This is a genomic window from Candidatus Methanoprimaticola sp. MG2, assembly GCF_047501175.1.
Classification (GTDB): domain Archaea; phylum Thermoplasmatota; class Thermoplasmata; order Methanomassiliicoccales; family Methanomethylophilaceae; genus Methanoprimaticola.
On sequence record NZ_JBEQWH010000004.1, the window covers coordinates 173,015 to 221,503 of the forward strand.

55 protein-coding genes and 1 pseudogene (1 of these 56 running past the window's edge) are annotated in these 48,489 nt (G+C 58.2%); 19 read left to right on the top strand and 37 right to left on the bottom strand.

The window, feature by feature from the left end:
* Positions 1-110 carry the 5' end (the start) of an HAD-IIIA family hydrolase gene (locus V5D86_RS04500; RefSeq protein ID WP_414595506.1) on the bottom strand. 928 nt of this gene lie to the left of the window's left edge, so only the first 110 of its 1,038 coding nucleotides appear in the window; its start codon is at positions 108-110; its stop codon lies off the left edge, out of view.
* Positions 103-1,053, bottom strand: a complete 951-nt coding sequence (locus V5D86_RS04505) for a kinase (protein ID WP_414595507.1) — start codon at positions 1,051-1,053, stop codon at positions 103-105. Before V5D86_RS04505 ends, V5D86_RS04500 begins: the two co-directional genes overlap by 8 nt.
* A 337-nt stretch (positions 1,054-1,390) precedes the next feature.
* On the opposite strand from V5D86_RS04505, the gene V5D86_RS04510 reads away from it, so the two are divergent.
* Genes V5D86_RS04510 through glf form a run of 7 tightly spaced genes read left to right on the top strand, consistent with a single transcriptional unit; the run spans position 1,391 to position 7,546 of the window.
* On the top strand, positions 1,391-2,482 hold the full coding sequence (locus V5D86_RS04510; protein WP_414595508.1) for a glycosyltransferase family 4 protein: 1,092 nt from the start codon (positions 1,391-1,393) through the stop codon (positions 2,480-2,482).
* Complete coding sequence (locus V5D86_RS04515; protein ID WP_414595509.1) at positions 2,482-3,087, top strand: hypothetical protein; 606 nt, start codon at positions 2,482-2,484, stop codon at positions 3,085-3,087. The genes V5D86_RS04510 and V5D86_RS04515 overlap by 1 nt, the downstream gene beginning before the upstream one ends.
* 24 nt (positions 3,088-3,111) lie before the next feature.
* Complete coding sequence (gene rfbF, locus V5D86_RS04520) at positions 3,112-3,882, top strand: glucose-1-phosphate cytidylyltransferase (RefSeq protein WP_414595510.1); 771 nt, start codon at positions 3,112-3,114, stop codon at positions 3,880-3,882.
* 4 nt (positions 3,883-3,886) lie between these two features.
* A complete protein-coding gene (gene rfbG / locus V5D86_RS04525; protein ID WP_414595511.1) occupies positions 3,887-4,939 on the top strand; it encodes a CDP-glucose 4,6-dehydratase in 1,053 nt (350 codons plus the stop codon).
* Positions 4,936-5,892, top strand: a complete 957-nt coding sequence (locus V5D86_RS04530; protein ID WP_414595512.1) for an NAD-dependent epimerase/dehydratase family protein — start codon at positions 4,936-4,938, stop codon at positions 5,890-5,892. Before rfbG ends, V5D86_RS04530 begins: the two co-directional genes overlap by 4 nt.
* Positions 5,838-6,416, top strand: a complete 579-nt coding sequence (gene rfbC / locus V5D86_RS04535; RefSeq protein ID WP_414595513.1) for a dTDP-4-dehydrorhamnose 3,5-epimerase — start codon at positions 5,838-5,840, stop codon at positions 6,414-6,416. Before V5D86_RS04530 ends, rfbC begins: the two co-directional genes overlap by 55 nt.
* Positions 6,413-7,546 (top strand): UDP-galactopyranose mutase, encoded by a 1,134-nt coding sequence (gene glf / locus V5D86_RS04540; protein WP_414595514.1) that lies wholly within the window; start codon positions 6,413-6,415, stop codon positions 7,544-7,546. Before rfbC ends, glf begins: the two co-directional genes overlap by 4 nt.
* On the opposite strand, the gene V5D86_RS04545 is transcribed toward glf, so the two are convergent.
* Positions 7,514-8,698 carry a glycosyltransferase gene (locus V5D86_RS04545; RefSeq protein WP_414595515.1) on the bottom strand — a complete coding sequence of 395 codons (1,185 nt, stop codon included), beginning with the start codon at positions 8,696-8,698 and terminating at the stop codon, positions 7,514-7,516. The genes glf and V5D86_RS04545 overlap by 33 nt on opposite strands.
* Before the next feature lie 11 nt (positions 8,699-8,709).
* On the bottom strand, positions 8,710-9,072 hold the full coding sequence (locus V5D86_RS04550) for an acetolactate synthase (RefSeq protein ID WP_414595516.1): 363 nt from the start codon (positions 9,070-9,072) through the stop codon (positions 8,710-8,712).
* Positions 9,073-9,133: 61 nt separating this feature from the next.
* Here V5D86_RS04550 and V5D86_RS04555 point away from each other — a divergent pair, with 61 nt between their 5' ends.
* Positions 9,134-10,069: a glycosyltransferase gene (locus V5D86_RS04555; protein WP_414595517.1), complete on the top strand. Its 936-nt coding sequence runs from the start codon at positions 9,134-9,136 to the stop codon at positions 10,067-10,069.
* On the opposite strand, the gene V5D86_RS04560 is transcribed toward V5D86_RS04555, so the two are convergent.
* From V5D86_RS04560 to V5D86_RS04580, 5 genes are all read right to left on the bottom strand, one after another.
* Positions 10,070-11,089: a sugar phosphate nucleotidyltransferase gene (locus tag V5D86_RS04560; RefSeq protein WP_414595561.1), complete on the bottom strand. Its 1,020-nt coding sequence runs from the start codon at positions 11,087-11,089 to the stop codon at positions 10,070-10,072.
* Between the two features lie 7 nt (positions 11,090-11,096).
* Entirely contained in the window at positions 11,097-11,978 is an 882-nt protein-coding gene (locus V5D86_RS04565; RefSeq protein ID WP_414595518.1) for a damage-control phosphatase ARMT1 family protein, read from the bottom strand.
* A gap of 76 nt (positions 11,979-12,054) precedes the next feature.
* Positions 12,055-12,324 carry a translation elongation factor EF-1beta gene (locus V5D86_RS04570; protein ID WP_414595519.1) on the bottom strand — a complete coding sequence of 90 codons (270 nt, stop codon included), beginning with the start codon at positions 12,322-12,324 and terminating at the stop codon, positions 12,055-12,057.
* Between the two features lie 10 nt (positions 12,325-12,334).
* The gene (locus tag V5D86_RS04575) at positions 12,335-12,502 is read right to left on the bottom strand and encodes a zinc finger domain-containing protein (protein ID WP_414595520.1); all 168 of its coding nucleotides are present in this window, start codon (positions 12,500-12,502) and stop codon (positions 12,335-12,337) included.
* Positions 12,503-12,586: 84 nt separating this feature from the next.
* Entirely contained in the window at positions 12,587-13,351 is a 765-nt protein-coding gene (locus V5D86_RS04580; RefSeq protein ID WP_414595521.1) for a glycosyltransferase, read from the bottom strand.
* 149 nt (positions 13,352-13,500) lie between these two features.
* Here V5D86_RS04580 and glmM point away from each other — a divergent pair, with 149 nt between their 5' ends.
* Positions 13,501-14,994, top strand: a complete 1,494-nt coding sequence (glmM, locus tag V5D86_RS04585; protein WP_414595522.1) for a phosphoglucosamine mutase — start codon at positions 13,501-13,503, stop codon at positions 14,992-14,994.
* Here the strand turns inward: glmM and V5D86_RS04590 are convergent.
* From V5D86_RS04590 to V5D86_RS04615, 6 genes and pseudogenes are all read right to left on the bottom strand, one after another.
* A pseudogene (locus V5D86_RS04590) lies at positions 14,929-15,852 on the bottom strand (SIS domain-containing protein); the annotation flags it as partial. The gene glmM and the pseudogene V5D86_RS04590 overlap by 66 nt on opposite strands.
* Positions 15,849-16,787, bottom strand: a complete 939-nt coding sequence (locus tag V5D86_RS04595) for an SIS domain-containing protein (RefSeq protein ID WP_414595523.1) — start codon at positions 16,785-16,787, stop codon at positions 15,849-15,851. The gene V5D86_RS04595 and the pseudogene V5D86_RS04590, both read right to left, overlap by 4 nt.
* 23 nt (positions 16,788-16,810) lie before the next feature.
* Entirely contained in the window at positions 16,811-18,430 is a 1,620-nt protein-coding gene (locus V5D86_RS04600) for a lipopolysaccharide biosynthesis protein (RefSeq protein ID WP_414595524.1), read from the bottom strand.
* A gap of 33 nt (positions 18,431-18,463) precedes the next feature.
* Complete coding sequence (locus V5D86_RS04605) at positions 18,464-19,528, bottom strand: hypothetical protein (RefSeq protein WP_414595525.1); 1,065 nt, start codon at positions 19,526-19,528, stop codon at positions 18,464-18,466.
* A complete protein-coding gene (locus V5D86_RS04610; RefSeq protein WP_414595562.1) occupies positions 19,515-20,657 on the bottom strand; it encodes a hypothetical protein in 1,143 nt (380 codons plus the stop codon). The genes V5D86_RS04605 and V5D86_RS04610 overlap by 14 nt, the downstream gene beginning before the upstream one ends.
* Before the next feature lie 203 nt (positions 20,658-20,860).
* Positions 20,861-21,835, bottom strand: a complete 975-nt coding sequence (locus V5D86_RS04615) for a glycosyltransferase family 2 protein (protein WP_414595526.1) — start codon at positions 21,833-21,835, stop codon at positions 20,861-20,863.
* A gap of 191 nt (positions 21,836-22,026) precedes the next feature.
* Here V5D86_RS04615 and V5D86_RS04620 point away from each other — a divergent pair, with 191 nt between their 5' ends.
* Entirely contained in the window at positions 22,027-22,923 is an 897-nt protein-coding gene (locus V5D86_RS04620) for a GHMP kinase (protein WP_414595527.1), read from the top strand.
* The gene (locus tag V5D86_RS04625) at positions 22,923-23,864 is read left to right on the top strand and encodes an NAD-dependent epimerase/dehydratase family protein (protein WP_414595528.1); all 942 of its coding nucleotides are present in this window, start codon (positions 22,923-22,925) and stop codon (positions 23,862-23,864) included. The genes V5D86_RS04620 and V5D86_RS04625 overlap by 1 nt, the downstream gene beginning before the upstream one ends.
* Here the strand turns inward: V5D86_RS04625 and V5D86_RS04630 are convergent, their stop codons facing one another.
* The 4 genes from V5D86_RS04630 to V5D86_RS04645 all read right to left on the bottom strand — a co-directional run bounded on the left by V5D86_RS04630 (position 23,865) and on the right by V5D86_RS04645 (position 28,770).
* Positions 23,865-24,848 carry a glycosyltransferase family 2 protein gene (locus tag V5D86_RS04630; protein WP_414595529.1) on the bottom strand — a complete coding sequence of 328 codons (984 nt, stop codon included), beginning with the start codon at positions 24,846-24,848 and terminating at the stop codon, positions 23,865-23,867.
* Between the two features lie 58 nt (positions 24,849-24,906).
* On the bottom strand, positions 24,907-26,265 hold the full coding sequence (locus V5D86_RS04635) for an NAD(P)-dependent malic enzyme (protein ID WP_414595530.1): 1,359 nt from the start codon (positions 26,263-26,265) through the stop codon (positions 24,907-24,909).
* Between the two features lie 122 nt (positions 26,266-26,387).
* Positions 26,388-27,764 carry a hypothetical protein gene (locus V5D86_RS04640; RefSeq protein WP_414595531.1) on the bottom strand — a complete coding sequence of 459 codons (1,377 nt, stop codon included), beginning with the start codon at positions 27,762-27,764 and terminating at the stop codon, positions 26,388-26,390.
* A complete protein-coding gene (locus tag V5D86_RS04645; RefSeq protein ID WP_414595532.1) occupies positions 27,748-28,770 on the bottom strand; it encodes a hypothetical protein in 1,023 nt (340 codons plus the stop codon). The genes V5D86_RS04640 and V5D86_RS04645 overlap by 17 nt, the downstream gene beginning before the upstream one ends.
* A gap of 98 nt (positions 28,771-28,868) precedes the next feature.
* On the opposite strand from V5D86_RS04645, the gene V5D86_RS04650 reads away from it, so the two are divergent.
* The 3 genes from V5D86_RS04650 to V5D86_RS04660 are packed head-to-tail and all read left to right on the top strand — an operon-like array spanning position 28,869 to position 32,126.
* On the top strand, positions 28,869-29,333 hold the full coding sequence (locus tag V5D86_RS04650) for a GtrA family protein (protein ID WP_414595533.1): 465 nt from the start codon (positions 28,869-28,871) through the stop codon (positions 29,331-29,333).
* A 59-nt stretch (positions 29,334-29,392) separates the two neighbouring features.
* Positions 29,393-31,003 (top strand): radical SAM protein, encoded by a 1,611-nt coding sequence (locus V5D86_RS04655; protein WP_414595534.1) that lies wholly within the window; start codon positions 29,393-29,395, stop codon positions 31,001-31,003.
* Between the two features lie 49 nt (positions 31,004-31,052).
* A complete protein-coding gene (locus V5D86_RS04660; protein WP_414595535.1) occupies positions 31,053-32,126 on the top strand; it encodes a DNA primase in 1,074 nt (357 codons plus the stop codon).
* A 245-nt stretch (positions 32,127-32,371) separates the two neighbouring features.
* Here the strand turns inward: V5D86_RS04660 and V5D86_RS04665 are convergent, their stop codons facing one another.
* The 6 genes from V5D86_RS04665 to V5D86_RS04690 all read right to left on the bottom strand — a co-directional run bounded on the left by V5D86_RS04665 (position 32,372) and on the right by V5D86_RS04690 (position 37,830).
* On the bottom strand, positions 32,372-33,040 hold the full coding sequence (locus V5D86_RS04665) for a CDP-alcohol phosphatidyltransferase family protein (RefSeq protein WP_414595536.1): 669 nt from the start codon (positions 33,038-33,040) through the stop codon (positions 32,372-32,374).
* Complete coding sequence (locus V5D86_RS04670; RefSeq protein ID WP_414595537.1) at positions 33,031-33,564, bottom strand: adenylate kinase family protein; 534 nt, start codon at positions 33,562-33,564, stop codon at positions 33,031-33,033. Before V5D86_RS04670 ends, V5D86_RS04665 begins: the two co-directional genes overlap by 10 nt.
* A 1-nt stretch (position 33,565) precedes the next feature.
* The gene (locus tag V5D86_RS04675; RefSeq protein WP_414595538.1) at positions 33,566-34,495 is read right to left on the bottom strand and encodes a carbohydrate kinase family protein; all 930 of its coding nucleotides are present in this window, start codon (positions 34,493-34,495) and stop codon (positions 33,566-33,568) included.
* Positions 34,477-35,715 (bottom strand): adenosylhomocysteinase, encoded by a 1,239-nt coding sequence (locus tag V5D86_RS04680; protein ID WP_414595539.1) that lies wholly within the window; start codon positions 35,713-35,715, stop codon positions 34,477-34,479. Before V5D86_RS04680 ends, V5D86_RS04675 begins: the two co-directional genes overlap by 19 nt.
* 4 nt (positions 35,716-35,719) lie before the next feature.
* On the bottom strand, positions 35,720-36,466 hold the full coding sequence (locus V5D86_RS04685) for a phosphopantothenate/pantothenate synthetase (RefSeq protein ID WP_414595540.1): 747 nt from the start codon (positions 36,464-36,466) through the stop codon (positions 35,720-35,722).
* 86 nt (positions 36,467-36,552) lie between these two features.
* Positions 36,553-37,830 carry an ATP-binding protein gene (locus V5D86_RS04690; RefSeq protein WP_414595541.1) on the bottom strand — a complete coding sequence of 426 codons (1,278 nt, stop codon included), beginning with the start codon at positions 37,828-37,830 and terminating at the stop codon, positions 36,553-36,555.
* 188 nt (positions 37,831-38,018) lie between these two features.
* Between V5D86_RS04690 and V5D86_RS04695 the strand changes: the two genes are divergently transcribed.
* Together V5D86_RS04695 and V5D86_RS04700 are read left to right on the top strand one after the other, a co-directional pair.
* Entirely contained in the window at positions 38,019-38,561 is a 543-nt protein-coding gene (locus V5D86_RS04695) for an AAA family ATPase (RefSeq protein WP_414595542.1), read from the top strand.
* A 52-nt stretch (positions 38,562-38,613) separates the two neighbouring features.
* Positions 38,614-39,342 (top strand): RNA methyltransferase, encoded by a 729-nt coding sequence (locus V5D86_RS04700; RefSeq protein WP_414595543.1) that lies wholly within the window; start codon positions 38,614-38,616, stop codon positions 39,340-39,342.
* On the opposite strand, the gene V5D86_RS04705 is transcribed toward V5D86_RS04700, so the two are convergent.
* The 8 genes from V5D86_RS04705 to V5D86_RS04740 form a co-directional block, all read right to left on the bottom strand.
* The gene (locus V5D86_RS04705; protein WP_414595544.1) at positions 39,339-40,019 is read right to left on the bottom strand and encodes a hypothetical protein; all 681 of its coding nucleotides are present in this window, start codon (positions 40,017-40,019) and stop codon (positions 39,339-39,341) included. The two genes, V5D86_RS04700 and V5D86_RS04705, sit on opposite strands and share 4 nt — an antisense overlap.
* A gap of 1 nt (position 40,020) precedes the next feature.
* Positions 40,021-40,401, bottom strand: a complete 381-nt coding sequence (locus V5D86_RS04710) for a hypothetical protein (RefSeq protein ID WP_414595545.1) — start codon at positions 40,399-40,401, stop codon at positions 40,021-40,023.
* 70 nt (positions 40,402-40,471) lie between these two features.
* Positions 40,472-40,783 (bottom strand): 50S ribosomal protein P1, encoded by a 312-nt coding sequence (gene rpl12p, locus V5D86_RS04715; protein WP_414595546.1) that lies wholly within the window; start codon positions 40,781-40,783, stop codon positions 40,472-40,474.
* A gap of 20 nt (positions 40,784-40,803) precedes the next feature.
* Positions 40,804-41,805, bottom strand: a complete 1,002-nt coding sequence (locus V5D86_RS04720; protein ID WP_414595547.1) for a 50S ribosomal protein L10 — start codon at positions 41,803-41,805, stop codon at positions 40,804-40,806.
* 12 nt (positions 41,806-41,817) lie between these two features.
* Complete coding sequence (locus tag V5D86_RS04725) at positions 41,818-42,456, bottom strand: 50S ribosomal protein L1 (RefSeq protein ID WP_414595548.1); 639 nt, start codon at positions 42,454-42,456, stop codon at positions 41,818-41,820.
* Between the two features lie 159 nt (positions 42,457-42,615).
* Positions 42,616-43,092: a 50S ribosomal protein L11 gene (locus V5D86_RS04730; protein WP_414595549.1), complete on the bottom strand. Its 477-nt coding sequence runs from the start codon at positions 43,090-43,092 to the stop codon at positions 42,616-42,618.
* 3 nt (positions 43,093-43,095) lie between these two features.
* A complete protein-coding gene (locus V5D86_RS04735) occupies positions 43,096-43,899 on the bottom strand; it encodes a transcription elongation factor Spt5 (RefSeq protein ID WP_414595550.1) in 804 nt (267 codons plus the stop codon).
* A gap of 9 nt (positions 43,900-43,908) precedes the next feature.
* Complete coding sequence (locus V5D86_RS04740) at positions 43,909-44,133, bottom strand: protein translocase SEC61 complex subunit gamma (RefSeq protein ID WP_414595551.1); 225 nt, start codon at positions 44,131-44,133, stop codon at positions 43,909-43,911.
* A gap of 250 nt (positions 44,134-44,383) precedes the next feature.
* On the opposite strand from V5D86_RS04740, the gene V5D86_RS04745 reads away from it, so the two are divergent.
* Together V5D86_RS04745 and V5D86_RS04750 are read left to right on the top strand one after the other, a co-directional pair.
* Positions 44,384-44,551: a hypothetical protein gene (locus V5D86_RS04745; protein WP_414595552.1), complete on the top strand. Its 168-nt coding sequence runs from the start codon at positions 44,384-44,386 to the stop codon at positions 44,549-44,551.
* Between the two features lie 12 nt (positions 44,552-44,563).
* Positions 44,564-44,824 carry a UPF0147 family protein gene (locus tag V5D86_RS04750; protein ID WP_414595553.1) on the top strand — a complete coding sequence of 87 codons (261 nt, stop codon included), beginning with the start codon at positions 44,564-44,566 and terminating at the stop codon, positions 44,822-44,824.
* A 40-nt stretch (positions 44,825-44,864) separates the two neighbouring features.
* On the opposite strand, the gene V5D86_RS04755 is transcribed toward V5D86_RS04750, so the two are convergent.
* A complete protein-coding gene (locus V5D86_RS04755; RefSeq protein ID WP_414595554.1) occupies positions 44,865-45,440 on the bottom strand; it encodes a GMP synthase subunit A in 576 nt (191 codons plus the stop codon).
* Positions 45,441-45,511: 71 nt separating this feature from the next.
* Between V5D86_RS04755 and V5D86_RS04760 the strand changes: the two genes are divergently transcribed.
* Positions 45,512-45,952: a PH domain-containing protein gene (locus V5D86_RS04760; protein ID WP_414595555.1), complete on the top strand. Its 441-nt coding sequence runs from the start codon at positions 45,512-45,514 to the stop codon at positions 45,950-45,952.
* 33 nt (positions 45,953-45,985) lie between these two features.
* On the opposite strand, the gene guaA (V5D86_RS04765) is transcribed toward V5D86_RS04760, so the two are convergent.
* From guaA (V5D86_RS04765) to purE, 3 genes are read right to left on the bottom strand one after another with little or no spacing between them, the layout of a single operon-like run.
* Complete coding sequence (guaA, locus tag V5D86_RS04765; RefSeq protein WP_414595556.1) at positions 45,986-46,969, bottom strand: glutamine-hydrolyzing GMP synthase; 984 nt, start codon at positions 46,967-46,969, stop codon at positions 45,986-45,988.
* Positions 46,970-46,973: 4 nt separating this feature from the next.
* Positions 46,974-47,921 carry a glutamine-hydrolyzing GMP synthase gene (gene guaA, locus V5D86_RS04770; RefSeq protein ID WP_414595557.1) on the bottom strand — a complete coding sequence of 316 codons (948 nt, stop codon included), beginning with the start codon at positions 47,919-47,921 and terminating at the stop codon, positions 46,974-46,976.
* Positions 47,908-48,387: a 5-(carboxyamino)imidazole ribonucleotide mutase gene (gene purE, locus V5D86_RS04775; protein WP_414595558.1), complete on the bottom strand. Its 480-nt coding sequence runs from the start codon at positions 48,385-48,387 to the stop codon at positions 47,908-47,910. The genes guaA (V5D86_RS04770) and purE overlap by 14 nt, the downstream gene beginning before the upstream one ends.
* Between the last annotated feature and the right edge of the window lie 102 nt (positions 48,388-48,489).

The window sequence follows — 48,489 nt, forward strand, 5'->3', positions numbered from 1 at the left end:
TTGCGGAACGCCTCGGCGATCATCTCTGCCGCCTTCTGGACCTGAGCGGGATCTATCTTGGAAATGGTGTTCGCTGCCTTGTTCAGCTCTGCCGTGATAACATCATTCATTCGGATATCTCCATGATATGACACCTTGGGGCTCGAACATGAAATCGGTGACCTTCGCACCCATCTTCCCGAGCTCTTTGGCTACGTCGTACTTGCGGTCGTATTCACATATGAAGTACATGAAACCGCCACCTCCGGCGCCGGAGACCTTCCCTCCGATGGCCCCTGCGTCCTTTGCCACCTTGTACATGGAGTCGATGAGGGGGTTGGTGACCTTGGATGAGAACTGCTTCTTGTACACCCAGGCCTCGTCGAGGATCTCCCCCGCGGTGTTTATGTCGCCCTTCTCCATGGCGAAGTACATGTTCTGGGCCAGCGCCTTGGTCTTGTCGAGGGCCTCCATGTTCTGGCCCTTGTTGTACTTGGACACCTGACTCTCTATTATGGTCGCGGACTCGCGGGTCTGGCCGATGTAGCACAGCAGGGAACGGTACTGGAGCTCGTTCACCGCGTCGTAGGGGATCCTGACGCGGTTGACATCGACCCCGTGGCTGCCGAACTTCATGTAGTTGAATCCGCCGAAGACCGCGGCGTACTGGTCCTGCTTGCCGCCCTTGAGGCCTATGTCCTCGCGCTCCAGCTTGTACGCGAGCTTGGCCATCTCGTCGCTGGTCATACGGATGCCCTGCCACTCGCACATCGCCGATATGATCGAGACGATCACCGTGGAGGACCCTCCGAGACCGGAACCGGGCGGCGCCTCAGACTGCAGGAACATCTTGAACCCGTCCGTGACCTCGAAATGATTGGTCACCGCCTTGATGAGGTCCATGTTGCCATCGAGGGGCAACGGTCCCCCGTCCAGGGGGGCCTCGTACTTCCCGTAATCGGCGGAATGGACCGACATCGAATGATCGTCGGTCGGGGTGATGGTACAGTATGCATAACGATTGATGGTGGTGTTGAATACAGCACCGCCTTTCTGGGAGGCATACGGGTCCACGTCTGTCCCGCCTCCTGCCAGGCCCACCCTCAGTGGAGCCCTGGCCCTATAGTGAATCCCATCCATCCCATCACCTATAGCCTCCTCGCGATACGGAGGCGTTCGATTATATCATTCCGACTATGGTATATAATTGTAAGTGCCGATTTATCGTATTTTGACGTGCTGGCACATATCGATGACGAGTGTCCCGGAACTGTTGGAACGACCGATGGATTGACACTGTTGGATGCGATATCGCATACATGGCCCGTCCGATGTCTCCGGAACACGGATGCGTCTCGTCTAACCATTATAAACATCGAACGCCTGCGCCAGAACATCCAGGAGGCCCTGCATGGAGTCAATGAAGGTCGTCGAGGCAAATCCGTATTTCTTCCCTTCCATGGGTGGGATAGAGCGCAGGATGCATGTCACAGCCAAGCACCTGGCTGCACGCGGACACGATGTGACCATCCTCACGGGACAGCTGCCTGGCACCCCCTCGGAGGAGGATACGGAATGGGGATACCGCATCGTTCGCGTCCCATCCAAGTTCTACGACATCTACAACCCCCCGTACATCACCTGCAAAGGGACTCTGGACAAGCTGAACGAGCTCGACCCCGACATCGTCGACTACAACTACCGCTGGGCACCGTCCTTCGACGGGGACGTGGCCAGGTTCTCGGGGAAGAAGGTGTTCACCTACCACAACATGTGGGGAGAGGGGGTCGGCATCCAGAAGGTCATCTCCTCGGTGAACGACAGCCTGTACCGCAAGAAGCTGGACAGGTACGACCACATCATCGCCATATCGGATTTCGTCCGCGACGACCTGGTAAGGCGCGGCCTCGAACCCTCGAGGATCACGACGATCGACAACTGTCTCGACGAGGTCCCCAAGCTCACGGGGGTCGAGGGAGATTTCATCCTCAACCTGGGGCGCATGGTCGAGACCAAGGGCCTCCCGTACCTCGTGGAGGCCATGAGGGACGTGGATTGCAAGCTGGTCATGTGCGGCAAGGGCCCGGAGGAGAAGCGCATAAGGCGCATGATCTCCAAGTACGGCCTCGAGGACAGGATCGAACTGAAGGGATGGATATCCGAGGAGGAGAAGATCGGGCTCATGGGGACATGCAAGTTCTTCGTCATGCCCTCGATATACGAGTCCTACGGTCTGGCGGCGTTGGAGGCCCTCTCCTACGGGAAGCCTCTCGTATGCACCGACGTGGACGGCCTGCCGGGGAACGTGAAGGATGCCGGGCACTATGTGAAGCCCAAGGACCCGAAGGGACTCGCGGACGGCATCAACAGGCTACTGACTGACGACGGATACCGCAGGACGCTCTCCGACAACGCGGTCAGGGTGGCCAGGTCCGTCACGTGGGAGCAACGTATCCTGGAAGTGGAGAGCCTCTTCAGGAAGGTCATCGACGGAGAGGTCTGATGGAAGCCATAGGGGATGTCCTGTTCGGCATATTCGGTGCCGACGGCGGATGGGGGGTCGTGCTGTGCATATTCCTGATATTCTTCATCGATGCCCTGCTGTTCCCCACGCTGCCGGAGCTGTTCTTCATACTGGGCTTCTCCTACGACCCGAGCATCGAGTTCGGTCTGCTCCTCCTCGGGGCCGCCGTCATAGCGGAATGGGTCGGGATCTTCTCGCTGTACTACATCACCGAGCACGTACGCATACCGCAGAAGGTCACCAGAGTCGTCGGGAAGTACAAGGACTTCCTGCTGGTGAGCGACGAACGCCTGCTGCTACTGAACCGCATCGCCCCCACGGTCCCCTTCGCGGGAGCGTTCATATCCATCGTGAAATGGGACCTGAAAAAGAGCTGGTTCTACATCACGATAGGTTGCATCCTGAAGTACGGCGTGATAATGCTCCTCAGCGACCAGATGTACAAGTACTACGCGGAGAGCGCCACCACCATGACCATCGTGATGCTCGTCGTCATCCTGGCCGTGAGCTTCATCCTCTCGTACGTCGTCAAAAAACGCAAAGGTCTCGACAGGGATGCCGAAGACTCCCCTAAAAACAATTAATAGGGCGCGGTCGATGAGTTCGGCATGAAGGCAGTCATCTTGGCGGGAGGGTTCGGTACAAGGATCTCCGAGGAGAGCCATCTCAGACCCAAGCCCATGATAGAGATCGGGGACAAGCCCATCCTTTGGCATATCATGAAGATATACGAATCGCAGGGGATCACTGACTTCATCGTGTGCGCGGGATACAAGCAGCACATCATCAAGGAATACTTCTCCAACTACGCGCTGTACAACAGCGACATGACCTTCGATTTCAAGAGCGGCGGCGTCACCGTGCGCTCCAATGCCTCCGAGCCCTGGACGGTCACCATCGCGGACACCGGCCTGAACACGATGACCGGAGGGCGCATCAAGAGGATCGAGCGCTACCTGGAAGGGGACGAGACCTTCTGCCTGACGTACGGCGACGGGGTCACCGACGCCCCCCTGGCGAAGGAGATCGAGTTCCACGAGAGGGAGGGGAGGGCCGCGACGCTCCTCGCCGCACGCCCGGCGGGACGCTTCGGCACCATGGACATGAACGGCGACAACGTCGAATCGTTCAGGGAGAAGAACCCGCAGGACGTGGGCTGGATAAACGGAGGGTACATGGTCCTCGACGCGGAGGTCATGGACTACATCTCCGGCGACGACACCACATTCGAGAAGGAGCCCCTGGAGAACCTCGCGCTCGACGGGAAGCTCAACGCGTTCAAGCATCCCGGGTTCTGGCAGTGCATGGACACCATGCGCGACAAGGAGATGCTACAGAGGATGTGGGACACCGGGAGCGCACCCTGGAAGACATGGTGATCCCTTGCCTAGCAGGTCATTCTTCTCCGGAAAGAGGGTCCTGTTGACCGGGCACTCCGGATTCAAGGGCTCATGGATGTGCGCGATCCTGGACGAACTGGGCGCGGACACGTACGGGTACTCCCTGGAGCCCCCCACGGACCCGAGCCTCTTCGATGTCGCCGGGATAGGCGACATCTGCACCACGGAGACGGGGGACGTAAGGGACCTGCCGAAGCTGAAGGAGTTCTACAGAAGAGCGAGGCCCGACGTGGTCATCCACATGGCCGCCCAGCCGATCGTGCGCATCGGTTACAGGGACCCGGTCACCACATACGAGACGAACGTGATGGGGACCGTGAACGTGCTGGAGTGCGCGAGGACGTGCGGGATGCCCGACTCGCTGCTGAACATCACCACGGACAAGGTCTACCGCAACAACGAGACGGGCATACCGTTCCGGGAGACGGAGCCCCTGGACGGGTTCGACCCCTATTCGAACTCCAAGAGCTGCTCCGAACTGGTAACGGCATCGTACTCCAGGAGCTTCTTCCAGGATGCGGCGGTGTCCACCGCGCGGGCGGGGAACGTCATAGGCGGAGGGGACTTCGCACCGGACCGCATCGTCCCCGACTGCATCAGGGCCGCGATGGCCGGAAGGCCGGTGGTACTGCGCAACCCGGGGTCCGTCCGCCCGTACCAGCATGTCCTGGAGCCTCTCACGGCATACCTCGACATAATCGAGAGACAGAGCGAAGACCACACCCTGTCCGGGAGCTACAACGTCGGTCCCCTGGAGGAGGACTGCGTCACTACAGGACAGCTCGCCGAGATGTTCTGCACCGCATGGGGCGAGGGCGCGTCCTACATCTGCGAGGGAGATTCCGGACCCCACGAAGCGGGCCTGCTCAGGCTAGACATCGCCAAGATAAGGAATGACATCGGGTTCGAACCGAGATGGCGCGTCCGCGAGGCCGTCGGGAAGACGGTGGAATGGGCGCAGTCCTGGATGGACGGGGAGGACATGCTCGAGAGGACGCGGGCCCAGATCAGGGAATACGGGGCGGTGGTCCGATGAGAAGCGCGGTGGTAACAGGCGCGAACGGATTCATCGGCAGCGCGGTCGTGCGCGAGCTCGTGGAGAACGGGGTCGAGGTCCTCGCAGTGATCCATGAGAGGGACGACGCGGTCAGGGACATCCCCGGGATCGACATAGTCAGAAGCGATCGCAGGAGCATAGCCTCCCTGAAGGAACATACCGGCTACGAGGTGTTCTACGATCTCGCGTGGGAAGGTTCGGCAGGACCTTCACGCGCGGACGTGTCCCTCCAGCTGTGCAACGCCGAATGGACGGCGGATGCCCTCAGGGTCTCCAAGGAGATGGGATGCGGGAGGTTCCTGCATGCCGGGTCCATCGTCGAGAAGGAGACTGTCGCAGCGGCCATCAAGGACGGCAACAGGCCCGGGATGGGCGGCGTGTACGGCTGCGGGAAGGTCTCGGCGCATCTGATGTGCATGCCCGTCGCCGCCGAACTTGGATGCGACATCGTATGGCCCCTCATCACGAACGCGTACGGTCCCGGCGAGAGGAGCCCCCGTCTCGTGAACAGCACCCTCAGGAAGTGCCTTGCCGGTGAATCGCCGAGATTCACGGCGGGGACCCAGAACTATGACTTCGTGTACATAGACGACGTGGCCAGGGCGTTCCGCCTCATCGGGGAGAGGGGGAAGCCGTTCAACGAATACCTCATAGGGAGCTCCGAGGCGAAGCCGCTGAGAAGGTTCCTCGAGGAGATGCAGGCCTCCGTCGCGCCCGACCTGGAGTTCGAGTTCGGAGACGTCCCGTTCACAGGGACGGACCTGCCGCTGTCGACGTTCGACTGCTCGAAGACGGAGAGGGACACGGGATTCAAGGCGGAGATCCGGTTCGGGGAGGGCTGCAGACGCACCATGGAATGGATAAGGGAGGGAAACCGATGGTACAACTGTTCGATTTCAAAGAGACGGGCATCGGGGGGCTCATCGCGATAACCCCGTTCAACGCGGAGGACAACCGCGGATGCTTCACGAAGGACTACTCCAAGGAGACGTTCGAGAAGAACGGGATAGCGCACGACCTGAGCGAGGTGTTCTACACCACCAGCCACAAGGGGGTCGTCAGGGCCATGCACTTCCAGAGGGTGAAGCAGCAGCCCAAGCTCGTGAGATGCATATCCGGCCATGTCTGGGATGTCGTCATAGACCTCCGCAGGGACAGTCCCACGTTCATGAGGTGGGAGGCCTTCGACCTGAGGGGTGACAACGCGCTCGAGATCCTCGTCCCGGCAGGATGCGGGCACGGATACCTCGTGATCGAGGATTCGATAGTGTCGTACAAGTGTGCCGAAAGATTCTACGGCGAATACGATGACGGGATAAGATGGGACGACCCGGACATGAACATCGAGTGGCCCCTCGAGCTCATCGGAGGTCCCGACAAGGTCATCCTCTCCGACAAGGACCTCAACCTGCAGTCGTTCAGAGAATTCATCGAGAGGTACGGCGGATTCCGATGAGGTGGCTGATCGTCGGGACCGGCCTGTCCGGGGCCGCCGTCGGAAGGACCCTTGCCGAAGCAGGCGAGAGGGTGCGCATCATAGACCGCAGGGACGTCCCCGGCGGCAACATGAAGGACCATCTCGACCCCAGCGGCATAATGGTCCAGGACTACGGCCCGCATACGTTCCACACCAACGACCGCCGCCTGATGGAGTACATGGAGCGCTTCCAGGACTGGGACCGCTACGAGCTCACATGCGGCGCCGTATGGGACGGCTCGTACACGCCCACGCCGTTCAACTTCACCACCATAGACACGTTCTTCGGAGGGGAGAAGGGGGAGATGATCAAGGAGGCGTTCCGGAAAGGACATCCCGGCAAGGCCACCATCACCGTCACGGAGGCGCTGTCCGACCCAGACCCCCTGATAAGGGAGTACGCGCAGTACCTGTTCGAGAAGGACTACAGGCCGTACTCGTCGAAGCAGTGGGGCAGGGACCCGTCGGAGATAGACCCTAGCGTACTGAGACGCGTCCCCCTGAGACTGTCCTACAGGGACGGCTACTTCGATGACGAGTTCCAGGTCATGCCGGCGACATCGTTCACCGATTTCTTCGACCGCATCCTCGACCATCCCAACATAACGTTGGACCTGGGCGTGGATTCCAAGGAGGTTCTGAGCGTGAGGGACGGGGCGCTGGACTGCGATGAGGACAGGGCGGTGTACACGGGGGCGCTGGACGAGCTCTTCGGATATTCCCTCGGGAGACTGCCGTACCGGTCCCTGACGTTCGAATGGGTGCACCACGACATGGAGAGCTTCCAGCCCGCGCCCGTCGTCGCATACCCCTCTGACCCCGAGATCGTCCGCATAACCGAGTACAACAAGCTGCCCATCCAGAAGGGGGACGGGACAGTGTGCGCGGTGGAGCGCTCCCACACGTACGAACCGGGCTCGTCCCTGGAACCGTACTACCCCGTGCTGACGGACGGGAGCATCGCCCTGCACGACAGGTACAGGAGGATGGCGGAGGACGTGGAAGGGCTGAGCTTCTGCGGGAGGCTCGCTGACTTCCGCTACTACAACATGGACCAGGCCCTGGACCGCGCCTTGTCACTGGGATCGTCCCTTGTGGCGTCCCTTTGACGCGAGACGCTCCTTCTTGGCCTCTATGACCCTCTCGTAGAGCACCTCGAGCTTCCTGGCGCTGCTGTCCTCGGAGAAGAACCTGGCACGCTCCATCGCGGCATCACGCATTCTGTCGTCGACCGAGTCCAATGCCTCGATGACGCGCTTCGCCATGACCGAGATGTCGCCCTTGCCGTCGTACAGGTATCCGTTCTCGTTGTCGGTGAGGATCTCCTTGAACGCACGGACGTCCGGTGCGACCAGCGGGACCCTGCACGCCATCGCCTCCATCAGGCTGAGGCCCTGGGTCTCGAACCTGGATGCCGTGACGACCACCTGCAGCATGGAATAGTACATTGGAAGCTCCTCGCGGGTCACGAACCCGATCAGATGGGTGCGCGACTCGAGGCCCTCCTCGTGGATCACCTGCTCGATGTACTCCCTTGCCGGACCGTCGCCGTCTATGATGAGGTCGACGTCGTCCGGAAGCAGCTTCAAGGACCTGACGACCTCCTCCACATGCTTCTCGAAGGACAGTCTCCCGACGCACATGATGGCCCTCTTGCCGACCAGGCCCATGGACTCGCGGAGACCCTCGGGCTCCGGAATCGGGTGGAATATGTCCGTGTCCACACCGGCAGTGACGACCGCCGTGTCCCTCGGCGTCACACCCTGCTCGGCCAGCTCCTCCAGGATAGGCGATGTGAACGACACCACCGCATCGGAATGGTTCAGGAGCTGGCGCAGATACACCCATGACAGCTTCTCCATCATCTCCGTGGGGAGTTTGACCGGCATGTAGTACTTCATCACGTCCGTGACCATCGTCCCCATGGTCACGACGTACGGGATCTTCAGGGTATGGGCGGCGATGAGTCCCTTCAGGCCCATCAGCGTGAGGCCGTGGGAATGGATCACGTCGGGGTTGAGGTCCCTGATTATCTCGATCTTGTTCGACGGGTATATCGGGACGAAATACCCCTTGTAAGTGGAGAATTCGACGGATGGGAAATATATCACACCCTCCACGCGGTCCTTCTCCCCGGGATCCGGGGCTATGATGAACACCTCATGCCCCAGCTTCTCCAGGGACTTCTTGACAGAATCGACCACGAACACCATTCCGTCGATGGTTGGGTGGTAGCTGTCGGTCATCAGGAGGACGCGCATGGTATCGCCTCTCAGAGTGCGTTCAGTGCCTTCACGTAATGGTCGGGCTTCATGCGGTCGATGACCTCCTCAACCTCGTCGGACCCTCCGACCAGGCCGACGTTCCCGTTGCTCGTGGAAATCAACGCATAGGCGGACTGTCCGGATTCGGGGATCATCTCCACGCCGTAGACGTCCTGGAGCATCTGGAGCCTCCCTATGGCCGTGACGGCGGCATCGTGGCTCACGACGGAGAGGACCATCCTGGACTTCCCGGGGAGCTCGCATTTCCCGACGACGATCGTCTCGACGTTGATCTTGTTGCGGGTGAACTCCCCCATGACCCTCTGCATGACTCCGAACTCGTTCTTGACGATGAGTGAGATTACGTGCATATTTCCACCATCCGCCGAAGGGAATTCGATATATATGTTGGTGTGTTTGAAAACGGCGCAGATGCCATACAGCCCAGATGACAATCGGACCGAAGAATGCGCGAACGATACCGATCCCCTCGAGATCTCGATCGGGATATGTGCATACAACGAGGAGCAGAACATCGAGAGATCGATACGCTCCATCTATTCGCAAAAGCTTCCCGGGATCACCGTGAAGCAGGTCCTGGTGGTGTCCAGCGGCAGTACGGACGGCACTGACGACATCGTGCGCTCGCTGATGAAGGAATACGACAACATCGTGTTCCTGCCTCAGGAGAAGCGCGAGGGGAAGAACTCGGCCATAAACATGTACCTCGACAACATGAGCACGGACATCGCGGTCATGCTGAACGCCGATAACCTCTTCGCCAGCGAGGATTCCCTGTTCCACCTCGTAGACCCGTTCAGGGACCCCAAGGTCGGGATGGTCGGCGGACATCCGATACCCACGAACGACCCCTCCACGAAGGTCGGGTTCGCATCGCAGATGCTCTGGGCCATGCACCACAACCTGGCGATGATCTATCCCAAGATCGGGGAGATCGTGGCATTCAGGGACATCGGGACGAGGCTCCGCACCGACCTCCAGTCTGACGAGGACCTTATCCGCATGAAGCTGGAGGAGGCGGGATACGACTGCATCTACGCCCCCGATGCGACGATCTACAACCGCGGCCCGGACACCGAGGAGGACTTCCTCAAGCAGAGGGTGCGCGTCAACATCGGCGAAGTTACGATGAAGCGGATCTACGACTACGACATCCCGTCCTGGAACAAGAAATATCTCATCAGGGCCTACTTCCAGACCTTCCGTCAGCTGGGATTCCATCCGTTCAAGATGCTCTATATGACCAGACTCGAGTTCAAGGCGCGTTCCATGGCAGAGGAGCACGTGAAGCGTGGCGACGACATGATGAACTGCTGGGACCCTGTCAAGAGCACCAAGAAGATCTGATCAGACGTCCCGCCCTTCGTCCAGGACCTCTCCGGGCTTCACGACGGTACCGTCCGCCAACACGGCATTTGACACCTTCGCGCCCTTTCCCACCGTGCAGCCTTCTCCCAGGATAACGTTCCTGAGCTTCGCACCGTTCACCGTGCAGCCTTCCATCAGCATGACCCTGTCCAGGTCCGAGCCGACTACCTTGGAGTCCCTCATTATGACCGTGTCGGTGAACCTGCACCCGTTCACGGTCGAGCCGCGACCGAGATAGAACGCACCCTCGATCGCGCACCCGGGGGCCTTCCAATCCCTGCCGTAGTACTCGTCGTCGGCGATCTCCAGATTGACCCTCATCAGGTCGCTCGGACGTCCCGCGTCGATGAACATCCCGTCTATCGGATGGGTGTACACCTTGCGGCCCGTCGAGACGAGATCGGGGAGCAGGTCCTTCGAGAAATCGTAGAACCCGGCGGGGATCGACCCCACCACGTCCCTGTTGATCACATAGACCCCCGAATTGATCTTGTTGGAGCGTACCTCCTCCGGCCGGGGCTTCTCCATGAAGTACTCCACGCGTCCGTCCTCGGAGGTGATGATCGTCCCGTATTCGCAGGGATTGTCCACGACCGTGGTGGATACGGTGACGTCTGCACCGATGTTCTGATGGAACGCTATCTGGTCCGACACTATGGAGGTCATGAAGACGTCCCCGTTGGCCGCGACGAACGTCGGGTCCAGACGGTCCTCGACCAGTTTGATCGCCCCTCCGCTTCCCAGAGGCTCGGACTCCACGGAATAATCTATGCTTATGTCCAATCCCGAATCGGAGCCGTCCCCCATGGCCTCCCTGATGAAATCCGCCTTGTATCCGCAGGCGAGGATGACCTCCCTGATGCCGGACTGCGACAGCGCCCTCAGAAGATACCACAGGCATGGCCTGTCGACGACCGGGAGGATGAGCTTCGGTCTCGTATTCGTCAGGGGGAGCAACCTGGTACCCTTCCCGCCGACCATCACGACTGCTTGCTTCACGCTCAATTCAATCCGCCTCCGGCATTACGACCTTGACCACATTGACGTTCTGCGGGACCCCCAGGGAACGGGCCACGGGCCCGCACTTGGAGCGGAGGATGTGGACTACGGGTACGTCGAGATGCCTTCCCGAGGTCGCCTCGTAGTTGGCCATCCCCTTGGCGACTATCAGACCGCAGCTCCGTATCTCCTCCGAGAGGTCCTCGGGGATGTCGTCCCAATCTATGCCGACGTAGAACTTCCCGGTCGTGAGCATCTTGTCGACGACGCGGTCGAGCCCTATGCGCTTCGCATCCTGCATCGTGACGTCGTTCAGGATCGGCTCCCCGCGGACCACGCCGACGACGCGCTTCCCCATGCCCCTCAGGAACCTTATGAGGACGGCGTCGAGCCTGCATTCCCCGCAGTTGTCGAAGATGTATACCACTCCCGGCGACCTCTCGATCAGGTCCTCCAGCATATCGACGTCGTCCAGACCCAGGCCCTGGTCGACTATGTCGTCGTACACCGACGAGAACAGGTCCGGGTCGTCGATGGACGTGCCGGAGCCGAAATCCATTATGTTCCCCGCCACGGCCCCGAGGAGGGCTGTGCGTATCGGGTCGTCCGAGCGCTCCACCATCTCGGCGAGCTGCCTCTCGAAGGGCTCGGCGACGGCATCCGCCCTGCACTTGAGCTCGAAGTACGGATCGTCCGACATGACCGCCCGATAGGCGACCCTGTGGACCTCGGTGGATATCCTGACGGAGTCCGTCTCCGGGTCCATCCTCTCGGCCAGGACATCGGATGCCGCCCTGACGGCGTCGAACTCCATGTCGTTTCCGACAAGGCGCGATTGGAACAGGACCCTGCGCATCAGACATGGTCCGCAGTCTGCAGTGAACTTCATGGGAACACACCTGTATCAGCGGAATGGAGATAAAGAAAAGGGAAGGAAGCGGGACATCCCGCGTTTTCCGGTCGTCTCAGATGACCGAGGTATCGACGCACTCGACGTTCTCGATGCCTTCGATGGCGTGGAGAGCGCTCTCGAGCTTGGATCCGACCTCTTCGTCGGAGTCGTCGATGAGGAATCCTACGTGGACCTTCATGAGTCCAAAGGCAACGGGAAGGACGGAGGTCTCAACGACCTGCACTCCTGCAGGGACGATGGACGGGAGCTTCGCGATGACATCATCGAGGCTGACCTCGGTGCTCTCAGGCATGAGGTCGTACTTTGCTGCGATCTGTCCCAAGTCTCACACCTCAGGGTCCAACGAATCCGCATTTCTTGCACTCGTAGGGGACACTCTGGTCGCGGCACTGGGCGCACCTTCCGATCTCGTACTCCCCGCACTTGGGGCACTTGAAGAAGGTGTTTCCGCGGCCAATCAGCCTCTTCCCGCAGGAAGAGCATATTTTGTCGGCTGCCATGCGCACGCGATTATTCTCCTTATATTTAAAGGGGAACCTATTGGCCCGCGAAGGTCGGACATGCCCGATATGAACAGGGGACGATCACTTCTTCTCGGAGGGGTACATCTCGTAGTAGTCCACGCCATAGACCTTCGCGATGACCTTGGCTGTGAACTTCCCGAATCCCCAGAGCTGATGGAACGTCATGATCGGGACCTTCGGGTTGAGATGGGACTCCCCCTCCGCACGGATTCCGAAGTCGTACCTGTAGTAGCGGACGTCGACCTTCCTCTCGGAGTATTTCATCAGGTCCATCAGCACCTTCCATCCGCGGAGCTCCATGCTGTCCCAGTTCTTCTCGATGACGGGTCTGAATACATCGCAGCGAAGCGCGAAGAGACCGCTCATCATGTCCTTGGTGGTCTGCTTCCCATGGATCATAAAGAAGAACTTGCAGAACACCTCGACGAGTTCCGATCCTGCGGCCCTCTTGAACCCCATGGACATCCTGCTGTTCCTCCAACCGACACACAGTTCCGCGCCGGCGTCCATCTGGGCAACGATGCCCCCTAGGGCGGAGATGGGATGCTGGAAGTCGCAGTCCATGCACATCGCGTAGTCCGTGTCCGCAAGACAGAAGCCCTGCATGACAGAGGCCCCCAGGCCCCTGGCATCCGGGTCACGGACGTATATCGTGGTCAGCGGGTCGTTCAGGGCCTCGACCTCGGCCTTCGTCCCATCGGTGGAGTTGTCATCCATGAAGAGGATCTTGTAGCCCGGGTACGCTTCCCTGATCGCCCTGGCCATGTTGGCCACGTTCCTCTCCTCATTGTATGTGGGAATTACGATTGTACAGGTCCCGGACATCTCAACCAGCTCCAAGGGCGCGATCGTGAACGCATCGCGCTACCAAACGGATTGTCGAGACCTCGTATATCCTATAAAATGTGTTCCACCGGATCGAAAACGGTGGATATTAAGGGATGTTTGCCATTCCCATGTGTGGAAGTGCCCAGATGAGGATGTTCGGTACCAACGGGGTTCGCGGGATCGCCAATGAGGATATGGACTGCGGACTGGCCCTTGCCATGGGAAAGGCCGTGAGGATGGTCCTTGGGACGAGGATCGCAGTGGCCTGCGACCCCAGGACATCGTCACCGATGCTGAAGAATGCGCTTTGCGCCGGACTCATGTCCGTGGGAGCGGACGTCCTGGACCTCGGGATGGTCCCGACACCCGCGTTGCAGCACTACGTCAAGGTCCGCGACGATGTCACGGGCGGCGTCATGATCACCGCATCGCACAACCCTCCCGAGTTCAACGGTATCAAATGCGTCGCAGGCGACGGTACGGAATGCACCAAAGAACAGGAGGATTCCATCGAATCGTTCTATCACAACGGTGCAGATGACGTCGCATGGCACGACATAGGCGAACTAGTCACCGTATCCGATGCCGCAGAGGAGTATGTCGCGTCCATCCTGTCCAACGTGGACGTCGATGCGATACGCGATGCGGGACTGAAGGTCGTCCTGGACTGTGCCAACGGATGCTCGTGCCACACATCCCCCGCCCTGATGGAGAAGCTCGGGGTCACCGCCATCGTCCTGAACGGCGAGCCCGATATGAGGGATCCCGCCCACCTGAGCGAGCCCACCGAGGACAATCTTTCCGAACTTCTTGAGGAGGTCCGTTCCAACGGTGCGGACCTGGGGATAGCCCACGACGGGGACGCGGACAGGTGCGTGTTCGTCACATCCGAGGGGAAATACGTTCCCGGGGACCTTGCGCTGGCCATCCTCGGCAGATACCTTATGGAGAGGGGAGGGGGCGGGAAGGTCGTCGTCACGGTCGCCACGTCCAGGGTCGTAGAGGACACCGTGAAGACAGTTGGCGGGGAGACCGTCTACACCGCGGTAGGGTCCCCGATCGTCGCTCGCAGGATGGCCTCCGACGATGCGGTGTTCGGCGGGGAGGAGAACGGCGGACTGATATTCGCATCGCACCAGTTCTGTCGCGACGGGGGCATGGGTGCGGCGATGATGCTGGAGTGCATCGCGAGAACGGGCGGCTTGAAGGACCTTGCATCCACGCTGCCGACGTTCCACACGATCAAGAAGGCAGTGAGATGCCCGGACCACCTCAAGGACAGGATCACCGAGGAGATAGCGTCCAATCATCCGACTGACAGGATGGACCAGACCGATGGGCTGAAGTTCCTGTTCGACGACGGCTGGGTCCTGCTCAGGCCTTCCGGCACCGAACCGAAATACAGGATATACTCCGAATCCGACAGCCTCGAGATGGCCGAGATGCGCTCGACCGAATTCGCCGAGGAGTTCGAGAGGACCTTAAGAGGCCTGGAGCGATCGGTTCCTCTGGGCGAGCTTAGCCTTCAGCTGCATCACGGGCCTGACCTCCGCCGGATCGATCCCGCGCATGCGGGCCATGTTTATGGACACGTAGTCTCCGAGGATGATCGCCCTGAACATGTTCTCAAGGGTAGATGAGCCACCCAGCCTCACCGCGCGACACTTGGCGGATGAGCCCTCCATCCTGGAAACGATGTCCTCGAGGTAAGGGGTCCCGTCGCTCATGCCATCGTTGCATCCGATCAGGACCAGGAGAGCGTAATTGGACCTGTCTGTCCGGGCCCATGAGTCCAGACTGTGCTCGTTGAACAGAGGCGCGTAGTCGCAGAACGCCACGAACTTGGAGTTCTCGTTTATCTGGGTCTTCCACCTGAATGCGACAGACCTCATGCTGGCATCGGAACAGATCACAGGTACGTTTCCCATGAGGAATCCTGCGATCTCCTTTGCCAGACAACCGTCCCCCTCTGATATCGCCTGTCTGTACTGTCTCAAGGAGGGCATCAGACCCGTGATCCGGTCCCTGAGGTCCGGTCCCCCTGCCATACGGATCGTCTCGAGGGTGTATCCTATCATAAACCCTATGGCATGCCTCGGTTGCATACCTTTGGGGAGGGTCATGATGTGATCGCCGTTGGCCGATGCGAGGTCGCCCAGCATGCCGCCGGACGTGATGACGACGACGGTGCATCCCCTTTCGGTGACCTGCCTGTACATCTCCACCGTCTCTGCGGTGTTCCCGGAATAGCTTGAGACGATCGCCAATGTCCTGGGACCCACCCAGTTCGGGACATCGGGGTATTTCATCAGCCTGATCGGCTTGACGGATTCGGTGAAGCAACAGTCCGATGCGAAATCCCCGCTGACAGCGGAACCGCCTACCCCGCAGAGCAGGATGTTGTCACAATCGAATGTCTTTCCTGAATCGTAATGCAGGGATTCCTCTAGGTCGTCCAGGAAACCGCACAACTGCTCCTCCACGGATGCCTCCTTCATTCGGACCCCTCCTGATCGATCGAGAGACAATACCCGAGGAGGATCCCCCTCAGATTCCTGGATGTCGCCGTCCCGTCGCCCAGAGCCACCGGTACGACGTCCCTGCCGTTCTCCCTGAGGACCTCGGACATGCACTCCACGATGGTCGAGACCAATCCCTTGTGGGAATCGCCGCGCATCACGATCATGGAGAGCTCGGGAGCATGCGCGTTCCTGTCCGACCAGCCGACAAGCTCGTTGTGGTCGAATTCCGGAAGCTCGCCGTAGAATGATAGCCCCTTCCCGTGCATCCCCATCGCATACTTCCAGGCCTTCGAACAGGCATGGATGTCAGAGGTGCAATATGTCACCGGGACGGCCCCCTCCGGCAGTGGTGCCGGCCCGCATCCCCTGTCCCTGAGGGCATCACGGAACTCGGTGAAGCGGTCCAGTTCGTCCTCCAGCCTGTCTGCGGCATCGAACGTTCCCAATGATTGGAGCATCCTGCACACCGCCCCCAGGACGAACCCCGATGCGGCACGCGGATCGAGGCCCCTTGGAACACGAACGGTCGGGACCCTCTCGACACCGATGTCGGACGATGACACCAGATAGACCCTGCATCCCCTGTCGGAAAGCGATGAGCACACGCGGGCCATCTCCTCACCGATGTCCGCATACGAGATGACGATGCATGCCGTATCCTCAGAGACCCAGCCCGGGACCCTGCTGTCGCAGACCATGTTCACGGGGGCCGGTGAGAACTCGTCCGCCATGTCCGATACGATGTCGCCGACGATGGAGGCCGTGTCTATTCCGAAGAGGCACACGTCCTTCGCATGACCGCCTTGGAAATCGATACGGAGGCCTGCCTGGATCAACTCGGGGAGCATCAGGATCTGCTCCCTGTCCGTGACCGAACGGACGGCGGTTCCCCCAATCCTGAAATCTGCCATCCCCGTCAACATCCGCAGGCTCCCTATGGAGGGTCAATCCTCTCTACATCTATAATACATTCAGGACGGGATCGTCGGCATATCCTGTCGACGACCCTGCGAAGCGAACCGGGTATGCATGATTTCACGACCTCGCGCTCGTCGTCGTTCAGGAACACCCTGAGCGTCACCAGCATGTGGACCCCCAGAAGCACGACCCCGAGCAGACCGAACCAGAGCCATGAGACGGGGATGGTCAGGACATGGTCCAACAGCCCGTACGCGATGACGAGCATGACGAAGGACAGGTACCCGTATGCAAGGGACCTGTGGATCTCGAACCGCCCCATCCCGGATATCCTTGCGATGTACCACGGGTTGAAGACGCAGTTCTTCACGAACATCGTCAGCGACCAGACCAGTCCGACCCCCATGATGCCGAGGTCCGTGAACGCTATCACCGCCAACGCCAGCACGACATTGGCCACCCCGAACAGGAGGGTCACTATGCCGGGTATGCGGACCTTCAGATGGACCATCGTGAGGGGGTATGCCGGCGTGATCGCCCCGATCCCCACCATCAGGAACATCACTGCCCACACCACGGGTTCCAGCTGCTGGTACTCGGCCCCGACCCACAGCGTCAGTATCGGGACCGAGAAGACGCATAGGAACGCTATCGGCATGGACATGACCAGTCCGACGACCTTCACGGCCAACTTCGTCACCGAGTTCATGGTCTCGACCCTCTTCTCCGAGAACAGACGGTATGTGATCGGTGCGAATATGGACCCCATCGTGTCGATGAGTGCGGACACCGCGCTGATCACCGTGACGATGACCCCGAAGTATCCCCCGTCGTCCGCTCCCAGAAAGATGTTCACCAGCAGGAGCGAGGTCTGTATGAACAACAGGTTCCCGAGGTTGTTCACCAGGGACCAGCCGCCAAGGACCGCCATCTCCCTGAACTTCTGCTTGTCGTAGCTGTGTCTCCTCACGCGGAGCTCCGGACACACCCTGCGGGCGAGCACATACCCCAGAACCGCGTAGACTATGGAGGCGATGAAATACGCTACACCGACGTACTCGACGGACTTGGAGACGAACAGGAGGAACACGATCACGAGTACGATCTGCACCAGGACTTGGGTGGTCTTCACCACGTTCATCAGGTCTATGCGGTTCTTCGAGAACAGGACCGTGATGAAGTTGTTGCTCCAGACGGTTATCAGAACGGATGCCAGGATCAGGACGAACAGGATCTGGACCGATATGACGGAGTTCGAGGCTATGGAGAATATGGACGGTGCGAGCACCGAGATCAGCATGATCACCGGGATAGCCACGATCAAGAGCCCTGTGAACCCAAGGACCGCCGTGTTGTAGGTGTGCTTCGCGACGTTGATGTCGGTCCGGAGGTCTATCGTCAGATAGCGGGACACGGTGCTCGAGAGCGAGTCCGATATGATCACGATGTAGCTCGTGACGGATGTGGCCACGGGGATGATCGCATAGGATGCGTTCCCGAGCTGATCGATGTAGAACGGGACCAGCAGAAGTCCCATCGCGAAGTTGACCAGCATGAACACCACATTGGACACCATGTTTGGCACCACGCGACGTTCGACCCTGTCCTCCGAATCCGTCCTCTTCCTTCCGAACACTTTCAACGACCCTTCTCAAAATCGAAATTCGACTCAATGCCTGGCTCCTGGGGATGACACGTCCGCGTCGACGCGCCACAGATGGGAATAGGTCCCTATCATCCCTCCGAACAGCACATAGACCAATGTGCACCTATCGGAGCTGACCGGTATCTCCAGATTGATGGATCCGGGACCCTTGCTCGAATCTTCCAACAGAGTGACCCTGGAGTCGTAGCACAGCCCGGACATGATCACCTTGACGATGTTGGAGTATGCGGTGTCCTTGACATCCGGAGGGAACTTTCCACCGAATATCGCAATCTGCCCAGAGCCGCCCGCATACTTGCACAGGGAGATGCTGTTGTATCCGTCGTCGGAGACCAGTCCGAGGAACAGGGCATCCTCCACATCGCTGCTGACCCCGTAGTTGCACTGGGCGTAGTATATGTTCATCGCCTCTCCGATCCCCCTGTCCTCGGAGGGGCTGTTTCCGACTATCGTGTCATCCCTGTCGTTGATCGACCAGGGGACTCCCAGGAACCTCGATCCGGGGTCCGCCTCCATGAAGTCCACCGACCCGTCGGAGTGGCCAACGTATTTGGCGAATGACCCGCCGGTCCAGTACAGGAACCCCCCTGCCGCAAGCCAATCCTCCAGGATCGACACGTTGATGCCGTACACCGTGTCCGGAAGGATCCCTGTGAATATCAGGACAGATGTGTTTGTGGCCTTTCCGGATTCGCTGCTCGCATCCATGATGTACTGCAACGCATCCGCATCCACGACCGTATACGACGAGAAACCGGCCACCTCCAACTCCGCCTTCATCCTGTCTATCCATGTGTCGATCGCATCGTAATCCAACATGGAAGGGTAGGCCATATCGCGATAGATGAAGAGATGCCTCTCATTCGCATTCGCCTCGGTCTCCGATGTGATCACCGTGTAATCGGTGGCGTAGCTGGAGGAAATATTCAGACTGTACCCGCCCGCCTCGTCCTCGATCAATTCCGTTTCGTGGTAATAGGGCGAACTGACATACACGAGGACCTCGCCCAGCAATATCACGGCCACCACGAGAATACTGATGACAATCACCGAATCAGCACGTTTCATCATAGCGCCTCCTGTACAACGAGTTGCTTATGAACAACATGGACGCGAGGATCATCCACTGCATCACCAGTCTGGATGTAGTGTAGACGTTCATTCCGTGCCAATGTGCTGTGTTGAATGTGACGAGCTTTTCCACCGCCCAGTCCAACGGCACGATGCCTGTGTATGCGGAGAACGGCAGGATCAGCGAATAATTGTGAGCTATGACCTGGCATATCAGGGACGGGACCGACAGCACGAGCATCAGCCCCGCAACGTATCTGGGGTCCCAATATGCAGCCAACAGGGCTATCAGCATTATCAGGACCAGATAGTAGCACTGCTGGGCAACGGGCCAGGCGAAGACGACAATCATCGTCATCACGGAATAGAACAGCAGCCTGCGGAACGTCCGTTCCCCTTTCTTTGCAAAAAGTATTGCAAATAGAACCGTGGCACCGATTATCACGGGCTGCAACCATATGAAGCCCTGGGATTTGAATGTCGTGAACACGGATATGATGTACTCCCAGCCATACAACGTCGATTCTCCAGCGGCATCCACCCGCCCTGTGAGGAATATGAATGCCGCATCGAAATCGCCTGAAAGCAGAACGAATGGGAATGTCAACATGAAAGCCGCCGCGAATCCGCCCATCGCCAATGCGATGCCGTTCACCTTCTCGGTGCGGCTCGGACTCCGCGTCATGAACCATACGACCAGGAGGGGTATGAGATAGAATGCGAAGGGTTTCGTCATCCCAGCCAAAAACATCATTATGCCTGCTATGAACGGACGATTGTTCAATGCGAAATAAAGACAGAGAACCAGGAAAAGGACTTCGAGAGTATCGAAAATCAGGTACACCGAGGAACTGTATATGGTGAGCGGGCACAGGAACCAGATCGCCATCGCAATGTCCGCCCTCCTCTCGTTCCCACTCAGGTTCAGAACGATTTTACGGATTGTGAACGCGACGGCGATATCGACCGCGATGAGGAACATGCGCACTAGGAACGCGAATGCCGGATCGATGATGAGCGAGCCGTAATACGAGAACGTGAAATTGTCCAAGAACAGCAGCTCATCGAACTGCCGACCGAACGATATCCCGCCGAAGCTCGTGTAGACCATCGCGAGAAAAGACAATACATACCCCCAGATCGGCGCATAGTAATTGTCGGGACGATCGTACAAGGCGGTTCCGGCAAGAGAAGACTCGGCTATTCTCGCCCAGCTCGAGGAATCGTAGGGATATGTGAAGAAAACTCCTAGAACCAACCGTGTTGTCAAACCCACCAGCACTATCCAGAAGACGTAGGAGGATAGGATCGACTTCAACGGCGGACAGTTCACCTGCCCTCACCCTTGTCCCACAGTCCGTCCTTGCGATCCCAGATGAAATGGGAGAAAGGATAGAGGATCGCGTAGTATAGTGCCGGAATCCTCTCGAACACCTTCATCTCGAAAGACTTTTCCTCGATCTGGGACAGTAGCTCGTCCGCTATTGAGATCGCACGGACGCGTTTGTACTCCTTGTATGTGCAGAATGTCAGATGCCTCATGAGACGCTCCAACATGCTACGACTGAACGCCGGATATGCCTCAGGCTGCTTCTCTCTGACGTATTGTACCGTTCTACGGGAGATCTTGTCGATAACCTCCACCTCGGTACTACGATTTGTGAAGGTCGCAGAACCCTGGATCTTGTAATAGACGTACAACGGTTTCCCGACATAGCAGACCTTCTGGGCATTGGCAAGCTCGATGATCGTCTGAGGGAGATCCTCCATGGACGGATACATCACGAAGAATGAATCCCCGTTTTCGAAGATGCTCTTCCTCTGGATCCGTGCCCATGAGTATACAGGTAGTTCCGTATATCTTCCAACGGCTTCTGCTCCGGTCATCTCGAGGATCCCGTAGTCCCGGGTGCTCTCTGGAGGGACCGTGCGCTCCCTGATGTGTATGCTGTTGCACATCACGATGTCCGCATCCCTGTCATTCATCACGCCCACGAGCACTGATAGAAAATCAGGATACGGATGATCGTCAACATCTAGGAACCAGATCACGCTGCCCTTGGACTCGCGGATGCCTATGTTGCGCGCACCGGAGAGACGATCCTTGTCATTCTGGATTATCACACGGGATTTGGGGAGGTCGACCCCCAGCGATTCGATCAATTCCACCGATTCATCGGTAGTCTTAGCATCCACTACAAACAAGACCTCAAAATCACGATAGGTCTGCTCCGACAGACAGCGGATGCATTCCGGGATGAATCTAGCACCGTTGTAAACGGCCACTGCGACCGTGACCAGCATAATCGGGGCACAGCAGTGACCATATATTACAAAGAGGGTCGTATGTACGGAAAGCGCGAACCTATTAAGTCCACGCAGATATTGCGGAACCGCAGGACGGTACAATGATCATCTCCAAAACACCATTGAGAATCAGCTTTTGTGGAGGGGGCAGCGATCTCCCATCGTTCTATGAGAAACACAGAGGGTGTGTGCTGAGCACCGCCATCGACAAGTACATCTACATTTCATCCGTCAAATCGTTCAACGAGTCTGTTACTCAACTCAAGTACTCGGAAGTCGAGACCACGACGGACATCAACAAGATCAAACACCCTGTCTTCAGAGAGATGCTGAAGCAGTATGGGCTCTCCGGTCTTGAGATGAACAGTACATCCGACATTCCTGCAGGAACGGGATTGGGATCGTCCAGCACATTCGCAGTGGGACTGTCCAATGTTCTAAATACTCGCCTTGGAAGAACCGTATCCAGCGAGGAACTTGCACATGATGCATGCCGCATGGAGATGGAGGTCCTGAGGGAACCCATAGGGAAACAGGACCAGTATGCCGCGGCATACGGAGGACTGAACTTCATCGAGTTCGAAAAGGACGGGTCCGTGTCCGTGGAGCCGGTCAGGATGACGGATGAGGCCAAAAGCAAGCTGAATGACCGCTTGTTCATGCTCTATCTCGGCGGAACCAGAAGTGCATCTGCGATTCTCAAAAACCATGGAAAGAACGTGACCTCAGGTGATGCGGAGATGAATCAGCTGAAGATGTGCGATCTTGCCCGTGATCTGCGCACATACCTCGAGGATGGGAACCTTGATGCCATGGGAGAGGTGTTGGACAAGGGATGGAAGCTCAAACGCACCCTATCGACAGGAATAACAAACCCGGACATAGACCGGGTGTATGAGGAGATCACATCCAAGGGTGCGATAGGCGGAAAATTGCTGGGTGCCGGAGGAAATGGATTCATGCTATTCTATGCGGATGAAAAGACCAGGTCCGAGATAATGGAGTCCGCATGCGACCATGCATGGACACCATTCAGATTTGATCCGAAAGGGTCCCGCATAATATACAATGACGAGGTGTTGTAATGTCTAAGACAGTAATCACAGGCGGTGCCGGTTTCATTGGAAGTCAGCTTGCAGACGTGCTTCTTGCCCAGGGGAAGGAGGTCATTGTCGTCGATAAGATCCCAACGAAGGACGCGAAGAACATCCATCACCTGGATGACGAGAAGCGCTTCACATATGTCTCGACGGACATCAACGACGGAGAACTGCCTGAGGTCTCCAAGGGCGTTGATGAGATGTACCATCTGGCCGCGAACTCCGACATCCGCAGCGGAGGCACCAACCCCCTGATAGACTACCGGGATACCCTCATGACGACCCATAGTGTCCTCGAGGCAGTTCGTTTGAACAACATCCCCGATCTGTTCTTCTCGTCCACATCGGCGGTATATGGGAACAAGCCTGGAATCGCACTTACGGAGAATGAAGGGGGCCTCGAACCGATATCGTACTACGGCGCATGCAAGCTATCATCGGAGGCGTTGATCTCGTCATACTCGTACATGTGTGGATTCAACGCACTGATATTCAGGTTCCCTAACGTCGTCGGCCCCAGACTGACCCATGGGGTCATATTCGATTTCATCGCCAAACTGAAAAAAGACCCCTCCAGGCTGGAGATCCTCGGGAATGGGAAACAGAACAAGCAGTATGTCTACTCCGAGGACCTCGTCCAAGGGATCGTAGGGTTCATGTCCAAGGGATACGAGGGTATGAACGTATTCAACGTATCGACGGAATCGTACACTGATGTCAACACCATAGCAGACATCGTTTGTGAAGGCCTAGGCCTTGAAGACGTGAGATACGAGTACAGTGGAGGCGACTGCGGATGGAAGGGGGACGTATCCACATTCGGGTATGACATCTCCAAAGCCAAGGCGGAAGGATGGACGTTCCGTTACAACTCCACCGAAGCCGTCAGGAAGACAGTGGAATCCGTCCTCTCGGACAGGGAATGATCAGAAGTCGTCTCTGAAATACAGAGGGTCCCGCGAGAACTTGCGACCCCGTGCCTTGCTCCCGATGCGGTGGAACAGTCCCGGAGAGACCTTGAACAGGATGACCTCCGGCGACAACCCCTTGCAATGCGACAGCATCTCGGCTATTATCGGACTGCCCGACAGCTCATCGAACCTCTCCCTGGATGCACGCGTGAGGCTGCGGATCACGTGACGCCCCATCGCTGCACAGAACTCGGGATACCTCTCGGGATAGCGCTCCCTGACGATGGCGGAGAGCTTCTCGGCATAGTGCACGTCGGCGGCTGCGATGCCATCGTCGTTGGCCCCGGTACCGCAGACGGATGCGGCATTCTGATAATACACGTACAGAGGACGTTTCAGGTATGCCACGCGTTCTGCGGAAAGGAACGCCCTTGCGGCGAAATCGAGGTCCTCACAGAGACCCTCGCTGTACTCCATGAAGTTCTCCCTGAGGAAATCCATGCGGTACACGTCGCTCCAGGTGCTGGGGGAGAGCTCCCCGTTGCCGAGGGCGATTGCGGCGTCTATCCCGGAATAGAGGACGACTGCATTCGGACCTTTGCATGCTGGCTCTGGATGGTCGATGTTCCTAGTGAAGACGCTGTTGAACGACACCACCTCGGCATCGTTCTCCTCCGACGCTCTGATCGAATCCTCGATGAGGGTCGGATATGGGCGGTCATCCACATCGCATACCCACACGTACTCCCCGACCGCATTGTCCAGTCCGATGTTGCGGGCCCCTGCCTGTCTCTTCGTGTCGTTCTGGATGATTATGCGGACGCGGTCGTCGTCCTTCGAAAGCTCCCTCAGGAGATCGGCGGAACCATCGGTCGTCTTTGCGTCGACCACGAACATTATGTCGAGGTCCCTGTGGGTCTGGGCGTCGAGATACTCCAGGCATCTGGGTATGTATTGGGCGCCATTGTATACTGCGACGATTACGGAGACCTTCGACATAGAGCGACCTTCGGGAAGCGAGAATGTTGAAAAGTGGGGGCGGTGCCCCCTTTCACGTTCACTGAAGAACGGAGCTGCAATCGGGAATGAATCCGTCCTGCATCATCTTGGCAGTGAGGTTCCTGGACCTGTTGATCATGAACTCGGCCCTGTCGTGGAGCTCCTGCCTGCTGAGCTTGAGCCTGGCGACGCCCTGCTCCTGAGCCTTCATCGCGACTGCGACGGCCTCTCTGGGGAAGACCTCGGTCTCCGCCATGGTCGGGATGATGTAGTCCTCTGTGAGGCCCTTCTCCTCGGCGCATGCGGCGAGCTCCCTCGCGGCGGCGATGCACATCTCGTCGGTGATGGTCTTGGCCCTCACGTCGAGCACACCCCTGAAGATCGCAGGGAATCCCATGGAGTTGTTGACCTGGTTGGGGAAATCGGACCTTCCGGTGGCGAACACCTTGCATCCGTTCTCCTTGGCCTCCCAGGGCCAGATCTCGGGTATCGGGTTGGCGGTGGCGAAGATTACGGGGTCGTCCGCCATGCTCCTGACATACTCGGGCGGTATCGTTCCGGGCCCGGGCTTGGATGCGGCGATAACGATGTCTGCGCCCTCCATGGCCTCCTTGAGCCCTCCGGTCTTGCCGGCACCATTGGTCTTCTCGCAGATCTCCCACTTCTGGCGGAATCCGTCCTTGACGTCCTCCCTCTCCAGGTTCAGGATACCCTTGGAGTCGCACATGCACATGTTCTTCGGGCTGAAACCGGTGGCCAGCAGAAGTCTGGAGATGGCGATGGAGGCTGCTCCGGCCCCGACGACTGTGATCTGGGCCTCCTCGAGCTTCTTCCCGACGAGCTTCATCGCGTTGATGGCACCGGCGACCTCCACGGTCGCGGTCCCCTGCTGGTCATCGTGCCAGACAGGGATCTTGCAGTCCTTCCTGAGCTCGTCCAGGATGTCGAAGCACTTGGGGTTCGAGATGTCCTCCAGGTTGATTCCTCCGAAGGAAGGGGCGAGGAGCCTCACGGTCTCGATGATCTTGTCGGGGTCCTTGGTATCAAGGCAGATGGGGACGCAGTCCACGCCTCCCAGATACTTGAACAGCATGGCCTTCCCCTCCATGACGGGCATGGCGGCCTCGGGTCCGATGTCGCCCAGACCGAGGACGCGAGTTCCATCGGACACCACTGCGACGGTGTTCCACTTGCAGGTGTGCTCGTAGACCATGTCGGGGTTCTTGGCGATGTCCTTGCAGGGCTCGGCGACACCGGGCGAGTACCACACCGCGAAATCGTCGAAGGACCTCACGCATGCCTTGGGCACCGTCTCGATCTTTCCCTGGTAGAACTTGTGGAGGATCATTGCGTCCTGTCCGGGCTTCTTCGCCTTCTCCAGGCGCTCCTCGACACTCATATCCTTGTCGTATGCCATGACTTTCACCTCTCGAAATGCCGATTTCTACGAATTTCGTAGAAACACTTCGAAATCTAAAAGGTGCGATTGGAGTTCGCGTATATAACCGTTAATGCGGTCTGATTATTCGAAATTGTTTTTCAAGACGTGCCGTCATTCCTTTTAGCAGGACGGATGCATTCCAAAAGATTGGAAAGACCTCCATAACGCATGATCAGAAGCACGGAGATAATCCCGACACACTGAAGTACGCCGCCTATGACGAATTGAACGTTTCTCCAAGTGATGACACCCATCCCGGAACTGGATAGCTGGAATATCTCGAGCAGATGTCCCACGTCGAATATGTTCCACCAAACGCCCATGGGCATCAGGACAACTGCGTTCGATGCGAAAACATACACTAGTGCACCGCATGAAAGAAGGATCCATGCAGGGAAGAAATTGCGATTTTTAACAACGATCCAAAATGCCAGGAAAGGAATCAATGAAACGATGTACTGGGTTGTCGGCGGGTACAACAAGGACAGTGCCATCACGAGCAGGCATCCCTTCATCAACGTCTCGAACAGGTCGTTCTCTTTGTTCTTATAGACGAAATACCCCGCATAAACCGCCCCCAGGAGTACAAGCACATATGTGAGCATACGAAGTGCTCCAGTAACCGTATCGAACATCGAACTTGCTGTCGCCAATCCGGTACGGTCTGATAGGAACTGGAAACATTCTGCCAGATCCCCTTCCATGATCTGCGGGGCGAGAAGGATCATAGTCATCACCATCGTCCCGAGCGCGGACGAGGCCACTTGAACCAGACCTCTGCGAATGTCAGACCTGTTGTTGGCCAGGATGTATGCTACAAGGACGAACAGCAGGAATATCGGAAAGAACTTGGAGAGGACAGATACCGAGAAGGTCATTCCTGCGATGAACGGATGGGATTTTCTCAAAAGAATAACAGTCAACAGTATGAACAGGGCTGAAACGATGTCGGGCATCGCGATCACGCCTGACGAAAGGAACACTACCGATGAAAAGAACATGAGACCGAAGCCTGCGATCGCCTTCCTGTCGCTATTGGTAACATCCTTTATCAGATACCATATCATCAGCGAAGCGGCGAGATCGAGAGCGAACAACGGGACCTTGACAGCGAAGAGAAAACTTATTGATGGGATCGTAGACGTGAAATACAGTCCCAGACCCTCTATGGGTATCAGTTCCACCACTTTTACCGCCACCTCCCCGATATTCATAAAAAGGTCCTGGAAAGCGGCAGAAAGGCCCAAGAAATAGCCCCAGACAGGCGTATAATAGTAGCCATCCACACCGTACAGGCCCCACCCTGCCTCGATGTTACGAACGACCAAGGCCCAGAATTCGGAGTCGTACACGACGGACAGAGGCGTTATGACGAGCCTCAGCAAGATCCCAACGACTATGAGGAAAAGAAGAGGGTGCCTCATGGACATCAGACGGTCCATGGTCCGACTTGCCACCTCATACACATCGACCATGGAATGTCTCCCCGTACTTCGTGTACGTACCGCCAACATATACGTATAGGATCGAAGTTTTCGATTCCACGACGTCCATCTCAGACTGTACGGTCCCGCGCGTGACAGTACCTGTGAGGTGGGACACGACCTCCGAGGACACGGTGATCCCTGATGCAATCAACTGGGCCAGGTCATCCGTGAGATCGAAATCGTATTTTCCTGAGAGGACGAATATCTGCCCCTCTCCGAACGGGATCCCCGCGATGGACGCATACTGGTCCACGGAATACCCCATCCTTATCGACCCTGGGACGTCATCCACGCACAGGGCGTTGCGCATATGGCTGTCCTTGAGACACAGCGCCTCGGTGAAGCCGTTCTCGATCCTCGATTCCGCCGCGGATGCACCGGACGTGTTCTGATACGCATCCCCAAGCAGTATAGACGGCCCATCGGTCCACTGAAGCCCGTGCTCATCGACGTAGAAACGACCTACCTCGGAATGCATCCAATACAGCGTCCCCCCTGCGTTCAGCCATTCCACCAGGATGCAGTCCTCCGTGCAGTCATAGACGCTGGAGGGGAGTGCATAGGATGTGACTATGAGCCCCTTCCCCGATGGGGACGCGGAGCCTGTGAGATACGACAGAAGGCCCTCCTCCCCACCCGATGACACGTTGTCGAAAGAACGGGCGTTGAGATACTTCGTATAGTCGTTGGACGCGACCTCCTGATCGGTGTACTCGGGCGTGGATACCCCCGATGCCTCTCTGAAGTATTCGTCATATGTCTCATCCTCGTAGATGAAGACCTCATCCACTGGGACGCGTCCGTGATTGTCGATCAGAACCGCGTCATACCTGTCCGAACCGGACGAAGAAACGGTGAAATCTACCGTATTCTCGTTCCATTCTGCCGATGCATCGTAATGATGGACCTGTGAATAGGTCAGAACCTCCCCGACCACGATGACAGCGCACAGAAGCACGGCTATCACCGCGATGGCATCGACGCGGAATCTCATCCCACCCCCTAACTCGGAGTCCGATAATAATGGTTGAGGTGGAATGCTAAGTCTTCATCATCGGATACTAAATAACTGAAACTTATGTCCGATTCACAATGCTAGGCATGGTGCGTGATTTTTCGGTGAAACACCGCGAAGGTATGCTCTACATCATCTGCGGAGGATTCACCACACTGGTAAATTACGGTGCATACGTCGCCTTTGCCTGGGTTGACATAAACCCGAACATATGCAACATACTGTCCTGGATCGTCGGGGTCACCTTCGCGTTCTTCGTGAACAAATGGATCGTCTTCGGAAGCAAGACCTGGGACACGCGCAAGACCGGCACCGAAGCGGTGGAATTCCTGAGTGCCAGGGTGTTCACCTTCGCGGTATCGGTGATCACATTCTACCTGATGTACGACATAGCCGGGCTGAGATATGGCATAAGCATATTCTCGGACGACTTCCTCGGTTTCGGGGAAGGGTTCTTCACGAAGATCGTCGGGAGCATGATCGAGATCGCCCTGAACTGGGGGCTCAGCAAGTATTGGATCTTCAGGAAGTCCAATGCATGATTGCCTGACCTCCTCTGCGAAAGTGGGCCGATTATTATATCACATCGCCATCAGCGTCCATGGCCAAGGAGATCTCCGTCCTCTTGATAGATGGATACATCGACGACCCCGCAGCACTCGGAGTCCCTCCGTACATCTCGCCCATGGCGCGTTCCATAGCGGGTGCCGCGTTGGATGCCGGTGCCGACAGGGTGGAGTATCTGACGGTGGACATGCTGAGGGGAGGTGCCAGGGTCCCCGAGGCGAGCGTCAGCGTGGTCCTCTCCGGGAACACCGTGCCCGGAAAGTACCTGCGCTCGATGCCCATGTCCCAGAAGGAGCTGGAGTCCCTCGTTCCGAGACTCCACGGATGGAAGATGATCGGAGGCTCCGCTGCGGAGTCGGATGCCGCAGAGGGGTTCGATTTCGTGATAAAGCGCGACCTCGCGGCATCCCTGTACGACGGCATGGTCGGGAAGGAGGTCGGGGAGAGGCTGCGCACGCTGGACGAGTGGAACAGATGGATGCTGCTCGGGACCGACATAGTCACGAGACACCAGGATTTCCCGCAGCCCCTGATCGCCGAGGTGGAATCGTACCGCGGCTGCCACAGGTTCTCCAGCGGAGGATGCTCATACTGCATCGAGCCCACCAAGGGCAGACCGCTGATGCGCTCCCCCGATGACATAATAGAGGAGGCCTCCAGGCTCAGGGAGCTCGGGGTGAGGAACCTCAGGGTCGGCGGACAGACGTGCATCGTCTCGTACGGATCGGACCCGGACTCTCAATTGCCCACGCCGAACCCGATGATGGTCGACGACCTGTTCGAAGGCCTCCAGAGCCTGGGGTTCGACGTCCTGCACGTGGACAATGCCAATGCCGCGGTGATAGCGTCGCACCCGGACGAATCCGAGCAGGTGCTTGACACCCTGGCGTCCAGATGCACCGACGGGAACGTCCTCGCACTCGGCATGGAGTCCGCGGACCCGAGGGTGGTCATGGAGAACAACCTCAACAGCACGGCGGAACAGGTGCTGGATGCGGTGCGCATGATAAACCGCATCGGAGGCTCGAGGGGTCCGCGCGGGATGCCCCGCATCCTTCCCGGGATCAACATCATCTGCGGCCTCGACGGGGAGACGTCCCGGAGCTACGGGATGAACATGGATGTGCTGGACACGATAGTCTCCGAGGGACTGATGATCCGCAGGATCAACATACGCCAGGTGCTCCCGATACGCAGGGAGTTCTCGGTCAGGGTGGACCAGCGCAGGTTCAAGAGGTTCAAGGAGGAGGTCCGGGAGAACATCGACCGCACCATGCTGGAGAGGGTCGCCCCGTACGGGACGGTGCTCCGCGACGTGTACATGGAGCTTAAGGACGGCAACACCACGTTCGGGAGACAGCTGGGCTCGTATCCGCTGCTCGTGGGCGTACCGTACAAGGTGGACACGGATACGTTCCAGGACGTCTACGTCACGGACTGGGGGTTCCGCTCCATAACCGGTGTGACCTATCCGTTCAACATCAACGAGATGCCCATGTCCGCCCTCGCGGCGCTCCCGGGGATCGGGAAGAAGAGGGCGCAGAGGATCGCCGTGGAGAGGCCGTTCGGAGGGTTCGATGACCTCCTCGAGGTCTTGGAGGACCCGCATGTGGTGGACCGCCTCAGGGACGTGGTCGTGTTCTGATCGTGACGACCTGCTCACCATTATCTAAGAGCATGGTGTTGGAGATGTCATGGACTCCGAACGCATCGCCAAGTTCCCGTTCCTCGCCGAAGCGCATGACTTCGTCGAGAACAGCGGTGCGGATATCGGGGAACTGATCACATCCCCTTCGTACGAGCCCGCCCGCAATAGGGGCATGCAGAGGATCATGGACGCGATAGAATCGTCGGAGGTCAGCTATGTCCCGATGGTCCGTGCGAGCGACTACGACCGCCTGATGGAGGTCCTCTCCTATCCGTATGCCAGGATGATCGTCTCCGCGGTAGGGGACCGCTTCCTGACGAAGCGCTACGCCCTGGCCGAGGCCGTGAGGATGAACAAGATCCTCGTCGGCGAGGACAGGGCCACCGTCATAGGGATCTCAGAGCAGCTCAACGTCCCATCCTCCACGGATGTGGACGGACTGATGAGGATCCACTTCACGGACTACCTGAAGCTCGCCAACCGCCTGAAGAGCGTGGACTGGAAGCTGATAAACAGCGACATACACAACGGGATCGTCTGGATCACACAGGAGAAGTTCAGCCGTCTCATGCAGAACGCGCTGCAGGACAAGATCGAGTCCGAACTGCCGCTGATGACCCCCGACGAGTTCAAGAGCCATCTCAGGGCGGATGTCACGGAGACCATGGACAAGGTGGCGGAGGCGAAGGCTAAGTTCAGCCCCACTGGAGGGGAGGGGATGAAGGTCGAGTACCTGCCACCGTGCATCAAGCACATACTCCAGATGTCCCGTCAGGGGATGAACCTGCCGCACAGTGCGAGGTTCGCGCTGGTCACGTTCCTGCACGCCCTCGGCCTGACGTATGATGAGATCATCCGCGTGTTCTCGGAATCCCCGGACTTCGACGAGTCCAAGTCGGAGTATCAGATCAAGCACATCACCGGCGAGAACAGGGGCGGGGACGGATACACGCCGCCGGAATGCAACACTATGAGGACCAACGGCATCTGCTTCAATCCCGACGGGCTGTGCCAGCAGGAATGGTTGAACCATCCGCTGTCATACTACAGGGCGAAGAAGGAGAGCCATGACAGGGGCAAGGACCGTCCCGCACCCTCCAAGCCCGAACAGAACAGCTGATCCCGTGTTTTCCCGATGGTTTTGCCTCCACAGGCATTCCACAAGTAGACCAATGAAATGGCCACAACTCGACCAATGTAGATTTACATATGATTGCATATATACAACATATGGCACAGTGCATGTCCACCCAGGATACGAGGGGTATGATACCCCTGGTATCGAAAAATACAGAATCCGTCTGATCCCGATAGGCTGCCTTAAGAATTGACAGGACCGGCAGGGACGACCTGCCGGGCCCGCCTTCACTCCTTCTTCGGATCGTCGGGGTGCATCTCGCCCAGGTTGCGCCAGGTGATTATACCCCTCTGGATCGCGGTGAGGTTCCCCACGACCGCGAACCAGATCATCATGATCTCCATCCAGCATATGTCGAGTCCTGCGATCTCGAAGGACCCGTACCCGAACTGCATGGCGATGAACTGGATCAACGGGAACAGCGTCGAGAGCACGACGCGGTCCGCCCTTCCGAGCAGTCCCGCATAGAGCCTCGGCGCCCCGATGGCCTGCGCCTGGGTGCCCATGTACGACGTGAGCAGGACGCCGACGAGTGCCAGCATCCCGAGGTAAGGGTCGCACCATGTGGCGCAGAACGCGACCCCTCCGATCATGAACACGTCCGCATACCTGTCGAACACGTGATCCAGATAGTCCCCCTTCGGTCCCGCCTTGCCGGAAAGCTTGGCGACCTTGCCGTCCAGCGCATCGAAGTATCCGGACACGATGACCATCAGTGCCCCGACGGGCAGAAGCCAGTCCCTGCCCTCGGTGCCGCTGAGCCAGAAGACGACACCGCACGCCAGCGCCAGGATGAGTCCCGCCCATGAGATCATGTTGGGATTCACGTTGATGAGCCTCTTCGCCACCGGCGTCAGTGCGAAGTCCACGCTCGCTCTCTTACTGTCTAGAACCATTCGTCCATCTCCGATGTCCAATCTGTGCTTCCTGGGGGGTAATCCGAAGCATCACCACTTATGATTTTCTCCGCGATGTCCGCCGCCTCGCGTACCGACAGGGCCGAACAGTCGATCTCCCCTATCGGGATGTCCGTCTCGGACGCCTCGCACAGGATCTCATCGAGTATCTCCGCCTGGACGTTCTCGCGGACCTTCCGCTCGGAGTACCCGCGCCCCCTGAGGCGCTCGGCGAGCGAGCGCGGAGAACATCTCAGGAGGATTATCCCCCTGGAGTCCATGAAATGGGACAGGTGGCTGTCCAGGATCACGGGCCGGTCGTCCGACCTGAACCCCTCCAGCGCATCGTTCAGGGCATCCAGGTCCACCTCGTAGGTGTCCCTGTCCGCATCGTACTCCCCGAGCAGTCCGTGCGACCTTATGAACTCCTTGCCGTCCACCACCTCGTACCCGCGGGAGCGGAGCTCCTGCGAGAGGGTGGTCTTCCCGGTCCCGGGGGTGCCTGTCAGGGCGAACAGCGTCATCTCAGTGTATCGCTCCGAAATAGGGCTCCGCCCTCTCCAGCGCCTGATCCCATGTCGGGGTGTTGGTGAGCGCCCCCACCTCCTCCACGACGAAGGACGCGACCGAGGATGCGATGACGAGCGCCTCGGGCACCTCGTACCCGCGATACAGCGCGGTGTAGAATCCGGCACGGTAGCTGTCCCCCGCCCCGGTCACATCCACCGCCCTGGCGGCATCGACCAGCGGGACGGACAGGGTCTCGTCCCCGACCCTGGCGACGCTCCCCCTGTCCCCGTCGGTGCGGACGACCAATCCAGGCCCGGCGTCCAGGACGTCGTCTATCCCGAGGTAGCCGCATATCGCCCGGGCCTCCAGCTCGTTGCAGAACAGCGCGTCCGACAGCGGGATGGCATCCCTGACCAGGTCCGCGCTCCAGACCTTGTGCACCTCCTGTGCGGGGTCCAGAGCGATCCTGGGGCCTCCGCGGAGGCCCTTCATCATGCCCAGATAGTACGACGGCTGTCCGGTGCAGAAATGGACGTGCTCGGACCGCTTCGCCATGCCGTCCAGGGTTATGCCCAGCGTGTCGGCGCATCCCTGCGGGCCCTGGAAGAAGAACACCCTCGTCACAAGGTCCCTGTCGTTGATGATGACACACGACGAGGTCTCAAGGTCCACGGTCACGACATCGTCCATCATCAGCCCGGAGTCCCTCATCAGGTCCAGATAGGCCCCCGGCATGTCGTGTCCTATGAACGCGCACAGCGCGGTGGGACAGCCGAGCCTGGCGGCCGTCACGGCGATGTTCGGGCCCGTTCCGCCCAGCGTAGTCTTCTTGCTCAGGGCGTCGGCGGTTATGCCCGGCGGGAGGAACTGGTCGATGGCGAAGATCGTGTCTATCGTGACGTGACCGTAGACCGAGAGATAGGGTTTCAGGTGCCTTCCTCCCATCCGGTGATGTACGACACCTGCTCCTCGCTCAGGGTGTCGATCTCCACGCCCATGGACCTCAGCTTGATGCTGGCGATCTCCGAATCGATCGACTCGGGGACGTAGTGGACCTTGTTCTCCATCCTCTCGTAGTTGTTCACCATGTGGATGAGACCGAGCGCCTGGGTGGCGAAGCTCATGTCCATGATCTCCGCAGGGTGTCCGGCTCCCGCGGCGAGGTTCATGAGCCTGCCCTCCGCTATGAGGTACAGCTTCCTGCCGTCCTGGAGCCTGTACTCGTCGATGAAGTCGCGCACCCTCTCCTTGGACACGCTCATCTCGTCGAGCGCGACCTTGCTGATCTCGTTGTCGAAGTGACCGACATTGCCCATGACGCAGCCGTCCTTCATGGCGGCTATGACGTCCCTGGACACGACGTCCTTGCATCCTGTGACAGTGATGATGATGTCGGCGATGGAGGCGGCCTTGACCATCGGCATGACCTCGAACCCGTCCATCTTGGCCTCGATGGCCTTGATGGGGTCCACCTCGGTGACGATGACCGATGCCCCGAGTCCCTTGGCGCGCATGGCCACTCCCTTTCCGCACCATCCGTACCCGGCGACGACGAGCCTCTTACCCGCGACGATCAGGTTGGTGGCGGTCATCCAGCCGTCGAAGGCGGACTGCCCGGTCCCGTAGCGGTTGTCGAACATGAACTTCATCTTGGCATCGTTCACGTCCAGGACGGGGAACTTCAACGCACCGTCGTTGGCCATGGCCTTGAGCCTCTGTACCCCCGTGGTGGTCTCCTCGTTGGCCGCCTTGACGTTGGACAGCACATCCTTCCTGGATGTGTGTAGCATGGCGATGAGGTCCGCACCGTCGTCGATGATGAAGTCCGGGGCCATGTTCAGGACCGTGTTGAGGTTGTTGTAGTACTCCTTCTCCGACTCCCACTTCTTGGCATAGACGTCCAGGCCGTACTCCTCCCTGAGGGCCACGGCCACGGAGTCGTCGGTGGACAGGGGGTTGCAGCTTGCGAGCCTTATCTTCGCTCCCGCATCGGCGAGCGTGACGGCCAGCATACCGGTCTTCGCCTCGGTGTGGAGGGCCATCCCGATCTTGAGACCGGCCAGGGGCTGCTCGTCGATGAAGCGTTTCCTGATGTCCATGAGCACCGGCATGTGGTCGGCGGCCCAATGGAGCCTCAGGGATCCTTTCTTTGCGAGTTCGTCCATTGTATCACTCAAACTCCGCACGGAGCGAGTCGCAGATCGCGTCCAATGTCTCCTTGCGGCATTCCAGGTTGGAGAAGTCATCCATCGCCTTTATTATTGCGTCCCGGTTCCCGCGGAGCTCATCTGTGAAACGGAGGATGTTCGCGGTCGCGCGTGTTATCTCATCACAGATCGGCACCGTAGCGACCCTGGACGTACGGGACAACAGGTTGAGGTCGATGGATATCACCTTCTTCCCCATGGCGATGAGGGCCTCGGCGCGGTCCCCGTCCTCTATGGGCACGAGGATGACATCACTGGACCAGATGCCCTCCCTGGTGCACAGGGCACGGTCGTGCTCCAAGCCTGGGATCCTCTCGTCCGGCACGCGTCCGAGGACGCTTCCAGCACCCTTGGACTCCAGATGGGAGATCACAGCCTCCATCCTATCGGGGGTGCGATGGAACAGGTTGACCTCTATCTTCGCGGGAACGGCCTCGGCGATCCTGATCAGACCCTCAGCATCGAGCGCGGCGGCGTTCCCGTTTATGCATATTACCGGGTTCTCGGCGGACAGCAGCATGGCCGCCGCCGCGCACTCCGCCCTCTCGGCGGGTGCGATGGTGCGCTCGCCCATCAGATAGTCGTAGGCCTCTCCCCTCCCGTGTGAGATAAGTCCGGTGGGGGTGACGATGCCTTTGCCCACCATCTCGACCAGAAGCTCCCTGGTCATGAGCGATTTGTATCTTGGATGACTCTTAGGAATGTCCACGACCGCTAATCACCAACGGTGCGTATATCTGTTAGGCTGGAAGATGAACCGCGATCCCTGCTCAGAATCGCCCGTAAACTTCCGGATCATGCCTTCAATGCCGTTATCGGCACCACATACACCCCATCTGGCCTGCGATAGGCATCCCTGACAAGTCCGCACACGATGCACAGGACGGATGGGGGATTCTCCTCTTCCTCCATAAGTTTCGAAAACTTCAGCAGATTATTCGCGGCAGCATCGATCTGGTTGCTCCCAAGCTTGACCTCGAACGCCCCCCATCTCCCGTCAGGCATCTCGATGGTGATGTCGACCTCCCGTCCCCTACTGTCGCGATAGTGACTTGCATGACCATCGTTGGCCTCGGCATATATGCGGAGATCCCTTGTGCAGAGTGATTCGAACATAAACCCTGTCGTTCTAAGATCTTCCATGAGCATCTCACCTGTCAGGTTCAGAGCTGCAACGGCCAGAGAGGGATCTACAAAATGCCTCTTCGGATTCTTCCCCACCCTTAGAGAGGATCTGAGGTTTGTGCTGAATGCGGGAAGGGGATCCGTGACATTCAGTCTGTCCAGAACATCGATGTAATCCCTCAAGGTCTTGTCCGAGATGGATACATCATCATATTCGCGCATATCGTTCATCAGACGACTGTCTGGAGTTGTAGTAGACTCGTTCCTGGCGAGTGACTTGAAAAGTGAAGACATCCGAGCCATATCGCGCTTGGTTCCATCCAGACGTATCGCATCCTCCATACAGACCATCGCAAAGTAGATCTTCGAATACCTGGCATATGAGTCTTGATCCTTCCCTATCATCGCGGGCCAACCACCGCGGATGCACAGGTCGATGATGTCCTCCAAGGCATGGGATCCACAATCCTCCATAATGTCCATACCAGAAAACAAATCATGGAGCCTGACCTTTCCTATAGAATCCCCTGATTCGAACAGAGACATGGGCCGCATACGAATCCGGTCGATCCTCCCTATTCCGCTATGTGAAGTCTGTGTCAGGTTGGGGGTCGAGGACCCTGTCAGGATGAACTGCCCCGGTTTCCCTATCTTGTCTATAACGAATCTGGCAGCATCCCATATCTCTGGAACCTCCTGCCATTCGTCGACGAGATGGGGCACATCACCTTTCAAAGCAAACAGAGAATCGATCTGAGCCATCCTACGATTCCTGAAATTATCCTCGGGATCGAGGAGACTCGTCTGGCTCTTGGCACTGTTCAGACCTGCCCATGTCTTCCCACATCCCTTAGGTCCTGTGATACAGACACCGCCGAATGTCTTGAGACTACGTTCTATCATCCCATCGACATACCTGGGCTTATATCCAAAAGGCGTCAGAGTCATCGTGTGTGTAATTGTATACTGAAAGATTTATAATTTCGGTAAAAACCAGGAATAAACTTCGGTAAAAACCAGGAATTTGTTTCAATTGTGTCAATTGATGTAGTGAAACTACATATTTTTACAGTATTTTTTGTAATAATAGCACATACATCCTCAATTGACATCGAACACACATAGAACGCGAAGCGATGGTGGACCTCATCCGTTGGAAGGACGACGGAGACCGTATGCCTCTAGTGCTCAAGGGAGTACGTCAATGCGGCAAGACGCATCTTCTGAAAGAGTTCGGGGACAGATTCTTCGACGACATTATTTACATCAACCTTGAGAGGCAGAAGAGACACCGTCCCATATTCCAAAACGAAAACCTGGACCTTGCATACTATGTGAACGAGAATCTCCACGGCGACCTGAATCACATATTCAGAGGTGCTTCCGCGGAGAACTTCGTCAACAACGAGCCTATGACCTTGGGATTCACCGCGAACTATTGGAAGGACAATCGGTACGAAGTGGATTTCATCATTGCCAAGAGAGAAATGACCTCTGCCGTCCCCGCGGAGGTCAAGTCCGGATGGAAGATACGTGCAACTAGCCTGAAGAAGTACATCGACACGTTCTCTCCCGAGAGATCGATGGTGCTGTCCATGAACCCTCCATCCGAGGGCGACGTGGTGAAACTGCCGATCCATCTCGCATGGACGATCCCACGGATCGCGGAGAGACTATGATCAGGAAGATGCGTCGTCAACCCTTAAGTAGCGGACGACTCTCACACCGGACATGACAGATTTCAGGATCGTCCTCGTAGGGCCGAAGTTCCCCGGGAACGTAGGTGCGGTGGCCCGCTCAATGGCCAACTTCGGGCTCAGGGACCTGGTCCTGGTGAACCCCTCCTGCGAGCTCGACGACGATGCGTTCAGAAGAGCCAAGCACGGGTCGTTCATCCTCGAGAACGCGAGGATCGTCCCAACCATCGAGGAGGCACTGGATGATTGCTTCCTGGTCGTCGGGACCAGCGGCGTGACGACGAAGGGGGAGAGCAACTACACCCGCATCCCCGTCCCCATAAGGGAGTTCGCCCAGAACTGCAGGGGATATGACGAGAAGATCGCGTTCATGTTCGGAAGGGAGGACATCGGTCTCCTGCAGGAGGAGCTCGAGCAGTGCGACGTCCTGGTGTGGGTCCCCACGAACGACGAGTTCCCGATCCTCAACCTCTCCCATGCGGCGACCATAGTCATGTACGAGATGTACCAGGCGGAGCGCGAACCCAAGAAGAACCTCCCTGCCAACAGGGAGCAGAAGGAGCGCCTGTTCCGCACGTTCGACGACCTGATGGCCGAAGTACAATACCCCGAGATGCGCAGGCACGGGACCAGAGTGATGTTCAGGAGGATGATGGGGCGCTCCGTTCCCACAGAATACGAGTATCGCACGATCATGGGCGTCCTCGGCGATGCGGTAAGGATAATCAGGAACGGAAAGCCCTGGGAGAAGAACGAAAATTAAAACTGGACGGGCAGATAGATCACCACTTTGGTATCCTCCCTGTCCTCCCTTCTCACAATGTCCGGGATTATCCCCGTATTGTTGGCCACCGTATCGAAGACCTGCTCTATGTGAGCGGTCTCAAAGCCTCCGCCGACCGTGACGATCATCCTCCCGTATGACGGGTCCGTCGGGAACGCGGTAGCGTTCATCGCATATCCTACCGCTCTGACGGGATCGATGTCGTTGACGTACGAGAACGTGTACACCTTCTCCACGAATGTCGTGAAGAACGGCCCGTTCAGCATCTGGGCGAGCCCGTTGAGGACGAACTTTATGACACTGCGGACGGACCTGAAGAACTCGTTGGCCTTGCTATCGACCTCCCTCAGCTCCACTATGGTCTGGATGTCCAGCAGCAGGACCCTGTCCGACACATCGACTATGTTCATCAGCGCGTCGAGGGCCTTCTGACGACGGCCCGGTTCGAGCTTCCATGGGATGGACACGACGGACACGACCTTGCAGCCCTCGTCCTTCGCATATCCGGCGACCTCCTGGAGCATCCTCGTGCCGGACTCCCCGCCGAGCATGGCGAACACGAACACCACGCGGACGCCGTTCAACTTCTCACGTATCTTCTCCGGATCGCCGCGTCCCATGAGCGTCAGGAACACGGGCTTCGTTGTGAAATTCACCTCACGCGGATTGGTGTAATACACTGGAAGGGCATCGAACCCGGATTCGGAAATCACACTGGCGGCACCGCCGCCGCAGGCGAAGAGGACAGCATCGGTCAAATCTCTCACCGGCGGAGTTCTCCATCAGGTAACGGTCGGCGGCCGCACGGACCATGTCGTCCAGTGACCTCCCGTCCGATGTGAGGTCGGCGATGTCCAGGACCTCCTCGACGTCGTAGACCGGCACGATGCCTTCGGTGACCATGGTGTCCGCATACCCGTCCAGGACGGAACGGACAGCATCGGAGATCGAGCTGAAGTCGCCCCTGAGGACGAGAGCGCGGAAGACAGCGACAGTCTCCGGTGAGAGCCTCAGGACCATCTTCTCGTCGTTCGCCAAATGATCTCCCCGTTATTTGATTAGAAAGATGAGGTAAAAGGTTTGAGGTGGGTTCCGAAACGAAACCCGATCATCCGAACAGTGCGGAAAGACCAGCGGCGGCCTCTTCCTCGCTGACAGCCTCTTCCTCGGGCTCTGCCTCTTTGGCAGGTGCGTCAGCGGTCGCGGCAGCGGCGGGTGCGGCAGCGGCGGCGGGTGCGGCGCAGACAGCTGCGCTGGCAATGGCCTCCTTGATGTCGACTCCGTCCAGGGACGCGACGAGCGCCTTGATCTTAGCTGCGTCGGCCTCAACTCCAGCGGCAGTCAGGACAGCATTGATTGCGTCCTCGGTGATGTCTTTGCCGGCAGAGTAGAGCACCATAGCGCTGTAGATATACTCCATATCAAATCAACTCCTATTATTTATCCGAATAGTGCACTGAGACCAGCGGCGGCTTCTTCCTCGCTGACCTCTTCCTGTTCTTCCTCGACCTGCTCCTCTACGGGCGCGGCGGCGGGTGCTGCTGCGGGTGCGGCAGCGGCGGCGGAACTGAGTCTCGCCGCGATCTCGTCGCTGGTGTATCCGGAAGCGGAGGCAATGGACAGCATCTGAGCGTCTGCCTTCGCGAGGAGCCTGTCGATGTTCTCGCTGGTTGGGTATGCGGCCTCGACAGAAAGTCCCATGGACTCCCTGAACGCCTTGGCGATGAGCGGTACGATGGTCTCCTTTGTCGGGAAGGCGATCGATACACCCAGAGCAAGGGCGTTGTGCGCGGCCGTAGCGAACATGGTGGAATAGTAGTCTTCGGGAATGTCAAGGACATCCCTACCGTAAATGACTCCGTCCTCGTAAGCGGACCTGAGCTCCATTCCCACAACCATGGGCAGGATCTCAAGTTTAGGGAGCATTGCAGCCACGGGTCCGGGGATCGGCTGACCCTCCTTGACCAGAGTGGTGTCTTTCTTGACTACTATCTTTCCCGCTTCGATAGCTGCGGGAAGGCCTATCTTCTGAAGTTCCCCGATTATGGGGCCGGGTCCGAAGGGGGTGGGTCCCTTAGGAACGACGATGTCGTAGGGCGCGAGCTGACCCTCCTTTGCGGGGGCCGGCGTCATCGTCGCCTCAAGCTTCTTGAAAAGCTTGAAGGGATCGATGTCCGTCGTGACAATCGCGCACTGTCCATCAACCGCATCCTTGAGTCCCAGGAGTCCGGGCTTCTCCTTCGCCGCCTCTTCGATGGCCAAGACCATAAGCTTGTTCTTGGTCATCTTGACTTTGGCGTGGGCCCTGAGTCCTTTCCTCATGGACTGAATCTGCTGACCGGGAATCCCGTGCATATCGACGACTGCGATAACGGGATACTCGCGCATATCCTGCACCAGCTCCTCGACGAGGTCCTTCTTCCAAGTTGCGACGTGTGCCATCTTCATGCCTCCTTACAGAACCCTCTCCGAGGGACCCATGGTGGTCTTGACGTAGGCGGAAGCGATGTTGTACTTTCCCTTCTCCAGGTGGGACTCGACACGCTTCAGGATGAGATCGATGTTCTCAGCGATCTCCTCTGCAGACATGTCGGCCGATCCAACGGGGGCGTGGAAAGTCTTCCTGTCCTTCGATCTGATGGTCACAGACTTGCGGAGACCCTCGATCATCGCGGCCGGATCTGCTCCGGGGGCGATGGGCTTGGGCATCTTTCCGCGAGGACCGAGAACGGTTCCGAGCCTCTTTCCGACGACGGCCATGAGGGGCGCCTCGGCGATGAAGTAATCGGTGTCGTTCGCGATCTTCTTTGCCTGTTTCTTGTCGTCCGCGATCGCTCCGAGTTCCTCGGGAGTGATGACACGGTCGGCCACGTCCTTGGCTTTCAAGGCTAGTTCGCCACCACCAATCACGCAGATCTTGACGGACTTCCCGCGACCGCTGGGGAGAACGATGTCCTCCTGGATACGGTTCTTGGGGATGGTCAGGTCAACATCCTTGAGATTGATGGCCAACTCAACCGTCTCGGTGAAATTGCGCTTCTTCGCACTCTCCAGTGCCTTCTGCACAGCCATCACGGTTGGTTTTTCTGCCAATACAATTCCTCCTCGTAGTTCGTGCGAATCCTTTCGGACTCTCCTACAAGTAATGTGGGCTATATGGGAGTAGTATATAAAGGTAACACTCGGGGATCCGAACGATCGACGGGTGTGGGATAATGATGTTATGGCCGGGGGGACCCCGGCCTTTGAGTTTCAGTCGGCGAGAGCCTCGTCGTACTCCCCGGCCCTGACTGCGGCCTGGAAGTCCTTGGGGTTCTTTCCGTCAAGGGTCACACCGACGGCGACGCAGTTTCCTGCGACCTCCATGGCGCGAGCCTTCATGGTGGCTCCAAGAAGGTCGTCGCCCTTCATATCGACGATCTTCCTGACCTGCTCGATGGTCAGGTTCCCTACCTTCTCGGACTTAGGGTTGTGTGCACCGGACTGGATCCCGAGCTCGCCCTTGATCAGAGCGGACATGGGGGGAGTTCCGACCTTGATGTCGAAGGTCTTGTCGTCGTTGATGAGGACCTTGACGGGAACCTTCATTCCGTCGTAAGCCTTCGTCTTCTCGTTGATCTTCGCAATAACCTGACCGATGTTCACGCCTTTGGGTCCCAGTGCGGGACCGAGAGGCGGACCTGCGGAGGCCCTGCCCCCGTCAACCAATGCCTCAACAGTGTCTACCATTGTTCATCTCTCCTTCTCAAGTACCCGCACGCTGTCTCCTTTGACAGTGACGGGGATGGGGACCATGGCTTCGATGAGCTCCACCGTGATCTCCTCTTTGGCCTGGTCAATCTGCTGGACCCTGGCCTTCTCGCCCTTGAACGGACCGTTCACGAGCTCGACTATATCGCCCTCGACGATTCCGACGACCGCAGAGACGGGCGTAAGGTACGATCCTATCTCCTCGATGCTGGTCTCGCCGTCGATGAAGTTCCTCGCTTTCTTGATGTCGCGGACCTTCTCGCGCAGGCGGTCCGTGTTCATCCCCTCGACGAACACGTAGCCCCTGAGACCTGCAGGACTCAGGATGGCGTATATATCCTTCTCACCCAGAGCGGCCTTGGATGCGAGAGCGTCTGCGACGACCTTCTCCTGGTCGATCTGGGATTTCAGGATCATGATGGACTGGGTGGCAACAGCCTTGAACGACATCGAGTTGGACATGCCGTCATCGGCGGTCACAAGGACCTCCACCGTGTCACCGTATCTGGCTCCCTTGGGGCAGATGACCTGGAGGGTCAGCTGCTTGTCCCCGTTGCCGACTACATCCACGTTGACCTCCGTGGATGCACGGTAGTTGCTCCAGACCTCCCCGTTGAGGGAATCCAGAAGCATAACGTCCCACTCGGGAGCGCTGGAATCGGGACCAGTCGTGATGGAGAACGAGATCTTCACTCCGGATCCGTCGGATGACACCGAGAACGGCCAGCTGGCCGTCGCACCGGCATGTACCTTTTGCAGCGCACTCTCGCCTTTGATGGATGCCATGCTAACCACTCAGAAATAGGTCGGAAGGACGTCCATCAACCACCAGATGGCGAATCCGACGGCACCGATCAGGATGATTCCCAATCCGGTGATGTACAGGGTCTTGGTATACTCGTCCCTGGAAGGGGTGTGAGCCATCTTCAGGATCCTGCCGTACTTTCCCTTGCCAAAGCCCTTGGCCTTGGACTCGAACTCGTCCTGCAGTTCGAACACCGTGGATTCTTCTTCTGCCATTTTACCGTTCTCCCCCGCGTCGCGGGCCGTCCTCGTTACCACTGAATGATAACAAGTCAAGGTTGCCCTTTATTAACGACCTTATTATAAACCTTCCGATAGCGCAAAAGCGCGGAAGAATCAGGTCTGGCATGACCAGGTCGGGGACTCCGAACATGGACCGGGTCTAAAATCAACACTGTTAATTTTGATTGAACCCTTTTTATATAAGTTACTGGTACGGTCAATCTATACCCAAGGGGGCTTAAGCATGGAAGAAGAAGTGCTTTGTAACGTCGAACTTGTCAAAGACAACAATGATTATCTCGCCAAGATCCAGAGCGATCTCGGCGGCGTCAGGGAATACAGGTCATCCAACTTTGAGGAAGTCCTCGAACAGCTTGTGCAGGACCTGCAGGAAGAGTTCGAGACCCTCTGAACAGGTGATTCCATGGCAGCAGACAAAATAAAACAGGTCACTGACGTTCTCGACATGCTTGCCGAGGATACTTCCATCCCCAGGAACATCAGGAAGGGGGCATCCGATGCGAAAGCACGTCTCCTCGACACCAAGGAGGCAATGGATGTCCGTGCAACCGGCGCGATCGTCATCCTCGACGACCTTGCCAACGACCCCAACATCCCCCTTCACGGCAGGACCATCATCTGGAATGTCATCAGCCAGCTCGAGGTTCTGAGCCAGCAGAAGTGATTCGGCCGATCACTCGGCCGGGAAAGTCCCCGGGTGGCGCTCAACTGCGCCACTCGGAGACTATATTCAAGAAATTCTGAAAGATCTCCACTCCGTGTTCCGAGTTCTCCACTTCAGGATGGAACTGGACCCCGAACATCGGCCTGTCAACGTGTCTCACAGCCTCATGCGGACACGATTCCGAGGATGCTGTGACCTCGAACCCATCAGGGACCGTCTTGACCTCATCGTTGTGGGACGCCCACACCTTGAACGTGTCCGGCAGTCCGGAGAACAGGTCATCATGCGATATCACCTTCAGGTCGACCCCGCCGAACTCCGGGACGGAGCCGGGACCGAGGGCCCCTCCGAAATGCTCGCACATGAACTGCATGCCTGCACAGATCCCCAGGACGGGACAGCTCGCCCTGTCCAGGTATTCGCCGTTCCTGCCCATGCGGTCGGAGTCGCTGGCGACATTGGGGGCGCCTCCGGACAGGATGAGCCCGTCCGCGTCCTGGATGTCCTCGAACGGGGATGTGTTCGGGACGATCTTCGTGTCAACCTTCAGATATCTGAGAACGCGCCACTCGCGATGGGTCCATTGGCTCCCGTTGTCGACCACATATACCTTCATGATGGAACGAAATGGATGTCGTATTTTATTATGTGGGTATACGGACACCCCATACGTCCGATGTTGGACATATGGACAGATTAGTGAATGTAGACGATACATTCCTCTATGAGATACTCGATTCCACACACATGGCGATAGAATTCTCCAACATGGAATACCTGAAACTCAGAGAGGCGGACAACGGCACGTACCGTGAACTGATCGGAGGGCTCCTCGTATCCGGCGAAGAGATAGTTCACACGTACAGGAGCGTCCGCGACGGCGTGATCTTCACGAACAAACGCCTCATCGCCATAGACATCCAGGGAATCACGGGAAAGAAGAAGCAGATACTGACGCTCCCGTTCGACCGGGTGCAGGCGTTCTCGGTGGAGACCGCAGGAATCATCGACATAGACAGCGAGCTGTACCTATGGTTCAGCGGCATGGGCCAGGTGAAGTTCGAGTTCACGTCCAGGACGGACGTGTCCCGCATATGCAGGCACATAAGCGAGTGCATCCTGGACTGAACATGGAAGTAGGGCCCTCGCGGGCCCTGTTTCTCACTCCCACTCGATGGTCGCACAGGGCTTCGGGGACAGGTCGTACAGGACGCGGTTGACCCCCTCCACCTCATCGAGGATGCGGGCTGTGATGTGCTTGAGGAGCTCCCAGGGGACCTCCTCGACGGTGGCGGTCATCGCATCGGTGGTGTTGACCGCACGGATTATGACGGGCCAGTCCCACAGGCGCTGTCCGTCGCGGACTCCAGTGGAACGGTAGTCCGGGACCACCGTGAAGTACTGCCAGACCTTCCCCTCCAGCCCGTTCTTCGCGAACTCCTCCCTGAGTATGGCGTCGGACTCCCTGACCGCCTCGAGCCTCTCGCGGGTGATCGCCCCGGTGCAGCGCACCCCGAGTCCCGGCCCGGGGAACGGCTGACGGTAGACCATGCTGTCGGGAAGGCCCAACTGCTTACCGACGACGCGGACCTCGTCCTTGTACAGGAGCTTCACCGGCTCCACCAGTTCGAACCCGAACTTCTCGGGTAGACCCCCTACGTTGTGATGGGCCTTGACGCCCTTGTCGGACTCGATGATGTCCGGGTAGATGGTGCCCTGGCCCAGGAACCTCACGCCGTCCAGCTTCCTGGCCTCCTCCTCGAAGACCGCGATGAACTCGGCACCGATGACCTTCCTCTTCTCCTCCGGGTCGGAGACGCCCTCGAGCTTTCCGAGGAAGCGGTCCGTTGCATCGACGTAGACGAGGTTCGCGTTCATCTGGTTGCGGAAGACGTCGACGACCTGCTCGGCCTCCCCTTTGCGGAGGAGACCGTGGTTCACGTGGACGCAGGTCAGGTTCTTCCCGATGGCCTTGATCAACAGCGCGGCGACGACGGACGAGTCGACACCGCCCGAGAGTGCGAGCAGGACCTTTCCATCGCCGATCTGCTCCTGCAGCGCGGCGACCTGTTCCTCTATGAACGCGTCCGCCAGAGCAGGCGTCGTTATGCGTTCCATCGTGTCCGGACGTATGTTGCTATCCATGATTTCACTCCCATTCTATGGTCGCGGGCGGTTTGTTGGTTATGTCGTAGACCACACGGTTGACCTGGTCCTTCATCGTGTTGGTGATGCGCGAGGATATCACGTCGAGGACGTCCAGCGGGATGCGGGAGTATGTGGCCGTCATCCCGTCCACGGACGTGACCGCACGGATCGCGATCGTCCTACCGTACGCCCTCCTGTCGCCCTGCACCCCGACGGACTTGGATGGCAGAAGGACCGCGAAATACTGCCACGGGGCGTCCATCTTGCCTGCGTCGGCGGCCTTCCTGATCTCGTCCTCCACTATGAAGCAGGCCTCGCGGACGACCGCCACGTTGTCCGGGGTGACCTCCCCCAGACACCTCACGGCGAGGGCCGGTCCCGGGAAGGGCTGCCTCTCGGAGGCCTTCACGCCGAGGATCCTTGCGACATCCCTGACCTCGTCCTTGTAGAGGTCCCTGAGGGGCTCGACGAGGGTCATGCCCATGTCCTTGGGAAGCCCTCCGACGTTGTGGTGGGACTTTATGGTGTCCCTGACTCCGTCACCGCTCTCGATCCAGTCCGGGGCGATGGTCCCCTGCACGAGGAACTCCGCACCGAACTCCTTGGCCTGCCTCTCGAAGACGCGTATGAACCTCTCTCCGATGATCTTCCTCTTCCTCTCCGGGTCGGAGACGCCCTTCAGCGCCTCGAAGAACTCTGACGAGGCGTCGGCGATCAGGTAGTTGATGCCCATGTCCTTGAGCATCCCCTCGACCTCCTCGGTCTCCCCCTTGCGCATCAGCCCGTTGTCCACATAGACCGCGAGGAGCCTGTCCCCGATGGCCCTGCTGGCCAGGGTGGCCGCGACCATGCTGTCGACACCCCCGGAGCACGCGATTATGGCCTTCCCGGATATCCTCTCGGAGAGGTCGGATATCGTATCCTGAATGAAATCCTCAGCACCCAGCATCCGAGACCACCTTCTCTGAATCTGCAACGACCTTGTCGGCCTGCTCCTTCCTGTAGCTCATGAGAGCATCCCTCACGGCATCGTCCCCGATGGCGATGATCTCACTGGCGAGGATGGCGGCGTTGTCGCCCCTGTCCAGCCCCACGCATGCGACTGGTATCCCGGGAGGCATCTGCACGATGGACAGGATCGCATCCAAGTTGAGGGCACCGCTGACCGGCACACCGACGACGGGCTTGACGGTGAACGACGCGACCACGCCGGGCAGCGCGGCAGAGAGCCCCGCGATCGCGATGAAAACATCCGCATCGCTGCCTTTCACGAGCTCTTCGACCCTTGCAGGCGTCCTGTGTGCCGATGCTACAGCTATGTCGAACGCAACGCCGAGCTTCTTCAGAATGCCGATGGCCTTCTCGGCCACGGGCATATCGCTCTTGCTCCCCAGAACTATGGAGATCTTAGACATCGGATGAGCGAATCACTGAAGGGTTATATTCTTTTAGAAGGGAAATGGAAAGTAGCCTTCGTTGAAAAATAGCGGCTCCTCGATTTGTTATCGCCAAACAAC

Excerpts from the sequence above, each read along its gene's own strand:
- rfbF (WP_414595510.1), top strand. The coding sequence starts at position 3,112 with ATGAAGGCAGTCATCTTGGCGGGAGGGTTCGGTACAAGGATCTCCGAG.
- rpl12p (WP_414595546.1), bottom strand. The coding sequence starts at position 40,783 with ATGGAGTATATCTACAGCGCTATGGTGCTCTACTCTGCCGGCAAAGAC.
- glmM (WP_414595522.1), top strand. The coding sequence starts at position 13,501 with ATGAGGATGTTCGGTACCAACGGGGTTCGCGGGATCGCCAATGAGGAT.
- V5D86_RS04695 (WP_414595542.1), top strand. The coding sequence starts at position 38,019 with ATGGTGGACCTCATCCGTTGGAAGGACGACGGAGACCGTATGCCTCTA.
- V5D86_RS04515 (WP_414595509.1), top strand. The coding sequence starts at position 2,482 with ATGGAAGCCATAGGGGATGTCCTGTTCGGCATATTCGGTGCCGACGGC.
- V5D86_RS04630 (WP_414595529.1), bottom strand. The coding sequence starts at position 24,848 with ATGTCGAAGGTCTCCGTAATCGTCGCAGTATACAATGGCGCCCAATAC.
- V5D86_RS04760 (WP_414595555.1), top strand. The coding sequence starts at position 45,512 with ATGGACAGATTAGTGAATGTAGACGATACATTCCTCTATGAGATACTC.
- V5D86_RS04750 (WP_414595553.1), top strand. The coding sequence starts at position 44,564 with ATGGCAGCAGACAAAATAAAACAGGTCACTGACGTTCTCGACATGCTT.
- V5D86_RS04640 (WP_414595531.1), bottom strand. The coding sequence starts at position 27,764 with ATGGTCGATGTGTATGAGGTGGCAAGTCGGACCATGGACCGTCTGATG.
- V5D86_RS04680 (WP_414595539.1), bottom strand. The coding sequence starts at position 35,715 with ATGGACGAACTCGCAAAGAAAGGATCCCTGAGGCTCCATTGGGCCGCC.
- V5D86_RS04755 (WP_414595554.1), bottom strand. The coding sequence starts at position 45,440 with ATGAAGGTATATGTGGTCGACAACGGGAGCCAATGGACCCATCGCGAG.
- guaA (WP_414595556.1), bottom strand. The coding sequence starts at position 46,969 with ATGGATAGCAACATACGTCCGGACACGATGGAACGCATAACGACGCCT.
- V5D86_RS04700 (WP_414595543.1), top strand. The coding sequence starts at position 38,614 with ATGACAGATTTCAGGATCGTCCTCGTAGGGCCGAAGTTCCCCGGGAAC.
- V5D86_RS04690 (WP_414595541.1), bottom strand. The coding sequence starts at position 37,830 with ATGACTCTGACGCCTTTTGGATATAAGCCCAGGTATGTCGATGGGATG.
- V5D86_RS04670 (WP_414595537.1), bottom strand. The coding sequence starts at position 33,564 with ATGACGCTGTTCGCCCTGACAGGCACCCCCGGGACCGGGAAGACCACC.
- V5D86_RS04595 (WP_414595523.1), bottom strand. The coding sequence starts at position 16,787 with ATGGCAGATTTCAGGATTGGGGGAACCGCCGTCCGTTCGGTCACGGAC.
- V5D86_RS04675 (WP_414595538.1), bottom strand. The coding sequence starts at position 34,495 with ATGGGAGGAAGGCACCTGAAACCCTATCTCTCGGTCTACGGTCACGTC.
- V5D86_RS04735 (WP_414595550.1), bottom strand. The coding sequence starts at position 43,899 with ATGGCATCCATCAAAGGCGAGAGTGCGCTGCAAAAGGTACATGCCGGT.
- V5D86_RS04575 (WP_414595520.1), bottom strand. The coding sequence starts at position 12,502 with ATGGCAGCCGACAAAATATGCTCTTCCTGCGGGAAGAGGCTGATTGGC.
- V5D86_RS04565 (WP_414595518.1), bottom strand. The coding sequence starts at position 11,978 with ATGAAGTTCACTGCAGACTGCGGACCATGTCTGATGCGCAGGGTCCTG.
- V5D86_RS04730 (WP_414595549.1), bottom strand. The coding sequence starts at position 43,092 with ATGGTAGACACTGTTGAGGCATTGGTTGACGGGGGCAGGGCCTCCGCA.
- rfbC (WP_414595513.1), top strand. The coding sequence starts at position 5,838 with ATGGTACAACTGTTCGATTTCAAAGAGACGGGCATCGGGGGGCTCATC.
- V5D86_RS04655 (WP_414595534.1), top strand. The coding sequence starts at position 29,393 with ATGGCCAAGGAGATCTCCGTCCTCTTGATAGATGGATACATCGACGAC.
- V5D86_RS04625 (WP_414595528.1), top strand. The coding sequence starts at position 22,923 with ATGTCTAAGACAGTAATCACAGGCGGTGCCGGTTTCATTGGAAGTCAG.
- V5D86_RS04720 (WP_414595547.1), bottom strand. The coding sequence starts at position 41,805 with ATGGCACACGTCGCAACTTGGAAGAAGGACCTCGTCGAGGAGCTGGTG.
- V5D86_RS04650 (WP_414595533.1), top strand. The coding sequence starts at position 28,869 with ATGCTAGGCATGGTGCGTGATTTTTCGGTGAAACACCGCGAAGGTATG.
- V5D86_RS04660 (WP_414595535.1), top strand. The coding sequence starts at position 31,053 with ATGGACTCCGAACGCATCGCCAAGTTCCCGTTCCTCGCCGAAGCGCAT.
- V5D86_RS04545 (WP_414595515.1), bottom strand. The coding sequence starts at position 8,698 with ATGCGCGTCCTCCTGATGACCGACAGCTACCACCCAACCATCGACGGA.
- V5D86_RS04530 (WP_414595512.1), top strand. The coding sequence starts at position 4,936 with ATGAGAAGCGCGGTGGTAACAGGCGCGAACGGATTCATCGGCAGCGCG.
- guaA (WP_414595557.1), bottom strand. The coding sequence starts at position 47,921 with ATGCTGGGTGCTGAGGATTTCATTCAGGATACGATATCCGACCTCTCC.
- V5D86_RS04510 (WP_414595508.1), top strand. The coding sequence starts at position 1,391 with ATGGAGTCAATGAAGGTCGTCGAGGCAAATCCGTATTTCTTCCCTTCC.
- V5D86_RS04550 (WP_414595516.1), bottom strand. The coding sequence starts at position 9,072 with ATGCACGTAATCTCACTCATCGTCAAGAACGAGTTCGGAGTCATGCAG.
- V5D86_RS04605 (WP_414595525.1), bottom strand. The coding sequence starts at position 19,528 with ATGAAACGTGCTGATTCGGTGATTGTCATCAGTATTCTCGTGGTGGCC.
- V5D86_RS04645 (WP_414595532.1), bottom strand. The coding sequence starts at position 28,770 with ATGAGATTCCGCGTCGATGCCATCGCGGTGATAGCCGTGCTTCTGTGC.
- V5D86_RS04555 (WP_414595517.1), top strand. The coding sequence starts at position 9,134 with ATGCCATACAGCCCAGATGACAATCGGACCGAAGAATGCGCGAACGAT.
- V5D86_RS04635 (WP_414595530.1), bottom strand. The coding sequence starts at position 26,265 with ATGGCATACGACAAGGATATGAGTGTCGAGGAGCGCCTGGAGAAGGCG.
- V5D86_RS04615 (WP_414595526.1), bottom strand. The coding sequence starts at position 21,835 with ATGCTGGTCACGGTCGCAGTGGCCGTTTACAACGGTGCTAGATTCATC.
- purE (WP_414595558.1), bottom strand. The coding sequence starts at position 48,387 with ATGTCTAAGATCTCCATAGTTCTGGGGAGCAAGAGCGATATGCCCGTG.
- glf (WP_414595514.1), top strand. The coding sequence starts at position 6,413 with ATGAGGTGGCTGATCGTCGGGACCGGCCTGTCCGGGGCCGCCGTCGGA.
- V5D86_RS04740 (WP_414595551.1), bottom strand. The coding sequence starts at position 44,133 with ATGGCAGAAGAAGAATCCACGGTGTTCGAACTGCAGGACGAGTTCGAG.
- V5D86_RS04580 (WP_414595521.1), bottom strand. The coding sequence starts at position 13,351 with ATGTCCGGGACCTGTACAATCGTAATTCCCACATACAATGAGGAGAGG.
- V5D86_RS04745 (WP_414595552.1), top strand. The coding sequence starts at position 44,384 with ATGGAAGAAGAAGTGCTTTGTAACGTCGAACTTGTCAAAGACAACAAT.
- V5D86_RS04665 (WP_414595536.1), bottom strand. The coding sequence starts at position 33,040 with ATGGTTCTAGACAGTAAGAGAGCGAGCGTGGACTTCGCACTGACGCCG.